Source organism: Acidovorax sp. GW821-FHT09A11 (genome assembly GCF_059418365.1).
Map to the genome: position 1 here is coordinate 338620 of NZ_JBWKPS010000003.1, position 54793 is coordinate 393412.

Annotated in this window: 54 protein-coding genes (2 of these 54 running past the window's edge); 24 read left to right on the top strand and 30 right to left on the bottom strand. The window is 69.9% G+C overall.

Features of this window, described 5'->3' with window-relative positions; translation table 11 throughout:
- On the bottom strand, positions 1–1372 hold the 5' portion of the coding sequence (locus tag AC07PV_RS09180) for a TonB-dependent receptor (RefSeq protein WP_494630034.1). The gene continues 758 nt to the left of window position 1, outside the view; 1372 of the gene's 2130 nt are visible here — the first part of the coding sequence; the start codon lies at positions 1370–1372; its stop codon lies beyond the left edge, outside the window.
- Positions 1373–1725: 353 nt separating this feature from the next.
- Positions 1726–2727, bottom strand: coding sequence for a helix-turn-helix transcriptional regulator (locus tag AC07PV_RS09185; RefSeq protein WP_492808127.1), 1002 nt, complete (start codon positions 2725–2727; stop codon positions 1726–1728).
- Between the two features lie 229 nt (positions 2728–2956).
- Between AC07PV_RS09185 and AC07PV_RS09190 the strand changes: the two genes are divergently transcribed.
- The 6 genes from AC07PV_RS09190 (at position 2957) to AC07PV_RS09215 (ending at position 8731) form a co-directional block, all read left to right on the top strand.
- A complete protein-coding gene (locus tag AC07PV_RS09190; RefSeq protein WP_492244727.1) occupies positions 2957–4111 on the top strand; it encodes an ABC transporter substrate-binding protein in 1155 nt (384 codons plus the stop codon).
- Between the two features lie 14 nt (positions 4112–4125).
- The gene (locus tag AC07PV_RS09195) at positions 4126–5055 is read left to right on the top strand and encodes an alpha/beta hydrolase (protein ID WP_494630036.1); all 930 of its coding nucleotides are present in this window, start codon (positions 4126–4128) and stop codon (positions 5053–5055) included.
- A 65-nt stretch (positions 5056–5120) separates the two neighbouring features.
- Positions 5121–6209, top strand: coding sequence for a FecCD family ABC transporter permease (locus AC07PV_RS09200; protein ID WP_494630037.1), 1089 nt, complete (start codon positions 5121–5123; stop codon positions 6207–6209).
- A 165-nt stretch (positions 6210–6374) separates the two neighbouring features.
- The gene (locus tag AC07PV_RS09205; RefSeq protein WP_218296654.1) at positions 6375–7196 is read left to right on the top strand and encodes an ABC transporter ATP-binding protein; all 822 of its coding nucleotides are present in this window, start codon (positions 6375–6377) and stop codon (positions 7194–7196) included.
- A complete protein-coding gene (locus AC07PV_RS09210; protein WP_218296653.1) occupies positions 7193–7522 on the top strand; it encodes a DUF2218 domain-containing protein in 330 nt (109 codons plus the stop codon). Before AC07PV_RS09205 ends, AC07PV_RS09210 begins: the two co-directional genes overlap by 4 nt.
- A gap of 123 nt (positions 7523–7645) precedes the next feature.
- Complete coding sequence (locus AC07PV_RS09215) at positions 7646–8731, top strand: GGDEF domain-containing protein (protein WP_218296652.1); 1086 nt, start codon at positions 7646–7648, stop codon at positions 8729–8731.
- A 133-nt stretch (positions 8732–8864) separates the two neighbouring features.
- Here the strand turns inward: AC07PV_RS09215 and AC07PV_RS09220 are convergent, their stop codons facing one another.
- The gene (locus tag AC07PV_RS09220; protein ID WP_218296651.1) at positions 8865–9716 is read right to left on the bottom strand and encodes a M48 family metallopeptidase; all 852 of its coding nucleotides are present in this window, start codon (positions 9714–9716) and stop codon (positions 8865–8867) included.
- A 126-nt stretch (positions 9717–9842) separates the two neighbouring features.
- Between AC07PV_RS09220 and AC07PV_RS09225 the strand changes: the two genes are divergently transcribed.
- The 3 genes from AC07PV_RS09225 (at position 9843) to AC07PV_RS09235 (ending at position 13402) form a co-directional block, all read left to right on the top strand.
- Positions 9843–11225 (top strand): AmpG family muropeptide MFS transporter, encoded by a 1383-nt coding sequence (locus AC07PV_RS09225; protein WP_494630038.1) that lies wholly within the window; start codon positions 9843–9845, stop codon positions 11223–11225.
- 149 nt (positions 11226–11374) lie between these two features.
- Positions 11375–12097, top strand: coding sequence for a response regulator (locus AC07PV_RS09230; RefSeq protein ID WP_218296649.1), 723 nt, complete (start codon positions 11375–11377; stop codon positions 12095–12097).
- 45 nt (positions 12098–12142) lie between these two features.
- On the top strand, positions 12143–13402 hold the full coding sequence (locus AC07PV_RS09235; protein ID WP_218296648.1) for a HAMP domain-containing sensor histidine kinase: 1260 nt from the start codon (positions 12143–12145) through the stop codon (positions 13400–13402).
- Here AC07PV_RS09235 and AC07PV_RS09240 read toward each other — a convergent pair.
- Positions 13371–14660 carry a YbfB/YjiJ family MFS transporter gene (locus AC07PV_RS09240; RefSeq protein ID WP_218339134.1) on the bottom strand — a complete coding sequence of 430 codons (1290 nt, stop codon included), beginning with the start codon at positions 14658–14660 and terminating at the stop codon, positions 13371–13373. The genes AC07PV_RS09235 and AC07PV_RS09240 overlap by 32 nt on opposite strands.
- 47 nt (positions 14661–14707) lie before the next feature.
- On the opposite strand from AC07PV_RS09240, the gene AC07PV_RS09245 reads away from it, so the two are divergent.
- A complete protein-coding gene (locus AC07PV_RS09245) occupies positions 14708–15577 on the top strand; it encodes a LysR substrate-binding domain-containing protein (RefSeq protein ID WP_218296646.1) in 870 nt (289 codons plus the stop codon).
- Positions 15578–15632: 55 nt separating this feature from the next.
- A complete protein-coding gene (locus AC07PV_RS09250) occupies positions 15633–16793 on the top strand; it encodes an NAD(P)H-dependent flavin oxidoreductase (RefSeq protein WP_494630040.1) in 1161 nt (386 codons plus the stop codon).
- Positions 16794–17066: 273 nt separating this feature from the next.
- Here the strand turns inward: AC07PV_RS09250 and AC07PV_RS09255 are convergent, their stop codons facing one another.
- The 6 genes from AC07PV_RS09255 to AC07PV_RS09280 form a co-directional block, all read right to left on the bottom strand.
- Positions 17067–18041 carry a glycosyltransferase gene (locus tag AC07PV_RS09255; protein WP_218296644.1) on the bottom strand — a complete coding sequence of 325 codons (975 nt, stop codon included), beginning with the start codon at positions 18039–18041 and terminating at the stop codon, positions 17067–17069.
- Between the two features lie 187 nt (positions 18042–18228).
- Positions 18229–19482, bottom strand: a complete 1254-nt coding sequence (locus AC07PV_RS09260; RefSeq protein ID WP_218296643.1) for an O-antigen ligase family protein — start codon at positions 19480–19482, stop codon at positions 18229–18231.
- Positions 19479–20297 (bottom strand): glycosyltransferase family 2 protein, encoded by an 819-nt coding sequence (locus AC07PV_RS09265; RefSeq protein ID WP_218296642.1) that lies wholly within the window; start codon positions 20295–20297, stop codon positions 19479–19481. Before AC07PV_RS09265 ends, AC07PV_RS09260 begins: the two co-directional genes overlap by 4 nt.
- A gap of 3 nt (positions 20298–20300) precedes the next feature.
- Positions 20301–20507 carry a zinc-finger domain-containing protein gene (locus AC07PV_RS09270; RefSeq protein ID WP_492808141.1) on the bottom strand — a complete coding sequence of 69 codons (207 nt, stop codon included), beginning with the start codon at positions 20505–20507 and terminating at the stop codon, positions 20301–20303.
- A gap of 5 nt (positions 20508–20512) precedes the next feature.
- Positions 20513–21451, bottom strand: a complete 939-nt coding sequence (locus AC07PV_RS09275; protein WP_218296640.1) for a branched-chain amino acid transaminase — start codon at positions 21449–21451, stop codon at positions 20513–20515.
- Between the two features lie 39 nt (positions 21452–21490).
- Positions 21491–21925 carry a glycerate kinase gene (locus tag AC07PV_RS09280; RefSeq protein WP_218296639.1) on the bottom strand — a complete coding sequence of 145 codons (435 nt, stop codon included), beginning with the start codon at positions 21923–21925 and terminating at the stop codon, positions 21491–21493.
- A 226-nt stretch (positions 21926–22151) separates the two neighbouring features.
- Between AC07PV_RS09280 and AC07PV_RS09285 the strand changes: the two genes are divergently transcribed.
- Together AC07PV_RS09285 and AC07PV_RS09290 are read left to right on the top strand one after the other, a co-directional pair.
- Entirely contained in the window at positions 22152–23909 is a 1758-nt protein-coding gene (locus AC07PV_RS09285) for a methyl-accepting chemotaxis protein (RefSeq protein ID WP_218296638.1), read from the top strand.
- A gap of 77 nt (positions 23910–23986) precedes the next feature.
- The gene (locus tag AC07PV_RS09290) at positions 23987–24673 is read left to right on the top strand and encodes a hypothetical protein (protein WP_218296637.1); all 687 of its coding nucleotides are present in this window, start codon (positions 23987–23989) and stop codon (positions 24671–24673) included.
- Here the strand turns inward: AC07PV_RS09290 and radA are convergent.
- Complete coding sequence (gene radA / locus AC07PV_RS09295; protein ID WP_494630041.1) at positions 24670–26049, bottom strand: DNA repair protein RadA; 1380 nt, start codon at positions 26047–26049, stop codon at positions 24670–24672. The genes AC07PV_RS09290 and radA overlap by 4 nt on opposite strands.
- A 117-nt stretch (positions 26050–26166) precedes the next feature.
- On the opposite strand from radA, the gene hpaI reads away from it, so the two are divergent.
- The 3 genes from hpaI to AC07PV_RS09310 all read left to right on the top strand — a co-directional run bounded on the left by hpaI (position 26167) and on the right by AC07PV_RS09310 (position 28750).
- Positions 26167–26997, top strand: coding sequence for a 4-hydroxy-2-oxoheptanedioate aldolase (gene hpaI, locus AC07PV_RS09300; protein WP_218339141.1), 831 nt, complete (start codon positions 26167–26169; stop codon positions 26995–26997).
- Between the two features lie 76 nt (positions 26998–27073).
- Positions 27074–28051 (top strand): 2-dehydropantoate 2-reductase, encoded by a 978-nt coding sequence (locus tag AC07PV_RS09305; protein WP_218339142.1) that lies wholly within the window; start codon positions 27074–27076, stop codon positions 28049–28051.
- Between the two features lie 75 nt (positions 28052–28126).
- A complete protein-coding gene (locus AC07PV_RS09310) occupies positions 28127–28750 on the top strand; it encodes a glutathione S-transferase family protein (protein ID WP_218339143.1) in 624 nt (207 codons plus the stop codon).
- A gap of 81 nt (positions 28751–28831) precedes the next feature.
- Here the strand turns inward: AC07PV_RS09310 and AC07PV_RS09315 are convergent, their stop codons facing one another.
- Both AC07PV_RS09315 and AC07PV_RS09320 read right to left on the bottom strand, forming a co-directional pair.
- Positions 28832–30412 carry an ABC transporter substrate-binding protein gene (locus AC07PV_RS09315; RefSeq protein ID WP_494630042.1) on the bottom strand — a complete coding sequence of 527 codons (1581 nt, stop codon included), beginning with the start codon at positions 30410–30412 and terminating at the stop codon, positions 28832–28834.
- A gap of 75 nt (positions 30413–30487) precedes the next feature.
- Positions 30488–31096: a LysE/ArgO family amino acid transporter gene (locus AC07PV_RS09320; protein ID WP_218296631.1), complete on the bottom strand. Its 609-nt coding sequence runs from the start codon at positions 31094–31096 to the stop codon at positions 30488–30490.
- Between the two features lie 77 nt (positions 31097–31173).
- On the opposite strand from AC07PV_RS09320, the gene AC07PV_RS09325 reads away from it, so the two are divergent.
- Positions 31174–32061, top strand: a complete 888-nt coding sequence (locus tag AC07PV_RS09325; RefSeq protein WP_494630044.1) for a LysR family transcriptional regulator ArgP — start codon at positions 31174–31176, stop codon at positions 32059–32061.
- On the opposite strand, the gene AC07PV_RS09330 is transcribed toward AC07PV_RS09325, so the two are convergent.
- The gene (locus AC07PV_RS09330) at positions 32045–32866 is read right to left on the bottom strand and encodes a siderophore-interacting protein (RefSeq protein WP_369641114.1); all 822 of its coding nucleotides are present in this window, start codon (positions 32864–32866) and stop codon (positions 32045–32047) included. The two genes, AC07PV_RS09325 and AC07PV_RS09330, sit on opposite strands and share 17 nt — an antisense overlap.
- Positions 32867–32934: 68 nt before the next feature.
- Here AC07PV_RS09330 and AC07PV_RS09335 point away from each other — a divergent pair, with 68 nt between their 5' ends.
- Complete coding sequence (locus AC07PV_RS09335) at positions 32935–33408, top strand: MarR family winged helix-turn-helix transcriptional regulator (RefSeq protein WP_494630045.1); 474 nt, start codon at positions 32935–32937, stop codon at positions 33406–33408.
- 130 nt (positions 33409–33538) lie between these two features.
- Here AC07PV_RS09335 and AC07PV_RS09340 read toward each other — a convergent pair whose 3' ends face one another.
- Positions 33539–34414 (bottom strand): hypothetical protein, encoded by an 876-nt coding sequence (locus AC07PV_RS09340; protein WP_494630046.1) that lies wholly within the window; start codon positions 34412–34414, stop codon positions 33539–33541.
- A gap of 133 nt (positions 34415–34547) precedes the next feature.
- A complete protein-coding gene (alr, locus tag AC07PV_RS09345) occupies positions 34548–35663 on the bottom strand; it encodes an alanine racemase (protein WP_218296626.1) in 1116 nt (371 codons plus the stop codon).
- 155 nt (positions 35664–35818) lie between these two features.
- On the opposite strand from alr, the gene lplT reads away from it, so the two are divergent.
- Complete coding sequence (lplT, locus tag AC07PV_RS09350; protein ID WP_218296625.1) at positions 35819–37123, top strand: lysophospholipid transporter LplT; 1305 nt, start codon at positions 35819–35821, stop codon at positions 37121–37123.
- Positions 37124–37186: 63 nt separating this feature from the next.
- On the opposite strand, the gene AC07PV_RS09355 is transcribed toward lplT, so the two are convergent.
- On the bottom strand, positions 37187–38461 hold the full coding sequence (locus AC07PV_RS09355) for an ankyrin repeat domain-containing protein (RefSeq protein ID WP_494610407.1): 1275 nt from the start codon (positions 38459–38461) through the stop codon (positions 37187–37189).
- Between the two features lie 383 nt (positions 38462–38844).
- On the opposite strand from AC07PV_RS09355, the gene AC07PV_RS09360 reads away from it, so the two are divergent.
- Positions 38845–39741: a DMT family transporter gene (locus tag AC07PV_RS09360; protein WP_494630047.1), complete on the top strand. Its 897-nt coding sequence runs from the start codon at positions 38845–38847 to the stop codon at positions 39739–39741.
- Between the two features lie 74 nt (positions 39742–39815).
- A complete protein-coding gene (locus tag AC07PV_RS09365) occupies positions 39816–40304 on the top strand; it encodes a glutathione peroxidase (protein ID WP_218296623.1) in 489 nt (162 codons plus the stop codon).
- Positions 40305–40312: 8 nt separating this feature from the next.
- Here AC07PV_RS09365 and AC07PV_RS09370 read toward each other — a convergent pair whose 3' ends face one another.
- Entirely contained in the window at positions 40313–40810 is a 498-nt protein-coding gene (locus tag AC07PV_RS09370) for a GNAT family N-acetyltransferase (protein ID WP_494630049.1), read from the bottom strand.
- A 660-nt stretch (positions 40811–41470) separates the two neighbouring features.
- On the opposite strand from AC07PV_RS09370, the gene AC07PV_RS09375 reads away from it, so the two are divergent.
- Complete coding sequence (locus AC07PV_RS09375; RefSeq protein ID WP_218296622.1) at positions 41471–41950, top strand: VOC family protein; 480 nt, start codon at positions 41471–41473, stop codon at positions 41948–41950.
- Between the two features lie 38 nt (positions 41951–41988).
- Here the strand turns inward: AC07PV_RS09375 and AC07PV_RS09380 are convergent, their stop codons facing one another.
- The 11 genes from AC07PV_RS09380 to AC07PV_RS09430 form a co-directional block, all read right to left on the bottom strand.
- Positions 41989–42723 carry a helix-turn-helix transcriptional regulator gene (locus AC07PV_RS09380; protein WP_218296621.1) on the bottom strand — a complete coding sequence of 245 codons (735 nt, stop codon included), beginning with the start codon at positions 42721–42723 and terminating at the stop codon, positions 41989–41991.
- A 152-nt stretch (positions 42724–42875) separates the two neighbouring features.
- Positions 42876–43355, bottom strand: a complete 480-nt coding sequence (locus AC07PV_RS09385) for a GyrI-like domain-containing protein (RefSeq protein ID WP_218296620.1) — start codon at positions 43353–43355, stop codon at positions 42876–42878.
- A gap of 177 nt (positions 43356–43532) precedes the next feature.
- Positions 43533–43823, bottom strand: coding sequence for a DUF2798 domain-containing protein (locus tag AC07PV_RS09390; RefSeq protein ID WP_218339154.1), 291 nt, complete (start codon positions 43821–43823; stop codon positions 43533–43535).
- Between the two features lie 171 nt (positions 43824–43994).
- Positions 43995–44666 carry an alpha/beta fold hydrolase gene (locus AC07PV_RS09395; RefSeq protein WP_494630050.1) on the bottom strand — a complete coding sequence of 224 codons (672 nt, stop codon included), beginning with the start codon at positions 44664–44666 and terminating at the stop codon, positions 43995–43997.
- Between the two features lie 16 nt (positions 44667–44682).
- Positions 44683–45594, bottom strand: a complete 912-nt coding sequence (locus AC07PV_RS09400) for a ProQ/FINO family protein (RefSeq protein ID WP_494630051.1) — start codon at positions 45592–45594, stop codon at positions 44683–44685.
- A gap of 88 nt (positions 45595–45682) precedes the next feature.
- Complete coding sequence (glcF, locus tag AC07PV_RS09405; RefSeq protein ID WP_218296617.1) at positions 45683–46933, bottom strand: glycolate oxidase subunit GlcF; 1251 nt, start codon at positions 46931–46933, stop codon at positions 45683–45685.
- A gap of 44 nt (positions 46934–46977) precedes the next feature.
- On the bottom strand, positions 46978–47775 hold the full coding sequence (locus tag AC07PV_RS09410) for a YoaK family protein (protein ID WP_218296616.1): 798 nt from the start codon (positions 47773–47775) through the stop codon (positions 46978–46980).
- 24 nt (positions 47776–47799) lie between these two features.
- On the bottom strand, positions 47800–48936 hold the full coding sequence (gene glcE / locus AC07PV_RS09415; protein ID WP_494630053.1) for a glycolate oxidase subunit GlcE: 1137 nt from the start codon (positions 48934–48936) through the stop codon (positions 47800–47802).
- 276 nt (positions 48937–49212) lie between these two features.
- Positions 49213–50757 carry an ammonium transporter gene (amt, locus tag AC07PV_RS09420; RefSeq protein ID WP_369641103.1) on the bottom strand — a complete coding sequence of 515 codons (1545 nt, stop codon included), beginning with the start codon at positions 50755–50757 and terminating at the stop codon, positions 49213–49215.
- 36 nt (positions 50758–50793) lie between these two features.
- A complete protein-coding gene (gene glnK / locus AC07PV_RS09425; RefSeq protein WP_010466918.1) occupies positions 50794–51132 on the bottom strand; it encodes a P-II family nitrogen regulator in 339 nt (112 codons plus the stop codon).
- A gap of 47 nt (positions 51133–51179) precedes the next feature.
- On the bottom strand, positions 51180–51911 hold the full coding sequence (locus AC07PV_RS09430) for a TorF family putative porin (protein ID WP_218296613.1): 732 nt from the start codon (positions 51909–51911) through the stop codon (positions 51180–51182).
- A gap of 218 nt (positions 51912–52129) precedes the next feature.
- Here AC07PV_RS09430 and AC07PV_RS09435 point away from each other — a divergent pair, with 218 nt between their 5' ends.
- Together AC07PV_RS09435 and AC07PV_RS09440 are read left to right on the top strand one after the other, a co-directional pair.
- The gene (locus AC07PV_RS09435) at positions 52130–53674 is read left to right on the top strand and encodes a YifB family Mg chelatase-like AAA ATPase (RefSeq protein ID WP_492254367.1); all 1545 of its coding nucleotides are present in this window, start codon (positions 52130–52132) and stop codon (positions 53672–53674) included.
- A gap of 155 nt (positions 53675–53829) precedes the next feature.
- Entirely contained in the window at positions 53830–54330 is a 501-nt protein-coding gene (locus tag AC07PV_RS09440) for a MarR family winged helix-turn-helix transcriptional regulator (protein WP_218296611.1), read from the top strand.
- 29 nt (positions 54331–54359) lie between these two features.
- Here AC07PV_RS09440 and AC07PV_RS09445 read toward each other — a convergent pair whose 3' ends face one another.
- Positions 54360–54793, bottom strand: partial view of an acyl CoA:acetate/3-ketoacid CoA transferase gene (locus tag AC07PV_RS09445; RefSeq protein ID WP_494630055.1) — the final stretch only. The gene runs 1141 nt beyond the window's last position; only the last 434 of its 1575 coding nucleotides appear in the window; its start codon lies off the right edge, out of view; the stop codon is at positions 54360–54362.

The window sequence follows — 54793 nt, forward strand, 5'->3', positions numbered from 1 at the left end:
CGCGCAGGCCCAGGGTGAGCTGCACCTGGTCGTCGGCGAACGACAGCGTGTCGACCGCGCTCAGCGCCGTCATCGCGTCATCGTTCATCTTGCTGTAGGTCGATGCCGCCGCCCCGGCCGGCATGGTGATGGGCGTGGGGTGGTAGATGTTGCTGTTGATGGGCGCCGTGCCGTTGCCGCGGCTGCCGCCTTCGTAATTCATCACGTTGGCGGCCAGGGTCAGCCTGTGCGCCACGGCGCCGGTGCCAAACTGGCCGCGCAGGCCCAGTTCGGCCGTGGTGGTGCCGTACTCGCCCCAGGAGTTGTAGGCCGTGCCCGTGGCGTTGCCCGAGGCCGCGTTCGCCGCCGTCCACACCGGGCGGGTGCCGAAGATGAAGCCGTCGTAGGAATGCTCGGCCTTGCCCGCCGAGGCAAACGCCGTCCAGCCCGCGTTGATCTTCGCCTGGCCGCGCACGATGAGGCCCTGGGTCTGCGTGTTGCTGTACACGCCCTCGCCGTAGAAGAAGTTGGTGGAGCCGTCGGGCGCCTTGGGCACCGTGGTCCAGCCCGCGATGATGGGCTGCATGGGCGAGCCCTTGCGCACCTTGTTCCTGAGCGAATAGGCATCGGCCTCCACGTTCCAGCCCTCGCCCTGGTAGTCCAGCGCCAGGTGGCCGATCTCGCGCGCCTTGGTCTGGTGGTCGAGCCAGGTCTCGCCGCCCGACAGCACGCCATTGACGCGCACGCCCAGGCGCTGTTCCCCGCCGAAGCGGCGCGACACGTCGGCGTGCGCGCCCACGTTGGATTGGGACGAATAGGTGGTGGTCACGCGCGTGAGCGGCTCCTTGCCCGCGCGCTTGGGCACGAGGTTGATCGCGCCGCCCACGTCGCCCGCGGGGGGCAGGCCCATCATCATGGCGCCGGGGCCCTTGAGCACCTCCACGCGCTCGAACATCTCGGTGGGCGTGTTCTGCTCGGGCGCCAGGCCATAGGCACCGTTGATGGCCAGCGAGCCGGCGCCCACGCCGAAGCCCCGGATGATGAAGTTCTCGACGATGTGGCCTTCGTTGGTGGTGGTGCGCACCGAAGGGTCGTTCTTGAGCACCGCGCCCACGGTCTGCGCCTGCTGGTCGGCGATGCCTTCGGCGGTGTAGCCCGTCATGTTGAACGGCGTGTCCATGACCCCCACGTTGCCGAGCACGCCCAGCCGCGTGCCCCTGGCGACCTGGCCGCCCGGGGCCGCGGCTGGCAGGCTGTCGGGAGTCTCGGCGGCCGCATTCACCGTGACTTCCCGCAGCAGCGTGGCGGACGGGGCGGGCGCGTTCTGCTGCGCCAGGGCCGCGCCGGCACCCGCCAGCAAGGTCCACGCGCAGGCCTGGGCGACCTGGCGCAAGGCAAAAGGATGTGCCCGGGGGATACCCGGGGATGGGCGGCGAGTCTGCATAGAAGTCCTGAATCAAAAACGAAGGAGAAGGGAGTCCGCCTCGCCAACGGATTGCAAACAGGAATGAATGCGATTTCACTCAGGGCGCGCAGTGGCTCCGCGAGGAAGCCATCCAGGCGCGGTGCCCGGAACGTGTTGCAAGGCGTGCCGGCTGGTTCCACCCGGCATGGGAGCGATGATTTCACGCAGCCCGCCGCCCTGTGTTTGCACGCCCAACAAAGACGTTTGCCGCGGCCCCGCCAGGGCCGCCGTGGAACGGGCCTTGCCAGGACCGGGGGAGCCGCGAGGCGGCCCGGCGGGCTTCAGACCCTCACTCGCGCCAGCTTGGGGGGCATGCCAAAGCGCTTGCGGTAGGCCGTGGCGAAGTTGGCGGCGCTGTTGTAGCCCGCCACCAGCGCCGCCTGGCCCACGGTCAGGCCCTCCTGCTCCAGGGCCTTGCGGGCGCGCTGCAGGCGGCTTTCGCGCACGAAGTCGAACACCGTCGTGCCGTACACCGCCCGAAAGTGCCGCTGCAGCGTGTTCGCGTTGGTGCCGGCCTGGCGCGCCAGGGCATCGAGCGACAGGTCCATGGCCCCTTCGGTCTGCAGGAAGGCATGCAGCGCCCGCATGCGCCGGTGCTCGTGGGGCAGCAGCCGCAGCCCGGTGGGCGCGGGAGCAGGTGCCGGCGCGGGCGCGGGCCCGGGGGCGTGCTGCGCCAGGCTGCCCAGCGCCTCGCCCACCAGCTCCAGCGCGCGGCTCTCCAGGTACAGGTGCAGCAGCAGGGGGCTCAGGTCCGGCGCATGGGTGATCTGCTCGGCCAGGGCGGCGATGCGCGCCGAGGGCTGCCAGTGGTGCATGGCCAGGTGTTGGCGGCGGAAGGCCTCGATGGCGCCGGAGGCCGACGGGCCGGCCACCTGCTCCAGCCATTCGCCGCCCAGGCCCACGCTCACCCGGCGCGCATACGCGCCCTTGCGGGCGCGGCGCTCGAAGCGCTCCGGCTCCGCCACCGACACCAGCAGGGCGCGCGGCAGGCTGGCCAGGCCTGCATCGTGGGACTGGCGGGCGTGGTCCGCCGCGCTCGACAGCGCCACGCGGCGCGGCCCATAGCTCACGTCCACCGAGCCCTCCAGCAGCACCACGATGCGCAGGCCCGTCTCCATCTCGCCGCTGGCCGTGAAATCCTGCGCATCGGCCGCATCGTCCGCGTGCAGGTGCAGGCCCGGACGCAGCACGCGCAGGCGCTGCAGATGGCGCTGCAGCGACGCCTGCATGCCGTCCGACGCGGGCGCGGCGGACAGCACTTTCAAGGGGCTGACGACAGACATGGGCAGGCAGGTGTGACGGCGAAAAAGCGGCAGGGTCAGCGGACGGCAATGCACCACGGCGCGTGGAACCCGGGGCCTGGCGTTTGCGCAAAGGTTTTTCTCCGCTTGGCAAACACGGCGGGCACCGGGGCATGGGATGCTAGCAAGTCGGCATAATAAATGCAAATGATTCTCAATATTGGCCATTGAACCGGCCGCCGCCGATGGCCGCCCGCACACCGTCCCTCCCATGCCCCTGATCCGTTTTTGCCCCTGGGCGCCACTGGCGGCCCTGCTCTGCGCCCTGGTCCTGGGTGCCTCGCCCGCGCGCGCGCAGGGGGGCACGCAGACCGTGACCGACCTGGCGGGCCGCGCCGTCACCCTGCCGGCCAAGGTGGAGCGCATCCTGCTGGGCGAAGGCCGGCTGCTGCCCGCGCTGGGCGTGTTCGAGCGCGACGACGTGGCCCGCCGCCTGGTGGGCATGATGGGCGACTACGAGACGCTGGATGCCGCCGGCTATGCGCAGTGGCGCGGCCGTTTCCCGCAGATCGACAAGGTGCCGCGCGTGGGCCGCAACAGCAGCGGCAGCTTCAGCGACGAACAGGCCATCGCGCTGCGTCCGCAGGTCGCCATCCTGGGGCTGGCGGGTGGCCACGGCCCGAGCAAGAACGACCGCGAAACGCTGGCCCGCCTGGAGGCGGCCGGCGTGGCCGTGGTGTTCGTCGACTTCCGCCACGACCCGCTCCGCAACACGACGCGCAGCATGGAGCTGCTGGGCGCCGTGCTGGGCAAGCGCCAGGAGGCCCAGGCGTTCAACACCTATTGGCGGGCCCAGCTCGACCGCGTGGAAGCCCGCCTGCGCACCCTGCCGGCCGGCACGCGGCACCCCGGCGTGTTCCTGGAGAACCGCGTGGGCCTGGCCGATGAATGCTGCGCCACCATGGTCGGCCTGGTGGGCGTGCTGCTGGATGCCGCCGGGGCCCAGAATGTGGCGCGCGGTCGCATTCCGGGCGAGCACGGCACGCTCAACCCCGAATTCCTGATCGCCACGCAGCCCCAGCTGTACATCGGCACCGGCATCGGCAGCATGGCCACGGCCGAGAAATCCCCCCTGCGCATCGTGCTGGGCGCCGACGCCACGCCCGAGGCCGCCCGCGCCTCGCTGGCGCGCGCCACGCAGCGCCGGGGCATCGCCCAGCTGCAGGCCGTGCAGCAGCCCGGCCGCGCGCATGCCATCTGGCACCACTACTACAACTCGCCCTTCAACGTCGTGGCGGTGCAGGTGTTCGCCAAATGGCTGCACCCCGAGCTGTTTGCCGACCTGGACCCGCGCGACACCCTGCAGACGATGTTCACCCGCTTCCAGCCCATCCCGCTGACGGGCGTGTACTGGACCAGCCTCTGATGCGCTCCATGCCCATGCCCCGCGACACCCGCCGCCGCGCGCTGCTGGCCTCTGGTGCCAGCCTGTGGCTGGCGGGCTGCGCCAGCGGCGCGCCAGAGGCGTCCCTGCTGCAGGCGGGCCCCGCGCGGCTGCCGGACACGCACCAGCTGGACCTGCGCGACCCGGCGAGCGGCCGCGTCTGGCGCATCTGGGTGCAGCAGCCCGCCGGCCCCGCGCCCGCCACCGGACACCCCGTGCTGTATGTGCTCGACGGCAATGCCGCCTTTGCGCTCGCGGCCCAGCTGGCCCGCAATGAGGCCGCGCGCCCCGCGCAGATGCGCGCGGACAGCGCCATCGTCGTGGGCATCGGCCACCCCGGCGATGCCGTGGTCCACCCCGCGCAACGCCAGCGCGACTACACGCCGCCCGCGCCCGGCGGCTCGGCCACGCCCGAGGCCGGCGGCGCGGACATCCTGCTCGACTTCATCGCGCGCGAGCTGCAGCCGCGCGTGGCGCGGGCGTTTGCCATCGACCCGCAGCGCCAGGCGCTGAGCGGGCACTCGTTCGGCGGCCTGCTGGTGCTGCACGCGCTGTTCACGCGCCCCGCGCTGTTCACCCGGTATGCGGCCACCAGCCCGTCGGTGTGGTGGAACGGCGCGCAGGTGCTGCAGACGGCATCGCAGTTCATGCAGGCGCACGCGACGGCGCCGCGCCCCTTCCGGGCCCGGCTGCAGCTGCGCGTGGGCAGCCTGGAGCAGCCCCGGGCCGCTCCCACCGCGGCGCGCGCCGCCGTGCAGCACGAACGCCGCATGATCGAACGCACGCAGGCGCTGGCGGACCAGCTGGAGGCCTTGCACTGGCCCGAACTGCGCGTTCACATGGGCATATTGCCCGGCCTGGACCATGGCGGCGCCATGGCGCCGGGGCTCATCGACGCCCTGGCATGGGCCCAGCAGCCCCGCTGAAAACCGCCGCCCCGCGCCATGGAACCCTCTCGCACCCCACACGCCCTGCCCCGGAACTGCCTTCGTTGAACCCCGCCGCCCCGTCTCCCTTGCCGCAGCCCCTGGACGCGGCCCGCGCTGGTTCGCTGGCGCGGCGCTACCAGCACTTCGTGCGCCTGCGCCTGCTGCTGCTGGCCGCCCTGCTCGCCGTGCTGTGCGCCAGCGTGGTGGCCGACATCGCGCTCGGCCCCTCCACCTTCGCGTTCGCCGACGTGCTGCGGGGCCTGTTCGCCCCCGCCAGCCTGCCGCAGGCGCAGCAGGTCATCCTGTGGGAAGTGCGCCTGCCCTACGCGGTGATGGCCGTGCTGGTGGGCGCCAGCCTGGGCCTGGCGGGGGCCGAGATGCAGACCGCGCTCAACAACCCGCTGGCCAGCCCGTTCACGCTCGGGGTGTCGGCGGCGGCGGCCGTGGGCGCTTCGGCCGCCGTGGTCACGGGCTTCACGCTCGTGGCCTGGGGCGAGAACCTGGCCGTGCCGCTGTGCGCCTTCGCGGGCGCGGCCAGCGCCACGGCGCTGATCCAGTTGCTGGCCTGGCGCCAGGGCGCCACGGTGGACACCGTGGTGCTGTTCGGCATCGCGCTGCTGTTCAGCTTCGAGGCCCTGCTGTGGCTGCTGCAGTTCATCGCCGACAGCAACGCGCTGCAGCAGATCGTGTTCTGGACCATGGGCAGCCTGGGCCGCGCCACCTGGACCAAGATCGGCATCGTGGGCACCGTGCTCGCGCTGTGCATGCTCTGGTCGGCGCGCCAGGCCTGGGCCCTCACGGCGCTGCGCGCGGGCGAGGACCAGGCGCGCAGCTTCGGCATCGGGGTGGAGCGGCTGCGCCTGGTCACGCTGCTGCGCGTGAGCCTGCTGGCGGCCACCGCCCTGTCGTTCGTGGGCACCATCGGCTTCGTGGGCCTGGTGGGGCCGCACATCGCGCGCATGCTGCTGGGCGAGGACCACCGCTACTACCTGCCCGGCAGCGCGCTGGCGGGGGCGCTGATGCTGTCGCTCGCGTCCATCCTCAGCAAGGCGCTGGTGCCCGGCGTGGTGCTGCCCATCGGCATCATCACCGCGCTGGTGGGCGTGCCGCTGTTCACGGTGCTGGTGCTGCGCCAGAAAAGGGCCACATGAAGCACCCCCTGAGCCGCTGCGCGTCTTCCCCCTCTCTCACATTGCTGCGCGACGCGGGAGGAGGACGCCCCCGGCGCGGCGGGGCGGCCCTTGCGCGGGGGCGCTGGCCCGGGCCGCGTCAGTTTCATTGGCTGCCGAGGGTGCGTAGCGCCATGGAGGCTTGATATGACAACCGGCCTGACCCTCGAACAACTCACCGCCGGCTACCCCGGCCGGCCCGTGCTGCAGGGCGTGGACCTGCCTGCCGTGCCCGCCGGCACGCTGGTGGCCGTGGTGGGGCCCAACGCGGTGGGCAAGTCCACGCTGCTCAAGGCCGTGGCCGGGCTGCGGCCGGCGCAGGGCCGCGTGTGGCTCGAGGGCACGGACCTGGCCACCCTGCCGCCCCGCGAGCGCCTGCGCCGCGTGGGCTACCTGCCGCAGGCGCTGCCCCAGAGCACCTCGCTCGTGGCCTACGAGACCTGGCACAGCGCCCTGCGCGCCGGGCGCAGCGACTGGAGCGCCGCCCGGCGCGAGGCGGCCATCGAATCCGTCGTGGCATCGCTGGGGCTGCAGGCGCTGGCGCTGCGCCGGCTCGATGAACTCTCGGGCGGGCAGCGCCAGATGGTGGGGCTGGCGCAGGCCATCGTGCGCGCGCCGCGCCTGCTGCTGCTGGACGAGCCCACCAGCGCGCTCGACCTGCGCTGGCAGCTGCAGGTGCTGCAGGCCGTGCGCGACCTGGTGCAGCAGCAGGGCACCGTGGGCCTGGTGGCCGTGCACGACCTGAACCTGGCGCTGCGCTTTTGCCAGCAGGTGCTGGTGCTGGGCGGCGGCGGCGTGCTGGCCGCCGGCGCGCCGGCCCCGCTGCTGACCCCCGCGCTGCTGCGGCGCGCCTATGGCGTCCAGGCCCGCGTGGAGCGCTGCTCGCAAGGCAACCTGCTGGTGCTGGCCGACGCCGCGCTGCCGCTGGATGCCGCTTCTTCCATGACCACAACCAGCCCCTTCCCATGATGCGACGCCAGGGCCATGTGCCCACGCCCGACGCCAGCCGCTACCTGCAGCGCCTGTGCTACCACTTCACGCGCAAGATCACCGTGACGTATGACGAGCACCAGGGCCAGGCCCACTTTCCCTGGGGCCTGTGCCTGCTGCGGGCCGATGGCGCGGCGCTGCACTTCGACTGCAGCGCCGACGACCAGGCCAGCCTGGACCGGGTGCAGTTCGCGATCGACTCGCACGTGGAGCTGTTCTCGCGCAAGAGCCCCATGGCCGTGGACTGGCAGCCCGTGCAAACCGTCAGCGCGCCGGCGGCTGGCACGGCGCCCCCCGCCCCTTAAGCCCCAATTGCGGCCCGCCTGCCGCCCACATCGGACGATGGGCAGCGCAGGCGCTTCCTAGAATGTGACATTTTGTTATCGCGCCGCACCGGTGCCCGAACACCGGCGAGGCCCCTGCCCGCCATGGCACATTCCGCATCCGCCCGCCCCGAGCCCCGCCCGCCCCGCCCGTTCGCCATCCCGCAGCGCGGCTCCAGCCTGGCGGGCAAGGCCTACTGGGCCATGGTGCAGCGCGTGGCGCTCACGGCGGCGGCCATCGACGGCGGCTACATCGTGCTGTTCCTGTGGCTGGGGTCGCTGCCGCTGGCGGCCGTCAACCTGGTGAGCATCGCGATGTACCTGGGGGCCTACCGGCTCATCCAGTCGCGCTACAACGCGGCCGCGCTGGCGCTGATCTGGCTGGAGGTGGTAGGCCACGCGGCACTGGGCTCGCTGCTCATCGGCTGGAACAGCGGCTTTCACTACTACCTGCTGCTGTTCATTCCGGCCATCGTGATCGCCAACACGCGCGGCTTCGCGGCGCCCATGGTGATCGCGCTGCTGGCGTACTACCTGGGCCTGCAGGTGCTGTGCGACCACCTGGGGCCGCTGGCCCCCCTGCCGCCCTTGAGCGTGAAGATCGTCAACTGGATCCACATCTGCCTGGTGTTCGCGATGTCGGCGGCGCTGGCGGCGTTCTACCGCCGCACCATCCTCATCGCCGAGGGCCGGCTGCGCAAGCAGGCCACGCTGGACCCGCTGACCGGCCTGAACAACCGCAGCCACTTCGAGGCGCTGGCCGCCCACACGCTGGCCCGCGGCCAGCGCGACGGCACGCCCATCGCCCTGCTGCTGTGCGACGTGGACCACTTCAAGCGCGTGAACGACCAGTACGGCCATGCCGTGGGCGACGAGGTGCTGGTGGCCATGGCCCGCACGCTCAGCCAGAGCCTGCGCGAAGGCGACGTGCTCGCCCGCTGGGGCGGCGAGGAGTTCCTGGCGCTGATGCCCGCCAGCCCGCTCGACGCCGCCTGCGCCACGGCCGAACGCATCCGCGCCGCGGTGCAGGCAACGCCGATGGAGGTCGGCCCCGCGCCCCTGTCGCTCACCATGTCGTTTGGCGTGGCGCAGGTGCATGGCGCGGACGACCTGCAGGCCGCCATCGTGCGCGCCGACAAGGCGCTCTACGAAGCCAAGCACGCAGGCCGCAACCGCGTGAGCGTGGCCTGAGGCCAACGTCCATGCCGAGCGGGGCAGGGCACAAAAAAGGCAGCTGGCGCTTGATGGATAAGCGCAGACAGCTACCATTTTAATAGCAACCCAGCACCAGCACCAGCACCCGGCCCCGGGGCCGCCCGGCGCCTCAGCCGTTGCGCCGCGCCGCCTCGTACAGGCCCTGCACCTTGGGCACGTTCAGCTCCAGCTCATGGATGCGCGCGGGACCCGAGGGGTGGGTGGACAGGAACGCCAGCCCGCCCTGCTTGCTGCCGCTGGCATTGCCCATCTTCTTCCACAGGCTCACGGCGGCCGAGGGCTGGTAGCCCGCGCGGGCGGCCAGCTCCAGGCCCACCAGGTCGGCCTCGCTCTCGTCCGAGCGGCTGAACTGCAGCGTGAGCAGCTGCCCGCCCAGGCCGGCGGCCGCCTGGCCCAGGTCGCCCAGGCCCAGCAGCTGCGAGCCCAGCCGCAGCGCGAGGTTGGTGCCCTGCGTCTTGGCGATGCGCTCGCGCGCATGTTCGCGCAGCGCATGGGCCATTTCGTGGCCCATGATCATCGCGGCCTCGTCGTCGGTGAGCTTGAGCTGGTCCAGGATGCCGGTGTAGAACGCGATCTTGCCGCCGGGCATGCAGAACGCGTTGATCTGCTGGCTGCCGATGAGATTGACCTCCCAGCGCCACTGCCTGGCGCGGTCGTTCCACGGGGCGGCGTACGGGATCAGCCGCTTGGCGATGGCGTGCAGGCGCTGCAGCTGCGGATGCCCCTCGGGCGCCAGCGCGCGCTTGGCCTTGGCCTGCTGCAGCATCTGCTGGTACTGCTGGGCGGCCGAGTTTTCCAGCGTCTCGGCGGGCACCAGCTTGCGCAGGCTGGACGCCGTGCCCACGTCCACCTGCGCGAGCACCGGCGCGGCGGCAGTGGCGCCGGCCGCCAGCAGGAATGCACGGCGCGCCGACCACGGGGACGACGGTGCAACGGAGGGAGCGGGGCAGAAAAGGCACATACAGGCAATCCCTGAAGGAATAATAAGCAGCGCTGGCGCACCACACACCAGGGCTTGTCGCCAGATGGAGGCTGGCAGGCCGGGCTGCAAGGGTGTCGGCGATGATAGACAAAACCTCCGCCCCCCATGTCAGACACATCCACTTCATCCCCCCCCGGCCTCAGCCCCGAAAAGTCCGCGCGCACGCCCTGGCTGCAGACCCTGCGCGTGTACCTGGAGCCCGCCAGCCTGCGCATGCTCACGCTCGGGTTCTCCGCCGGGCTGCCGCTGCTGCTGGTGCTGGGCACGCTGAGCTTTCGCCTGCGCGAGGCGGGCATCGACCGCAGCACCATCGGGTACCTGAGCTGGGTGGGCCTGGCCTACGGCTTCAAGTGGGTGTGGGCGCCGCTGGTGGACCGCATGCCGATCCCGCTGCTCACCCGGGCCTTGGGACGGCGGCGCAGCTGGCTGCTGCTGTCGCAGGCGCTCATCGTGGGCGGGCTCATCGGCATGGCGCTGGCCGACCCGCGCCAGACGCTCGGACCCATCGTGTGGTGCGCGCTGGCGGTGGCGTTCGGCTCGGCCACGCAGGACATCGCGCTCGATGCGTTCCGCATCGAATCGGCCGACGCCAATCACCAGGCGGCGCTGGCGGCGTCATACCAGACGGGCTACCGCCTGGCCATGATCTGGGCCGGTGCGGGCGTGTTGTGGATTGCGGCGCGCTCCGAAGTGGCCCCTGCGGTGGGGCAGGTGGTGGCGCAAGGCGCGGCCGCGTACCAGAACGGCGCCTGGCAGGCGGCCTACCTGGCCATGGCGGCGTCGATGGCGGTGGGCGTGGTCACCGTGCTGTTCTCGCGCGAGCCCGCGCCCGTGCAACTGCCCCCGGCCAGAAACGCGGCCGAGTGGATCCAGGGCGCCATGGTGGAGCCCTTCGCCGACTTCCTGCGCCGCTACGGCTGGCACGCGGCGCTGATCCTGGCGCTCATCGCCGTCTATCGCATCAGCGACGTGGTGATGGGCATCATGGCCAACCCGTTCTACGTGGACATGGGCTTCACCAAGGACGAGGTGGCCGCCGTGACCAAGGTGTACGGTGTGATCATGACGCTGGCGGGCGCCTTCGTGGGCGGCGTGCTGTCGATGCGTTTTGGCGTGATGCGCATCCTGATGCTGGGCGCCATCCTGAGCGCCGCGAGCAACCTGCTGTTCGCCTGGCTGGCGGGCCACGGGCACGACGTGACGGCGCTCATCGCCGTGGTGTCGGCCGACAACCTGGCCAGCGGCATCGCGTCGGCGGCGTTCATCGCCTACCTGTCGAGCCTGACCAACGTGAGCTACTCGGCCACGCAGTACGCGCTGTTCAGCTCCATGATGCTGCTTGCCCCGAAGTTCGTGGCGGGGTTCTCGGGCGACTACGTGAATGCCTTCGGCTACGCGCACTTCTTCACGGCCACCGCGATGCTGGGGTTGCCGGTGCTGGTGCTGGTGTGGCTGGCATCCCGGGTAAAAACAGCCTCTAGCGCTTGATGGCAATGCGCGAATAGCTATCTAATTTATAGCAACCGCCTGTTTTTCACCCCCGGCGGTTTACCGCAACTTTACGGAGGCTTCAACACGGGGAGACGCCCGCGCGCGAGCATGGGGGCTCTGTCCAGGCCTCCCACTACACTGCCCCCATGAGCTCCCAACTGCTGATGATCGAAGACGACGCCCGCCTCGCGCAGATGGTGGGCGAGTACCTGGGCCAGTCGGGCCTGCAGGTCACGCACCGCGCGGACGGCAAGAGCGGCCTGGCGCAGCTGCAGGGGCCGGACGCCGGGCCGTTGCCCGACCTCGTGATCCTGGACCTCATGCTGCCCGACATGGACGGGCTGGAGGTGTGCCGCCGCATCCGCTCGCTGCAGGGCAGCGCGGCGCAGGTGCCGGTGCTCATGCTCACCGCCAAGGGCGACCCCATGGACCGGATCATCGGCCTGGAGCTGGGCGCCGACGACTACCTGCCCAAGCCTTTCGAGCCGCGCGAGCTGCTGGCGCGCATCCGCGCCATCCTGCGGCGCCGCACCGATGGCGGCGGTGCCTCGGCGGCCACGCAGGTGCTGCGGTTCGGCACGCTGGAGATCGACCGCGACGCGCGCACCGTGACCGTGTCCGGCGAGCTGGCCGACCTCACCTCCTACCAGTTCGATTTGCTGGTGGCCCTGGCCGAGCGCGCGGGCCGCGTGCTCACGCGCGACCAGATCATGGAGGCCGTGCGCGGCCGCGAGCTGGAGGCTTTCGACCGCTCCATCGACGTGCACATGGGCCGCATCCGTGCCGCCATCGAGGCCGACGCCAAGAACCCGCGCCGCATCCTCACGGTGCGCGGCGTGGGCTATGTATTCGCAAAACAACAAGACTGACCGGTGGAGCGCGGCCCTGCCACGGCGCGCACCCCGCTTTGCTGAATGTCCCTCTCCACCCCCTTCTCCCGCCGCCTGTATCTGCGCATCTGGCTGGCCGTGGTCGGCGGCATCGCGGTGCTGACGCTGACCGTGGGCTGGGCCTGGCGCATGGCCGAAGAGCAGAAGGCGCAGAACGCGCAGCCTTTTGTGCCGCCGTCGCGCGAGATGGTGCTGCGCGACCCCGCCGGCAACCTGGTGCTGCGCGGCCTGGCCACGCGCCAGCCCAGCGAACCCGGCGAAGGGGCCGAGTTCCACATCGAGTCGGGCACTGGCCAGCCGTTCGTGCTGCAGATGGCGCCCCGCCAGCCGCGCGGCGAACGCGGCGGCCGGCCCGGCGGCCCCAACCAGGGCGACGCGGCTTTCTGGACCCGGCCGCCGTTCGGCTTCCTGTGGCTGCTGGGCATCGTGAGCCTGGCGGTGGCCGTGGGCGTGTACCCCATCATCCGGCGCCTGACCCTGCGGCTGGAGGCGCTGCAGCGCAGCGTGCAGAAGTTCGGCGAGGGCGACCTGTCGGTGCGCGTGCCCGAGCAGGGACAGGACGAGGTGGCCGACCTCGCGCGCCAGTTCAACGCCGCCGCCGCGCGCGTGGAAACGCTGGTCAAGTCGCACAAATCCCTGCTGGCCAACGCCTCGCACGAACTGCGCTCGCCGCTCACCCGCATCCGCATGGGCATGGAGCTGATGGGCGGGCAGCAGCCCTCGCCCGCGTTCCGCGAGGAAATCCTGCGCAACATCGCCGAGCTGGACCAACTGGTGGACGAGATCCTGCTGGCCAGCCGCCTCGATGCGCGCGAGGCCGACGTGGGCACCGTGGAGCTGGTGGACCTCATCGGCCTGGCCGCCGAGGAGTGCGCGCGCGTGGATGCCGACCTGGATGTGAGCTCCAGCGCCGACTCCGTGGACGTGCGCGGCGTCTCCAAGCTGCTGCGCCGCGCCATCCGCAACCTGCTGGAAAACGCCCGGCGCTACAGCACGGGCGAGATCACGGTGGTGGTGCACCGCCGCCAGGGCCACGCCGAGGTGCGCGTGTGCGACCGGGGACCAGGCGTGCCAGCCAGCCAGCGCGAACGCATCTTCGAGCCCTTCTACCGCCTGCCGGGCGCCAGCGAGCGCGCGGGGGGCGTGGGCCTGGGGCTGGCCCTGGTGCGCTCCATCGCAGGGCGCCACAACGGCACCGTGCACTGCGAGGACCGCGAGGGCGGTGGCGCCTGCTTCGTGCTGCGCCTGCCGGTCAGCACGGCTGGCGCCAGCGCCATGCCATGACGCCGTAGAGCACGGCCCCCAGCACCAGCACCGACCCCGCCACGCCCAGCGCCCAGTCAAAACCCTGCGCCTGCGAACCCGCGCGTGCCAGCAGCGCCGCCGCCATGGGCGGCCCCACGATCTGGCCGATGCCATAGAGCGCGGTCATCAGGCCGGTGAAGCCCGCGCCCGCCTGGGGCCACTGGTGGCGCGCCTCCTGCAAGGCAAAAAACGTGATGGCGGTGAACGGCAGCCCCAGCAACAGGCTGCCCAGCGCGAACCCCGCGCGCCCCGGCCAGAGCAGGCCCAGCCCGATGGCCGCCGCTTGCAGCAGGTAGGCCCAGGCCAGCAGCATGCGCCGGTCGCGGGTGGGTGCGATCCGCGTGGAGAGCAGCGCGCCCAGCGCCACGCCCGCGCCGAAGAGCGGCCAGAACAGGTCGGGCCAGACCGATCCGGCGGGCAGCGCCGCGCGTGCGATGACGGGCAGGAAGGTGGCCGTGACGATGTACCCCAGGCCCGCGAGGCCGTAGGCCACGGCCAGGAGGGTCCGCTCGGCCACGGGGCGCGCGGGCGCAGAGGCGCCGCCTGCGGCCCCCGCCGCCCCCGCGGCCGGTGCGTCCACCCCCTGGAACACCGCCCACGCCCCCGCACACAGCACGGCCGCCAATGCGCTGAAGGCCGCCCAGCCCGCCGCGGCGCTCCAGCCCGCAGCCACCATGGCGCTGGTGGGCAGGCCGGTGATGACGATGCCCAACCCTGGCCCGCAGAAAATCAGCCCCCCCAGGGCCGGGCGCCCCAGGTGCGCCAGCCGCCCCATGCACCAGTTGGCCGTGCCCAGGAACACCAGCGCGCTGGCCACGCCCGCGAGCAGGCGCAGCAGGGGCCAAAAGGCCGGCCACGGCACGGCCAGCAGCCCCGTGAGCAGCACCGTGGCCACGAGCCCGCCGCGCACCAGCGCCGCGTTGCCGGGCACGCCGCCCAGGCGCCGGCCCAGCCAGGGCAAGGCCATGTAGAGCAGCGCCCCCGCGAGGTAGCCGGCGTAGTTGGCCGTGGCCAGCCAGCTGCCCGTGGCGATGTCCACCACGCCGTCGTGCAGCATCATGGGCAAGAGCGGGGTGAAGGCAAAACGGCCGATGCCCATGGCCGCCGCCAGCGCGGCCATGCCGGCCAGGGCGACCTGCAGGGCCGTGGCGCCGTCAGCGTGCCGGGAGGTGGGAGGGGAAAGAGACGCCGGGTTCACGGTGGGGACATGGGGTTGCCACGGGGAATGCTGTTGCATATCATCTTAGCAAGAGATTGAATTTTTGTAATTCATACTTTTTCATGATGGACAAAGGGCCACCCCCGCTCGACCTCGCCGCTCTCGACATCTTCCGCACCGTGGCGGCGGAGGGCAGCGTCACGCGCGCGGCCGAGCGTTTGCAGCGCGTGCAGTCCAACGTGACCACGCGGGTGCGCCAGCTGGAGTCCGACCTGGGCACGCCGCTGTTCCTGCGCGAGGGCAAGCGCATGGCGCTCACGCCCGAGGGCGAGGTGCTGCTGGGCTATGCCGACCGGCTGCTCGCGCTGGCCGAGGAAGCCCGCCAGGCGCTGCACCCGGGGCCGCCCGCCGGCCGCCTGCGCCTGGGGTCGATGGAAAGCACCGCGGCGAGCCGCCTGCCCGCGCCGCTCGCGCGCCTGCACCGCCAGTGGCCCGGCGTGGCGCTAGAGCTCACGACCGCCGCGACCCGCGTGCTCGTGGAACGCCTGCGCGCGCATGCGCTCGATGCGGTGCTGGTGGCCTGGCCGCCGGGCCAGCCCGCCGACCCGGCCCTGGAAACCCGGCCGGTGTTCACTGAAGAGCTGCTGCTGGTCCTGCCCGCCGGCCACCCGCATGCCGCCGGGCCCGACCAGGTGCAGCCCGGCACACTGGCGGTGTTCGAGCCCGGCTGCACCTACCGCCGCATCGCGCAGGACTGGTTCGCGCCACGGCGCGAGCCCATGCAGCTGCTGGAACTGGGCTCGTACCACGCCATCCTGGCCAGTGTGGCGGGCGGCGGCTGCGCGGGCATCGTGCCGCGCTCGGTGCTCAGCATCTCGCCGAACGCGGCCCTGCTGAGCCAGCAGCCGATCACCACCATCACCACCTTGCTGACCTGGCGCCAGGGCTACCGCTCGGCCGCGCTCGATGCGCTGCAGCAGGTGCTGGTCGACTGACCGCCTTCAGCTCGTTTCCCCCTTTATTTCCTTCTTTCTTTCACGGAACGTCACCATGCCCGACCGCAGCCTGCGCACCGCCCTCTCCCTTCGCCTGCCCATCGTGCAGGGGCCCATGACCGGTGCCGACACGCCGGCCCTGGCGGCCGCAGTGTCCGCCGCGGGCGGGCTGGGCACGCTGGGCTGCGGCATGCGCTCGCCGGCGGCCATGGCCGAGGCCGCCGCCGAGGTGCGCCGCCGCACCGACCGGCCCTTCGGGCTCAACCTGTTCGTGCAAGACACACCCGCGCCCGATGCCGCCACCGTCGAGCAGGCGCTGGCCCGCGTGGCCCCGCTGTACGCCGAGTTCGGCCTGCAGGCCGCCGTGCCCGCGCGCTGGTGCGAGGACTTCCCTGCGCAATTCGAGGCCCTGGTCGAGGCCCGGCCCGCCGTGGCGAGCTTCACCTTCGGCATCCTCACTGCCGCGCAGGTCGAGCGCCTGCACCACGCGGGCTGCTACGTGATCGGCACCGCCACCACGGTGGCCGAGTCCCTGGCCTGGGCCGACGTGGGGACCGATGCGGTCTGCGCGTCGGGGATGGAGGCCGGGGGCCACCGCGGCACCTTTTTGCCCACGGGCCGGCCGCAGGCCGAAGGGCTTGCCCCCGCGGACGCCACCGTGCGCGCGGGCGTGCCATCGCAGGCCGACTTTGCCGCCGCGATGGTGGGCGCGCTCGCGCTGGTGCCACAGTGCGTGGATGCGCTGCGCCCACGCGGCGTGGCCGTGATCGCGGCGGGCGGCATCATGGATGGACGCGGCATCGCCGCCGCGCAGGCGCTGGGGGCCGAGGCGGTACAGATGGGCACGGCCTTCCTCGCCTGCGACGAATCGGGCATCGGCCGCGCCTACCGCGACGCCATGGCCCAGGCCATCGCCACCGACACGCGCACCACCCGCGTGTTCTCGGGCCGCCCCGCGCGCGGCATCGTCAACCCCATGCTGCAGCGCCTGCATGCGCACGAGACGGAGGTACCGGCCTACCCGGTGCAGAACGCCCTCACCGGCGCCCTGCGCCGCGCATCGGCCGAGGCCGGCCGCGCCGACCACCTCTCCCTCTGGGCCGGCCAGGGCGTCGCCGCCGTGCGCCCCATGCCCGCCGCCACGCTGGTGGCCGCGCTGGAAGCGGAATGGCGGACGGCGCTGGCCGCGCAGGCAGCGTTGCTGCAAGCGCAGTGACGCTATCCATTCGATAGCTGCTAGCGCTTACTGGACAAGCGCTAGCGGCAATTCAACCAGGATTCTCTGGAGAGTGATCGGGCGTTGCAACACCGTGTACGCCCTGGCTTCGACAGGCTCAGCCCGAACGGGTGGGAGTGATGGAGGCAGTGCGGACGGTCAAGCCCGGTCTCTGCAAAGCGCGCGGCCCCGCCAGTGCACCCGTGGAACCGGCTTTGCCGGGCCACCGGGTGCGTCCCCCTCGGGGGATGGCGCGCAGCGCCTCAGGGGGCTTCACTGCCTCCAGGGCAGTTCGCGCGCAGGCCCCTGGATCACCGGCGGCTGGGCATTGATCTTCTCGCCTGCGAGCACACGTTCGTACATCCGCAGGTAATTGCGCGCCATGCGCTCGGCGCTGAAATGGTCGACCACGTGCTGGTGGCAGGCGCGCGCATCGAAACGGTTGCCACGCACCGCCTCGGCCAGCACGTTCGCCTCGGCCGACAGCACGCCGCAGTGCAGCGGCACCAGCTCGGGCAGCGCGCCATAGGGCGTGGAAAACACCGGGCAGCCGAAGTACAGGCTCTCGATCACCGCCAGCCCGAAGGGTTCGTGCCAGCGCACCGGAAAGATCAGCCCGCGCGATGCGTTGAGCAAGCCCGTCTTCTGCGTGCCGCCCACCATGCCGTGGAAATGGATCTTGCGCGACAGTGTCCAGCGAAAGCCGCGCTTGAAATTGATGCGCGTGCCGCCCAGCACATCCAGCTCCACACCCGCGCGCAGTGCCACCTTGATGGCGCCGCGCACGTTCTTCACGCCCCACGCCGCCTTGCCCAGGAAGTGGTAGCGCGGGCGCGGCGATTGGAAGTCCACCGGGCCGTAGCCGCTCCAGTCCAGGCCGTTGTAGACGAACTCGGTGGAGCCATACCGCGCGGCGTGGTCGCGCGACAGGAACACCGTGTTGAGTGGCAGCGGCTTGGGCTTGCGCGCGTTGCCGTGCTCGGTCACCAGGTACGGCTTGGCCAGCTCGGTACGGGGGTTGAACTGGAAGTGCGTGATGTCCACGCCCTTCGGGATCTGCCCCTCCCACGGCTCGTCCGGGCGGATGGGCAGCACGTCGCCGAAGTCGCAGGTCGAACCCTCGGGCACCAGGTAGCTCACGCGGTGGCCCTGCTGGACGAGTGTCTTGCCCAGGTCCCAGATCACGCGCTCGGTTCCCCCGTAGCCGTAGACGGGGATGGGGGAGTTGTTGACCAGCAGGATGTGCATGAAGAATGCCTCTGTCTCAGTTGTCTATGGCTCTGTGCGAGGCCCGCAACGGTTGAAACCGGCACGGCCCAGTCCCGGGCAGCCGAGCAAGGGCCGCCCCGCAGCGAGGGCTGCATCCCCCTGCCCGCATTGCACAGCAATGCGAGAGCGGGGGGATGCGGCGAAGCCGCTCAGGAGGGTGTCGCATCTAGAACGGCCGGCCGCAGCCGATGCGGGCACGCCGCTCGTGCAGGGCGGCCAGCAGCAGCGGGCACATGAAAAGATAGAACATGTTGCCGCTGTTGTGGGCCAGGAAGACCTGGGTGAGGCCGAAGCCGATGTACGACAGGGGCACCATCACTCCCACCAGGCACAGGGAAAGCGATTCCTTGTCCATCTTTCCCGCCCCATCGCGGATGCGCCGGGCCGTGGGCCAGAACATCGCCAGCGGAATGCCATAGAACGCCAGCAACAGCAGCACGCCGGGCAGCCCCCGCTTGGCGAAAAGATCCAGGATTTCGTTGTGCGCGTGGCCGAATTCGAGCACCACCGGGTGTGCCAGCCCGGCCGCCACGCGCCGCGCCTTCTCCTCGGCATAGCCCGCGCGGCCCCAGCCGGTCAAAGGCCGGTCCCAGCCCATCTCCCACGCCAGGCCCCAGTGCGCCAGCCGCTGCCCGACCGAGCTGCGGCCATCGCCGTGGTCCTTGTAGGTCTGCACTTCCTGGCGCGCCTCGTCCACCCGCTGCTCCACCGCGGGCACCTGCGACAACGCGGCCGCCGCCAGCGCCAGCGCGCACAGGCCCCAGTACATCCGGCGCTGCCCCGTGGTGCGCACCAGCAGCCACGCACTGACCGGCAGCAGCAGCACCAGCGCCAGCCATCCGCCCCGCGACTGCGACAGCACCGACCCCGCCGCGCCCAGCACGATGGCCGCCGCCAGCAGCACCCGCTGCCACAGCACCCAGCGCTTCCACTGCACCACCAGCAACAGGCCGCTCATCACGGCCAGCAGCATGCTCAGGTTGCCGTACTGGATGGCGTTGGTGAAGCCATTGGCGCGGGGCAGCGCCTGCACGCAGATCTGGTAGATGGCCACCAGGCCGCTGCCCACCGCGCCCACCGCCACCCCCATCCACAGCCACGATGCGCGCGGCTCGAAGGTCATCAGGTAGAAGATGCAGGGCAGCGCCAGCAGGTACTTGACGGGGCGGTCCATGCTGCCCCAGCCCCAGGTGGCCCCCACGTCCAGCAGCCACAGCGCCGCCATGCAGGAAAACGCCGCCGTCAGCCACCAGGCCGCGCGCGGCGCGGGCCGGTTCCACCACACCGGCGCGCTGGCGAGCGCGGCCAGCAGCAGCACGACCGCCCCATAGGAATAGCCCGAGGGCAGCCACAGGGCCAGGCCCGGAACCATGAACGCGCCGAGGCTGGCGCAGCGCCCGAACCAGCGGTAGGCCTTCATCCGCGGATCACCCGGCCCGTGAGGCGGTCACGGTCGTACCGCAGCGCCGCATAGCGGAAGAACCCCTCCAGCGCCACGAAGAAGCAGTACAGGAAGCCCGCGCCCCCGCACAGGAAGCCCAGGCGGAACACGTACAGGCGCACGAACATGGAAGTGCCCGAGGCCAGCCCCCGCAGCACCCCCCCCCGCTGCCCGTTCTCGGCGCGCTTCGCGGCGCCGAGCATCACGTACTGCGTGAGCTTCTCCAGGCTGCCGCGCACCGTGGTGCGCGAGTAGTGCAGCAGGCGCGCCTTGATCAGGCGGCGCGGCACCTCGCCGCCACCGGGCAGCGCATGCAGCTGCGCCTGCTCGTGCACCACGCCCGTGTATTCCCGGACCATGCCGCGCACGAACAGCCGCTCGATCTGGGACTGCGAGCGAAAGTGCGTGAGCTCCTGCCCGAACGCCACCATGCGCCAGCGGATCTTCCACACGGCCTGCTCGCCCGAGCGCACGATGGCCTGCAGCTCACGCGCGAAGGCCGGTGTCATCACTTCGTCAGCATCGAGGAAGAAGATGTAGTCGCCGCGCGCATGGGCGAGCAGGCGGTTGCGCTGCACGGCAAAGCCCTGCCAGTCCGGGTGGACATGGACTTCGGCGCCCAGGCCCCGCGCGATGGCCACGGTGTCGTCCGTGCTTCCACTGTCCACCACCAGCAGCTGGTCTGCAAAGGCGGCGCTCTTCAGGCAGGCTTCAATGCGGTGCGCCTCGTTGTGGGTCAGCACCGCCACGGTCAACGTGGGCGGCGGCGATGCGCCGCCGGCTGCAACTGGCATCAATCAATGACCGGCGTGCACGCGCTCGCCCGCCTTGAGGCGGTACACCGTTCCGCAGTAGGGGCACTTGGCCTCGCCCGTGCGGGCCACGTCCAGGTACACCTTGGGGTGGCTGTTCCAGATTTTCATGTCGGCCTTGGGGCTGGGGCAGAAAACCCCGCCCTGTGCGTTCAGGTCCTTGGCCAGGAGTTCAACGGTTGCTTGCGACATGTTCATCAGACCTTGGTGAGCCAGTGGGCGTAGTTGGAATTGCGGCCGTTGACGATGTCGAAGAAGGCACTCTGGATTTTTTCGGTGATCGGGCCCCGCGACCCCGCGCCGATCTCGATGCGGTCGAGTTCGCGGATGGGCGTCACCTCGGCGGCCGTGCCGGTGAAGAAGGCTTCGTCGGCGATGTAGACCTCGTCGCGCGTGATGCGTTTTTGCACGATCTCCAGGCCCAGGTCCTTGGCGATGTGGAACACGGTGTTGCGGGTGATGCCGTTCAGGGCGCCGGCCGACAGGTCGGGCGTGTAGATCACGCCGTTCTTGATCACGAAGATGTTCTCGCCCGCGCCCTCGGACACGAAGCCGGAGCTGTCGAGCAGCAGCGCCTCGTCGTAGCCATCGTCCAGCGCTTCCATGTTGGCCAGGATGGAGTTGGTGTAGTTGCTCACCGCCTTGGCCTGCGTCATGGTGATGTTGACGTGGTGGCGCGTGTAGCTGCTGGTCTTCACGCGGATGCCGCGCTTCATGCCCTCTTCGCCCAGGTAGGCGCCCCAGGCCCAGGCGGCCACCATCAGGTGGATCTGGTTGCCCTTGGGGGAGACGCCCAGCTTCTGCGAGCCGATCCAGGTCAGCGGGCGCAGGTAGCAGGATTCAAGCTTGTTCTCGCGCACCACGGCCTTCTGGGCCTCGTTCACTTCTTCCTTGCTGAAGGGAATCTTCATGCGCAGGATCTTGGCGCTGTTGAACAGGCGGTCGGTGTGCTCTTCCAGGCGGAAGATGGCCGTGCCGTTGGCGGTGTTGTAGGCGCGCACGCCTTCAAAGGCGCCGCAGCCGTAGTGCAGGGTGTGGGTCAGCACATGGATCTTGGCGTCGCGCCAATCGACCATCTGGCCGTCCATCCAGATCTTGCCGTCACGGTCGGCCATCGAGGGAACTACGGGGCTCATGGGTGTCCTTTTGTTGCTGTGGGTCGCAAACCGGGGATTTTACGGGGCGGCCGGGGGCTGGCCCGCCGGGGCGGCGGAACCGTCGCCTTCGGGCCGCCACAGCGTCCACTTCGCCAATTTGCCGTGGCGGAACTCGCACGTCACGTGCGACTGGGTGCCATCCGTCCAGCGGTACACCTCCGGCTCGGCCTGCGCCGGCGACAGCTGCTCGCCCAGGGACTGCGTCATGGCCACCACATGCATCAGGTTGACCCCCTCGCCGAGGCGGGCGTTGAGCATGACCGCGCTGCCCACATACCCGATGGGGCGGTTGGCGGCCTTCTTCATCACATTCATGAGCCGCGTGAAATGCAGCAGCGCCCACATGACGAGCCCGCCCATGACGGCGGCCACACCGGGCCATCCGTAGGCCATGAAACCAAAAACAACCAGCCCCACCACGCCCAGGGGCACCAGGATTTTGCGCAAATTCATGGGCGGTATTGTCATATGAGCGCCCGGGCCGCCGGCAAAGATCCCGAGGCCGGGGCGCCAAGCGGCCGGCAAGGCACCTCCAGACGCTGGCCGAGAAATTGTTTCGTTGTGTAAGCACTACATTAATGAAAGAACATCGCACGCGAAGGCGGGCCGGGCCCCGCAAGTGTTTACGGCCGTGGCGGAAGCACGAAAAATGCGGACTCGTCCTTTCTGGAGATGGTCAATGAAATTGGATAACGTGCGCCTGTCGCCCAAGCTGTGGGGTTCTATCGTGGGGCTGCTGGGTGCCATGCTGCTGGTGTCGGTCTGGGCGCAGCACCAGGTGGCCCAGGTGATGGACCGGTCCATGGAGTCGATGGCATCGTTCGAGAATCGCATCACGCTCGCCGCGCAATGGAAGGGCGCCACCGAAACCACCGGCGAGCGGGTGCTGGCCAGCAATTCCACGCCCGATGCGGACCTGACGGCCCTGTTCGACGGCCGCGTGAAGGCCGGCGTGGCCGGCATCTCGGCCATCCAGGCCAAGGTGGTGGAACTGGCGACCAGCCCGGCGGACAAGGCCGCCCTCGAGCGCGTGGCCGCCGAGCGCACCCATGTGCTGGCCCTCAACAAGCAGGCGCGCGAAATCAAGCAGGGTGGCGACGGGGCCGCCTTCAAGTCGTTCATCGAATCCAAGTACCTGCCGTCCATCGGCCGCTATGTGGACAGCCTCGAGACCTTCGTGCAGCTGCAGCAGAGCCAGCGCGACGCGGCCCGGCAGGAGGCCCAGGCCGCCCGCAGCCGCGCCAACCTGCTGGCCTGGATCACCCAGGGGGCCGTGTTCGCGCTGGGCCTGGTGCTGTCGTTCCTGCTGGTGCGCTCCATCACGCGCCCGCTGAACCGGGCGGTGGACCTGTCCGATGCCATCGCCAGCGGCAACCTCACCGTGTCCGCGCAGGATGATCGCCAGGATGAGTTCGGCCACCTGCTGCGCTCGGTATCGCAGATGGCGGCCCGCCTGCGCGGCCTGGTTTCCGAGGTGCGCAGCGGCGTGGACTCCATGTCCAATGCCTCGGTGGAGATCGCCACGGGCAACCAGGACCTGTCGTCGCGCACCGAGCAGACGGCCGCCAACCTGGAAGAGACCGCCGCCAGCATGGAAGAGCTGACCGCCACCGTCACCCAGTCGGCGGACACCGCGCGCCAGGCCAACCAGCTGGCCACCACGGCCGCGCAGGCGGCCACGCGGGGCGGCGAGGTCGTGGCGCAGGTGGTCGAGAGCATGCAGCACATCACCAGCAGCTCGCGCAAGATCGCCGACATCATCGGCGTGATCGACGGCATCGCCTTCCAGACCAACATCCTCGCCCTCAACGCCGCCGTGGAAGCCGCCCGCGCGGGCGAACAGGGCCGGGGCTTCGCCGTGGTGGCCAGCGAGGTGCGGGGCCTGGCCCAGCGCTCCGCCTCCGCGGCCAAGGAGATCAAGGAGCTGATCAGCGCCTCGGTCGACACCGTGGAGACCGGCTCGGGCCAGGTCGCGCAGGCGGGCCAGTCGATGGACGAGATCGTGGCCAGCGTGCGCCGGGTGTCCGACCTCATCGGCGAGATCACCGCATCCTCCAGCGAACAGCGCGACGGCATCGGCCAGGTCAACCAGGCCGTGAGCAACCTGGACCAGATGACGCAGCAGAACGCCGCCCTGGTGGAGGAATCGGCGGCCGCCGCGGCCTCGCTGCGCGACCAGGCGCAGCGCCTGGCCGAGGTCGTGTCCGTCTTCAACGTGGGCCACCAGCCCGCCAGCACCACGCCCAGCCCTGCCCGCGCGCCGGCCCCGGCGCCCAGGCCTCGGGCGGCGGGCAGCGCGCTCAAAGCCGCCCCCGCCAAGGCCGCCCCGCCCCTTGCCAGGCCGCTGCAGGCCCCCGCGGCGCGCCCAGCACCGCCTCCCGCACCCGCGGCCCCGGCGGGCCAGAAAGCGTCGGATGACGACTGGGAGTCTTTCTGACGTGCTGGTGCGGCACGGGCCGCCACCACCGGCTGCTCTAATTGCGCACTTCTGCATCCAGCCCCCCACCGCTTTCCATGCGCAACCCTCCCCTTTTGCTGGCGGCCCTCGCCGCCATGCTGGCCGCCTCCACGGCCAGCGGCCAGAACCTGTTCAAGTGCACGGACGACAAGGGGCACACCACTTTCTCCGACCGGGCCTGCGCCCAGGCGCCACGCCCGGCCGCGCCGCCCAGCCCACGGCCGTCCCCCGCCACGGCACCCGTGGCCAAGGTCAAGGCCAGCGCGCCCTCCGCGCCACCGGCCGCGCCCGCCGCCAGCAGCCCCAAGGCCGAGAACATCACCAGGCTGACCCCGGCCGTGGTGGAGGGTGTGCTGCGGCGAGCCGTGGAGCTCGGCGACCGGTCGGACTACCGTGCCCAGTGCGCGCTGGCCGCGCCCGACCTGAGTTTCAAGCTCACCGACCACAGCAGCAGCCCCGCGAGCGTGTACTCCGGCGGGCGCGCGGAGATCTGTGCGCTGCAGCAGCAGTCCGCGCAGGCCATGCAGGCCAGCGGTCTGCGCTCCGCAAGCCGGCTGGGCAAGCTGGACATCCGCGTCAATGCCGATGGCACCCAGGCCACGGCGCGGTCTGAATCGGCGGCGGCCATTTCCGCCCAGGGCCAGCATGTGCTGACCATGCAATGCACGCGCGAGGAGGTGCTGGGCCTGTACAGCGGCAGCGTGCTGTACCAGCGCGTCACCGCCGTCTGCAGGCCCTCCTAGCCCATCTCCCGCACCACGTTCATCGCCTCCTCCACGCGCTCCACGGCGTGGATGGTCAGGCCCTCGATGGGCTTCTTGGGCGCGTTGGCCTTGGGCACCACCGCCACGCTGAAGCCCAGCTTGGCGGCTTCTTTCAGGCGCTCCTGCCCGCGCGGCGCGGGTCGCACCTCGCCCGCCAGGCCCACTTCGCCAAAGGCCAGGAAGCCGCGCGGCAGCGCCTTGCCGCGCAGGCTGGAGGTGATGGACAGCATCACCGCCAGATCGGCCGCCGGCTCGCTGATGCGCACGCCGCCCACCGCGTTCACGAACACATCCTGGTCCATGCACGCCACCCCCGCATGACGGTGCAGCACGGCCAGCAGCATGGCCAGGCGGTCCTTGTCCAGGCCCACGGACAGGCGCCGGGGGCTGGGGCCACCGCTGTCCACCAGCGCCTGGATCTCCACCAGCAGCGGGCGCGTGCCTTCGAGCGTGACCATCACGCAGCTGCCCGGCACGGGTTCGCTGTGCTGGCTCAAAAAGATGGCGCTCGGGTTGCTCACGCCCTTGAGGCCTTTTTCCGTCATGGCGAACACGCCGATCTCGTTGACCGCGCCAAAGCGGTTCTTGATGGCGCGCACCAGGCGAAACTGGCTGTGCGTGTCGCCCTCGAAGTACAGCACCGTGTCCACCATGTGCTCCAGCACGCGCGGCCCCGCCAGGGCGCCTTCCTTCGTCACATGCCCCACCAGCACGATGGCCACGCCGGTGGACTTGGCACAGCGCGTGAGGTGGGCCGCGCATTCGCGCACCTGGGCCACGGAGCCGGGCGCGGACGTGAGCTGGTCGGAATACACCGTCTGGATGGAATCGATCACGGCCACCGCGGGCTGCATGGACTCGATGGTCGCCAGAATCTTCTCGAGCTGGATCTCGGCCAGCACGTTCACCTGGCTGTGGTCCAGCCCCAGGCGGCGCGAGCGCAGCGCCACCTGGGCGCCGCTTTCCTCGCCCGTCACATACAAGGTGGGCAGGCCCACGCGCTGCAGGGCATCGAGCGCCTGCAGCAGCAGGGTGGACTTGCCGATGCCCGGGTCGCCGCCGATGAGCACCACGCCGCCTTCGACAATGCCGCCGCCCAGCACCCGGTCCAGCTCGTCGATGCCGCTCGGTGTGCGCTCCACATCGCTGGCCTCGATGGCCGACAAGGGCATCACCGCCTGCGCCTGGGCCAGGCCTGCAAACTGCGACCCGCTGTAGCGGTTCTTGCCCGGCCCCGCGTCGGCCACCTGCTCGATCAGCGTGTTCCAGGCACCGCAGGCCGGGCATTTGCCCAGCCAGCGCGGGCTGGTGCCGCCGCATTCGGTGCAGGTGAACGTGGTTTTTTCTTTGGCCATGGCGATGTAGAGGGAAAGCCCCCGGGGTGGGGCAGCCGACTATAGCGGCCATGCCCCCACGTGCTGGCAACAGCCCGTACGATGGAGGGCTTGGCACCCCGCCGCAGGAAGCTCACATTGCAGACACCCGTCAACCCCTTCAAACAGGCCATGGCCCAGGGCCAGTCGCAGATCGGCCTGTGGCTTGCGCTGGCCGACGCCTACAGCGCGGAAATCATCGCCGGCACTGGCTACGACTGGCTGCTGGTCGATAGCGAACATGCGCCCAACGACGTGCGCTCCATCCTGCACCAGCTGCAGGCCATCGCCAGCGCCAGCAGCGCCCTCGCCCCCGGCGCGCGGGCGCCCCACCCCATTGCGCGGGTTCCCGTGGGCGACACCGCGCTCATCAAGCAGTACCTGGACATCGGCGCGCAAACCCTGCTGGTGCCCATGGTGGACACCGCCGAGCAGGCACGGCAGCTGGTGCGCGCCACGCGCTATGCACCTGAAGGTGTGCGCGGCATGGGCAGCGCGCTGGCCCGTTCGTCGCGCTGGCAGGCCTACCCCCGGTATGTGCACGAGGCCAACCAGCAGGTGTGCCTGCTGGTGCAGGCCGAGACGGTGGAAGCCATGGCCAACCTGGATGCGATCGCCGCCACGCCCGGCGTGGACGGCGTGTTCATCGGCCCGGCCGACCTGTCGGCTTCCATGGGGCACCCCGGCAACCCGGGACATCCTGACGTACAGGCCGCCATCCACGATGGCATCACCCGCATCCTGCGCGCGGGCAAGGCGCCGGGCATTCTGGCCACCACCGAGTCGCAGGCGCGCCAGTGGCTGGCGGCGGGCGCCCTGTTCGTGGCCGTGGGCGTGGACACCATGCTGCTGGCCAGCGCCGCGCAGGATCTGCTGGCCCGCTTTCGCACCGATGCCGTGGGCACCCCCCAGCGCCCGGCGGGCTACTGAGGCCCCGCAGCAGTCGCGCGCCCCGAATCCCTCACCACCACAAACAACAACCCTGGAAGACAAAGGCTCTACAACCATGAAAGCATGTATCTACGGCGCGGGCGCCATCGGCGGCTGGCTGGGCGTGGCCCTCGCGCAGGCGGGCCACCCGGTCAGCATGGTGGCGCGCAGCGACACGCTGCGCGCCCTGCAGGCCGAGGGGCTGCGCATGCGGCGCGCCGACGGCACGCTGGCGCAGGTGGCCGTCACCGCGCACGACGACCCGGCGGCACTGGGCGTGCAGGACCTGGTGGTGATCGCAGTCAAGGCGCCGGGCCTGCCCGAGGTGGCGCGCGCCATGGCCCCGCTGATCGGGCCCGAAACCACCGTGCTCACGGCCATGAACGGCGTGCCGTGGTGGTTCCTCGACGGTTTTGGCGGCGCGGCGCAGGGCCATGCCCTGCAGTCGGTGGATGCAGGCGGCGTGATTGCCAAAGCCATCCCGGCGCGCAGCGTGGTGGGCAGCGTGGTGCACACCAGCTGCTCGCTGGAATCGCCCGGTTTTGTGCGCCAGCACTTTGGCAACCGCCTCATCGTGGGCGAGCCCGACGGCCGCCGCAGCGAGCGGCTGCAGGCGCTGGCCGACACGCTGCAGCGCGGCGGCATCGATGTGGAGGTGACCGGCTGCATCCAGAAGGACATCTGGTTCAAGCTCTGGGGCAACCTCACCATGAACCCGATCAGCGCGCTGACCGGCGCCACCACCGACCGCATCCTGGACGACGACCTGGTGCGCGGTTTTGTCAGCGCCGTGATGCTGGAGGCCAAGGCCATTGGCGAGAAACTGGGCCTGCCCATCGACCAGCAGCCCGAGGACCGCCACGCCGTCACGCGCAAGCTGGGCGCGTTCAAGACCTCGATGCTGCAGGACGTGGAGGCCGGCAAGCCCATGGAGATCGACGCCCTGGTGGGCGCGGTGCGTGAACTGGGGCAGATCACCCACACACCCACGCCCCACACCGATGCGCTGCTGGGCCTGACCCGCCTGATGGCACGCACACGAGGCCTGTACTGAAATATTTCAAGAAAATTGGCCGTCAGCGCTTACCTATCAAGCGCCAATAGCTATTTATTTTATAGCACATCAACCATGACCACTCTCACGCTCTACTACACCCCCGGCACCTGCGCGCAGGCCGTTCGCATCGCTTTGGAAGAGGCCGACGCCCCGTACCAACTGGTGCGCGTGGACTTCGCCGCGGGCCAGCAGCGCACGCCCGAGTACCTCGCCGTCAACCCCAAGGGCCGCGTGCCCGCGCTGGCCACGCCACACGGTACCCTGACCGAAACACCCGCCCTGCTGGCGTATGTGGCGCAGAGTTTCCCCGAGGCGCGCCTGGCCCCCACCGATGCCCACGGCTTTGCGCGTCTGCAGGAATTCCACAGCTACCTCGCGTCCACGGTGCACATCGCCCATGCGCACCGCCCCCGCGCCAGCCGCTGGGCCGACGAGCCCGAAGCGATTGCCGCCATGCAGCGCAAGGTGCCGCAGAACATGACCGACTGCTTCAACCTGATTGAAACCCACTACCTGCCCTCTGCGGAACACGGCCCCTGGGTGATGGGCGCGCAGTACACCGTGGCCGATGGTTATCTCTTCACCATCGCCAGCTGGCTGGCCAGCGATGGCGTGGACATTGCGCTCTTTCCCAAGGTGCACGCCCACACCCAGCGCATGCTCCAACGCCCCGCCGTGCAACGCGCCCTGGCCTGAAGCCCGCGGCGAGCAGCGGCAGGAAAAAAAAGCCCCGGGCTCTGGCAGCACCGGGGCTTGTTTTTTGCGGGGCGCAGGTGATCAATTCACCTTGAGGTAGCGCCAGTCGATCCGGTTGTCGGCACGGTGGATGATGTCCACTTTCTTCGTCGCTGCCCACGGAATCACCTGGTTGTACAGCGGGATGTGCGAGACCAGCTCATGCTCCTTGATCAGCGCCTGCTCGATCAGGCCGTTGCGCGTGGTGGCATCGGTCTCCTTCTTCACGCGCTCCACCAGGGCATCGAGTTGCGGGTCGGAGAAGCGGCCCAGGTTGAAGTTGCCATCGCCCCCCGCGCCAGGCGAGCGCACCAGCGACTGCAGGCTGTAGAACGCGTCGAACGTGGGCACGCCCCAGCCCAGCAGGTAGATGCTGGCCTCGTTGCGCTGGATCATCGGGAAATACGTGGCAAACGGCAGCGAGCGCAGCTTGGCTTTCACGCCCACCTTGGCCCAGTGCGCGGTGATGGCCTGGCACAACTGCTCGTCGTTGATGTAGCGGCCCGCGCTGCAGGCAAAGTCCACCTCGAAGCCGTTGGGGTAGCCCGCGTCGGCCAGCAGCTTCTGCGCGGCCTTGGGGTCGTAGGGCCAGCGCACGTCGGCCTTCCTGGTCCAGCCATTGACCTGGTTGGCGATCAGCGTGCCCGTGGGCTGGGCCAGGCCGCGCAGCACCACGCGCTGGATGGACTGGATGTCGATCGCCTGGTACAGCGCCTTGCGCACGCGCAGGTCCTTCAACGGGTTCTTGCCCTTCACGTCCGAGCCGGGCAGCTCGTCGCGGAACTGGTCCAGGCCCAGGAAGATGGTGCGGTACTCAGGCCCTTCGAGCACCTGCAGGGTGGGCGTCTGCTTGATGCGCGCCAGGTCCTGCAAGCTGGGGTCGATCACGAAATCAATCTCGCCCGACAGCAGCGCGGCCGTGCGCGTGGCGTCGGCCTTGATGGGGGTGTAGACGATCTCGGTCAGGTTGGTAGGGTACTTGCCCTTGCCCCACCAGTGCGGGTTGGGCTCCAGCACCACGCGCTGGTCGGGCGTCCACTGCTTGAGCTGGTAGGGGCCGGTGCCCAGCGCGTTGCGGTGGGCGTACGTCTCGTCCTTGGTCTTGATGTCCTTGGGCTCGACCGACTTGTTCTTTTCGGCCCAGGCCTTGCTCAAAATGCGCAGCTCGGTGAGCTGGTTCACGAGCACCGGGTTGGGCAGGTCGGAGTGGATGTCGATGGTGTACGCATCGACCTTTTCCACGCGGTCGATGCCCTGGGTGTACACCGCGAAGTTGGAACTCTTGGCCTTGGCCCGTTCCAGCGAGAACTTGGCATCGTCGGCCGTGAACTCGCTGCCGTCGCTGAACTTCACGCCCTTGCGCAAGGTCAGGCGCAACTGGGTGGGCTTGATGAGCTTCCACTCGGTGGCCAGCGAAGGCTCGGGCTTGAAGGTCTTGCTGTTGTATTCGACCAGCGTGTCGTACACCGCGCCGTGCATGGTGTTGTTCACGCCCACGTTCTGGGCGTGGATGTCCCAGGTGGAAATGTCCACCGACCGGGACCAGCGGAAGGTCTTGGCCTGTGCCGCCATCGGCAGGGCAGTGGCCAGGGCGGCCGCGAGCAAAAGGGTCTTGAAACGCATGGGGAAAACACTCCAGATCAGTCAATAGACCGACTATGGAGCAAGCCCGCGTTTTACCCAACGAACTTATCTTTCTTAGCTTAGACCCATCGCCACCGCCAGAACCATCATGGTGGCCGCCGTCACCCCGTCCAGCACCCGCCAGGCCCCGGGCGACGCGAACACGGGCGCCAGCCAGCGCGAACCGAAGCCCAGGCTCAGGAACCACAGGGCGCTGGCCAGCGAGCCCCCGGCCGCAAACGTGGCGCGGCCCCACACCGGGTAGGGGCTGGCCATGGTGCCCAGCAGCACCACGGTGTCCAGGTACACATGCGGGTTCAGCCAGGTCAGCGCCACCACGGTGAGCAGCGTGGCGCGCAGGCTCGCACCCGGCCCGTTGGCCGACACCAGCAGATGGGCCGGCTTGAAGGCCCGGCTGGCGGCCTGCACCGCGTACGCGGCCAGAAAAATCGCCCCCGCCCAGCGCATGAACTGCGCCCACTCCGGCCGGGCCAGGAGCACGCCGCCCATGCCCCACACCCCCGCCTGCAGCAGCGCCGCGTCGGACAGGGCGCACACCAGCACCACCGGCAGCACATGCTCGCGCCGCAGGCCCTGGCGCAGCACGAAGGCGTTTTGCGCGCCGATGGCCATGATCAGGATGGCCGTCGACGTGAATCCGTGAAGAAAGGCAGTGGTGCTCATGGGCGCGGATTGTGGGCCGCGTGCCATGGTCACGCCAGCTATACTTTTTAACGATCCGTCAGAATGGCTAACCATCCATGCGCCTCGACTCCGCCCAGCTCAACGCCTTTGCCACCGTGATCGACGAGGGCAGCTTCGAGCGCGCCGCCGCTGTGCTGCATGTCACGCGCTCGGCGGTGTCGCAGCGCGTCAAGCTGCTCGAGGAACGCGTGGGCCAGGTGCTGGTGCGCCGCGCCACGCCCTGCACGCCCACCGAGGCCGGTCAGGCCCTGTACCGGCACGCCCGCGAAGTGGCCCTGAGCGAGGCCGACGCGCTGGCCACGCTCGGCGGCGGGCAGCACGCGTCCACGCGCCTGGCCATCGGCGTCAATGCCGACTCGCTGGCCACCTGGTTTCCCCATGCCATGGCGCAGGCCGCGGAGGGCCAAAGCATCACCTTCGACATCCATGTCGAAGACCAGGACCATTCGGCCAACCTGCTGCGCGAAGGCCGCGTGATGGCCGCCGTGACGGCCGACCCCCAACCCGTGCAGGGCTGCAAGGTGCTGCCGCTGGGCACGCTGCGGTACCGCGCGCTGGCCAGCCCCGCCTTCCTGCAGCGCCACTTTGCCCAGGGGGTGAACGCCGCCACCCTGGCACAGGCGCCCATGCTGGTGTTCAACCGCAAGGATGCGCTGCAGGCGCGTTTCGTGGGGCGCATCACGCGCCGCAAACTCGCGCCGCCCGTGCACTGGCTGCCCGAGGCGAACGCGTTTGTCATGGCCTCCCGGGCTGGCCTGGGCTGGGGCATGACCCCGGACCCGATGGTGCAGCACGACCTGAAGGCCGGCACGCTGGTCGAGCTGATTCCGGGCAAGCCCGTCGATGTTCCGCTGTACTGGCAGTACTGGCGCCTGAACGTGCAGGCGCTGCACCGCATGACCGAAGCGGTGCAGCAAGCGGCGGCGCTTACGCTGCTGCGCTGACCAGGTCTTCGTGGTGGTCTGCAGCGCCGCGCTTCCAGTAGGCGGAGATGCGCATGCGCTTGGCGTCCACGCCCGGCTTGGCCAGCACGGCACGGCGCACGGCGGCCATGTCGCCGTGTTCGCCTGCGGCCCACACAAACCCCGCGCCGGTGGGCAGCGCCAGGTCTTCCACCGCCGCAGGCAGCGCGTCTACCCATTGCAGATCGAGCCGCGCCGCGCTGGCCAGGACCCGCTGGTCGGCAGGATTGCTCACCTGGATGCGCACGGTGGCCTGGGTGTGCGCGGGCAGCTCGGCCAGGCGGCGGGCGATGGCGGGCAAGGCGGTTTCGTCGCCCAGCAGCCAATGCCAGTCAAAACCGGTCGGCACCACCATGCTGCCGCGCGGCCCGGCAATGCCCACCCACTGGCCCACGGCGGCGCTCGCGGCCCAGTCGGTGGCGGGGCCTGCGTCGTGCAGGGCCACCTCGATGTCCAGCTCGCCCGCAGCGGCGTCATGGCGCGCGGGGGTGTAGTCGCGCAGCACGGGGCGCGGGTCGGGGAAGACGGGGCGGCCGTCCTGCATCGACGGCAGCGACGGGCGCTCCTGGCCCGGCTGGGGCAGGATGAGCTTGAGGTGGTCGTCAAACCCCGCGCTCACAAACCCGGCCAGCTCGGGCCCGGCCAGGGTGAGCCGCACGAAACCGGGGCTGACGGCGGTGCGCCGCACCACCTGGAGGTGGCGGGCTTGCAAGGGGTGGCGGACGCGTTCGATGGCAAGGTGCGCAGCGTCGGCGCGGGGTGTGGCGGTAGGCAGGGGTGCGTTCATGACTTAAAATGTTGATTTAATCAACCAATGATCTGCGCATTGGTTGATTTTGTCAACCACAAACCCCCATGACCACCCACGCGCCCGCCGATGTCTTTGAAGCCATGCACGACCTGCTGCATGTCTACCGGGCCCACATGGTGCGCGCCATGGCCGCCATCCACCCCGACCTGACGCACAACGAAGTGCGGGCGCTGATGTTCGTGGGCCGCCACCCCGGCACCACGCAGCGCGAACTGGTGGCCCACAGCGGCGCCGACAAGGCACAGGTGGCCCGCATGGTGGGGATGCTGCAGGACAAGGGCTGGCTGGAGAGCGCACCGAATGCCGAGGACAAACGCAGCCGCTGCCTGCGCCTGAGCGCCCAGGGTGCGGCCCTGCACCAGGCGCTGCGCGACGCCCGCCGGGGGCTGGCTGCGTCCCTGCTCAAGGGGTGCGACAACGCCACGCAGGCCCAGCTGCTCGCCCTGCTGGCGCAGGTACGCAGCAACCTGGACACCATCGATACCGGCTGCCAGGGCGGCCGGGACTGCCGCCGCTGAGGCCGGGAGAGGGAACGCGGGGCCAGCCTGACCCAGGCCAGGAGGGGCCAGGACATGAAAAGAACCGGCCCCTACCGCTTGATATTCCTATATTTCAAGCTATCAATTTAGCAGCATTCTGCCTTTTCCATCACTGCCCCTGGATCATGCGCACGGCCTGGGGCAGCGACTGCACGCCGGGCATGAAATGGTCGATGGTGGCACCCAGCACCACGGCGCAGACCAACGCGCCCAGCAAGGGCTTCCAGGTCAGGCGCACGGCGGCCGTGAGCCAGCCCTCGCGCTCCACGCCCACGGCAGCCCGCGCAGTGGCCACCGAGAAGGCGATCTCCACCGCCACGGTCAGCAGCACGTCCCAGCCAAAGAACAGCATGGCCAGCGAGCCCGCGCCAAAAATGATCGCCGCGCCGATGAGGAAGATCGCCACCACGGGCACGACCACCACGGCGCCTTCGTCGGCGCTGCCCAGGGCGTCGGCGGCGCCACTGGCCAGGTCGCCCAGCGCGCTGGAATCGCTGCTGGAGCCCCCGCTGGACAGGCCCTGCGTCCATGCGCCACCAAAATCGCCCGACGCGCCGCCACCGCCAAAATCACCGCCGCCCGTGCGCGGCAGCGGCACCTGGCCACCGCCACCGCCCGACGGCCCGTTGCCGGGCCAGGACACGTCGGGCACATCCAGGCCGCTGCCATCGCCACCCGTGTCGCGGTCCTGCCGCACCAGCCGCGCCGCCCAGGCCCGCAGCACCAGCAGGTACCCCAGGTAGCCGACCGAGAGGGTGACGAAATACCGCAGCGCCAGCGACTCCACGCCCACCAGCATCTGCACGTGGGAGGTGCACCACATCAGCAGCAGCGTGAAGCTGCCGATCAGCAGGCCATGCCAGCGCAGGCTGTAGCGCTGCTGCAGGGTGCGTGCCACCCGGCTGTGGTGCGGCATGCGCACGGAGCGCCAGGTGGAGGTTTTCTTCTTGCTGTTGCTGTGGCGGTCGCTGCGGGAAGTGGCCATGGAGGAAACACCTGCGGTGGAAAGAGGGGCGCGGCCGGCGGCGTTGCGTGCCGGCGCCGCGCCATTTCACACCACTTTGGCCCGGCCGTGCGGCCCCGCGCCCCGCCGTGCGTGAACTTGTCGACGGTTCGGATCAGCCGATGCCATCCACCGACACGGGCACGCGCTGGGCCAGTGCCGTCAGCAGCTCCCAGCTGACGGTGCCCGCGGCGGCGGCCACCTCGTCCACGCGCAGCACCGTGCCGTTGCCAGCCTGGCCCCACAGCGTGACCTCGGAGCCGAACCCTGCGGCCACGCCCGCCTGCTGCAGCGGCGTGAGGTCCACCGTCACCATGTCCATGCTCACCCGCCCCACCAGCCGCGTGCGCACGCCGTTGACCAGCACCGGGGTGCCGGTATCGCAGTGGCGCGGGTAGCCGTCGGCATAGCCGCAGGCCGCCACGCCGATCAAGAGCGGCCCCTCGGCCGTGAAGCGCGAGCCATAGCCCACGGTGTCGCCCGCCTGCAGCTGCTGCGTGGCGATGAGGCGGGTGGCGAGGGTCATCGTGGGGCGCATGCCCCAATGGCTGGCGTCATGCTCGGGGTAGTCGGGCGCGCTGCCATACAGCGCGATGCCGGCGCGCACCCAGTCGGCGCGCACGCGCGCGTCCGCCGCGTGGCGCAGGGTGGCGGCACTGTTGCTCAGCGTGCGCTCGCCCGGCAGGTCCTGGGCGGCGGTGTTGAACACGGCCAGCTGGTGCGCCACCCCCCTGGGGCCGTCCGCATCGCTGAAGTGGGTCATGAACGAGATCTCGTCCACCTGCGGCAGCGCGTTGAGCCGCGCCCAGGCCGCGCGAAAGCGCTGCGGCGCGAAGCCCAGCCGGTTCATGCCCGAGTTCATCTTGAGGAACACGCGGTGCGGCACCTGCGTCTTGTGGGCGGCCAGCATGTCGATCTGCTCGTCGCAATGCACCGCGTGCCACAGGCCCAGGCGCGAGCACAGCTCCAGGTCGCGCGGCTCGAACACGCCTTCGAGCAGCAGGATGGGCCCGCGCCAGCCCAGATGCCGCACGCGTTCGGCCTCGGCCAGGTCCAGCAGCGCGAAGCCGTCGGCGCCACGCAGGCCTTCGTACGCGCGTTCGATGCCGTGCCCGTAGGCATTGGCCTTGACCACGGCCCAGACCTTGGCATCGGGCGCCGCCTGTCGGACACGCTCCAGGTTGTGGTGCAGGGCTGCGGTGTGGATGGTGGCTGCGATGGGACGGGGCATGGAAAGGACCAGGTGGGGCAAGGGATTTACCGGGGAATACGCGCAGGATTCTGGCACCGTGGCCGTTTATCCGCGTGATATAACCGTCCGTCACTTGCCAGGGTCCCCACATTTAACAGGGCATCAGCCGAACTGATGCAGCCACCAGCCATTCGATGAAGCGCGGTTTCTACACCATCATGTCGGCGCAGTTTTTCAGCTCGCTGGCCGACAATGCACTTTTCGTGGCCGCCGTGGAGCTTTTGCGCACAGAAGGCGCTCCCGAGTGGCAGCGCGCCGCCCTGGTGCCCATGTTCGCGCTGTTCTATGTGGTGCTGGCGCCCTTCGTCGGCGCCTTTGCCGACGCCCTGCCCAAGGGCAAGGTCATGTTCGTCAGCAACGCCATCAAGGTGGTGGGCTGCCTGATGATGCTGTTCGGTTCGCACCCGCTCATCGCCTATGCGGTGGTGGGTCTGGGCGCCGCGGCCTACTCGCCCGCCAAATACGGCATCCTCACGGAACTCCTTCCCGCCTCGCAATTGGTCAAGGCCAATGGCTGGATCGAGGGGCTCACCATCGCGTCCATCATCCTGGGCGTGCTGTTCGGCGGGCAGCTCGTGGGGCAGCACCTGTCGGGCATGCTGCTGGGCTTCGACCTGCCGATGATCGACACGGGTGTGGACACCCCCGCCGAGTCCGCCATCGCCGCGCTGATCGCGGTGTATGCGCTGGCGGCCTGGTTCAACACCCGCATCCCGCACACCGGCGTGGAAATGCGCCCCCTGCGCGCCGACCCCGCGCGCAGCGTGTTCTCCAACGCGCTGGCCCTGCTGCCGGACTTCTGGGCCTGCAACGGCCGCCTGTGGCGCGACAAGCTCGGCCAGATCTCGCTGGCCACCACCACCCTGTTCTGGGGTGCGGGCGGCAACCTCAAGTTCATCGTGCTGGCCTGGGCCGCCGTGGCGCTGGGCTACAACACCACGCAGGCCTCGGCACTCACCGGGGTGGTGGCCATCGGCACCGCCGTGGGCGCGGTGGTGGCCTCGATGCGCATGCGCCTGGACATGGCCACCCGGGTGATCCCGCTGGGCATCGCCATGGGGCTGCTGCTGATCCTGATGGTGTTCATCAGCAACATCTGGCTCGCGATCCCCTTCCTCATCCTGCTGGGCGGCCTGGGCGGCTACCTGGTGGTGCCCATGAACGCGCTGCTGCAGCACCGGGGCCACAACCTCATGGGCGCGGGCCGCTCGATCGCCGTGCAGAACTTCAACGAGCAGGCCTGCATCCTGGGCCTGGGCGCGTTCTACAGCCTGTCGCTCAAGCTGGGCCTGTCGGTGTTTGGTGCGATCATCACCTTCGGCCTCGTGGTGGCGGCCATCATGTGGATCATCCGCCGCTGGCACCAGCGCAACTGCATCAACCACCGCGACGAAGTGAACCACCTGCTGCACATTGCGCGGCACGATACGCACCACTGAGTTGCCCCCTGTGCGCGCGCCCGGCGACTTGGTATTCATGCCGCCCCGTGCGTCTCGGCCCCGCTAGTTGAGAGCCAAATCGGCCGGGGTCCGGCCCGCAGCATTCCTGGCCTGGGCATCTGCTCCATGCTGGCGCAATATCTCGATCACCTGGGGGTTTTCATCACGGGCGAACCAGCATTGCATTCCGTTCCCCCCCAGCCACGTCTGCCCGCTGCAATAATGCAGTGCCGTGTTGTGATAGCTGTCCAGGGCATGTACATCGGCGCCCGCTTGGAGCAGGTACCGCGCCACAGCGATATCGTCCGTGAGCGCGGCGGCCATCAAGGGCGTGCCCTCGCGGCCCACGCGCCCCTCCATCACCCAGATGGGCTCCGACGCCCTGGTGTTCACGTCGCAGCCGAAGGCCTCCACAAGATGGCGGACCATGCCCATTTTGGCGGGCTCGTAGCTCGCTGCGGCGCAAGCGCGGACCAGCAAGTCTCCAGCCGCCCAAGGTGCATTGTTCTCGGCGATTCTTTTGAAAACCGCCAGGGACAGGCTTTCCACCGCTCCTTCGAAGGCTCCGGAGTTGACCCGGGCACCGCGCGACAAAAGTTGGTCGACGAATTCAACGTTCCCGGACTGGGTGGCGAACCCAAGTGCGTCGCAGCCATTCTTGTCGCAAGCGGCCAGGTCGGGATTGCGGCGCAAGACGGTTTCAAGGTTGTGCGCATGGATGTCGCACTCTTCTGCGGCTTCAGCGCCCGCATCCTCGTCGTCGTCGGCCGTTGCGTCGGCATGGCGGTGCAATGCCCAACGGTAGCTCTCAGATGCCGCCAGCAAAGGGGTATTGCGGCTCTCGTCGGTAAATTCGAGGCCTCCCTCCAGATCGACGATGGCATCGAGTTCGGAATCGGTGATCTTGCGCCGCCTCATTTCGTCAAAGAAGCCCTCCGCCGCTTCGCTCACGTTGCTGGGCGTGTCTCCACCATATTCGCCATCGCCGGCTCCGCCCCATCGCACGATCTCCACCTCACCGGTTTCCCATTGCGTGGAAATCTCTGAGCCTGATTCCACGAACTTCTCGAGGAAGGGCCAGATATCGTGAGACATGTCGTTCTTGCCGCCCGCAAATCCGATGCGCACAAGGTCCCGCCCGTCCATTTCGCACTCCATGTGCAGCAGCTCCAGCGCTCTGGCAAGGAAAGGGGTCTGGCCGAACTCCTGCGCATCCACGATGTAGCCCGACACCGCCGGGTGCGAAATACACCCGCTCTGCAAGCTCTTCAACGCGGCAGCCTGATTGCCCTCATTGATCCTTACGGTCGTGGCCATGACCGAAGAGTTCATTCCCATGGGTGTTCGTCCTGAATATCGTTGTTGTCAAAGCTCAAGCGGAAACCGCCTCAACCCCGCTGGTCCGGCACGGTGCACCAGAGACGGCCGTTGTCACGCCATGGTGATGATAGATAGCTTTCGCAGCGTGCTATGGACAAGTTGTCAGGCCGCTCGCTGCGCAACGCGACCCCGCGCAATGTCCTCGAATCCCTTCGGCGCCCCCGCGGCCCTCGGCGCGACGGCGGCCCGCCACGCTGGGCCGCTGCGCTGACGTTCTCCACGGAGGCCTAAATCTGCCCTGCACCATGACGGCGCCTGCCGCTGGAGGTGCTCCGAGGGCTGCGGACCGCTTGGCTTAGACTGCTGACTCGCGAAATTCCTCCTCCCGTCACAGGGTGTCAATGCAATCTCCCCTGCCCTTTGCCGCCCTGCTGTTCAACGCCTTCGTCTGGGGCCTGGCGTGGTGGCCGTTCCAGCACATGCACCAGGCGGGGCTGCATCCGCTGTGGGCCACGGCCTGCATGTACGCCGTGGTGCTGCTCGCGCTCATGGCCTGGCGCCCGGGCATCCTGCGGCAGGTGCGCGAACATCCGCAGCTGTGGCTCCTGGCGCTGGCCTCGGGACTGAACAACGTGGCCTTCAACTGGGCCGTGACCATCGGCGACGTGGTGCGCGTGATCCTGCTGTTCTATCTGATGCCCGCCTGGGCCGTGCTGCTGGCCTGGCGGATCCTGGGCGAACGCCCCACGCCCGCCGCGCTGCTGCGCCTGGCCCTGGCCTTCGCCGGCGTGGTGCTGGTGCTGCTGCCCGAGGGCGCGCCCGCCGCCCGGCTGCTGCAGAACCTCAGCCTGGCCGACGCGCTGGCCCTGCTGGGCGGTTTCATGTTCGCGCTCACCAACGTCACCCTGCGCCGCCTGCACGCCGTGCCCGGGCCGGCGCGCATGGCCACCATGTTCGGCGGCTGCATGCTCATGGCGCTGGCCGTGGCTGGCCTCGGGCTGCAGGTGGGCGTGGTCGAGCCCTTCCCCGCCCCCAATAGCACCTGGGTCGTCACCGGCCTGCTGCTGGCCGGCGTGCTGATGCTGGGCAACTGGGCGCTGCAGTTCGGCGCCGCGCGCCTGGCGGCCGGCACCACGGCGCTGGTGATGCTGTCGGAGGTGATGTTCGCCAGCGTGTCTTCCGCGCTGCTGGGCGCCTCGGCCTTGAACACGCGCACCGTGCTGGGCGGGGTGATGATCCTGCTGGCGTCCCTGCTCGCCGCGCTGCAGTTCCGCAGGGCGGGCCCCAGCACCCCCTGAACCGCCGGGGCGAAAAGCGGAAAAGGGGCGCAACCCCTACCATGCACAGTCTTCCACCTTCAGGAGCATGCGCCATGCCCGACAGCATCTACGACTTTGAAGCCCAGCAGATGAACGGCCAGACCGTGCCCTTGTCGCAATACAAGGACAAAGTGCTGCTCATCGTGAACACCGCCAGCGCCTGCGGCTTCACGCCCCAGTTCGGGGGCCTGGAAGAGCTGCACAAGCAGTACGGCGGCCAGGGCCTGGTGGTGCTGGGCTTTCCCTGCAACCAGTTCGGCAGCCAGGACCCGGGCAGCAACGACGAGATCGCGAGCTTCTGCCAGCTCAACTACGGCGTGAGCTTTCCGATGATGGCCAAGATCGATGTGAACGGTGCCAATGCGTCGCCCCTGTACCAGTGGCTCGCCGCCGAAGCGCCCGGCCTGCTGGGCAGCAAGGCGATCAAATGGAATTTCACCAAGTTCCTGGTTGGCAAGGACGGCCGCGTGATCCGCCGCTATGCGCCGCAGGACGCGCCCAAGAAGCTGGCGGGCGACATCGAGGCGGCCCTCGCGGCCTGAGGCCGCGCTCAGCCTGCTGCCGCTACCGCCGCAGGCGCCCAGCGGCACAGCACCCGCTCGCGGCCCGTGGCCGGATGGGTATCGACCGGCCCCTCCACCAGGCCATGGCGCGCATAGAAGCGGCGCGCGCCGTGGTTGCCCGTGGCCACGTGCAGGGTCCAGCCGCCCGGGCACAGGCGGATCACCTGCTGCAGCATTTCGGCCCCCACGCCCCGGCCCTGGCATGCGGGGTCCACGAACAGCTGGTGCAGATGCGCGCCGCCCACGTCCAGCACCAGGAACGCCGTGACCTCCGGCCCCACCGCACGCACCAGCACCGCACACGGCGGACCGAATTCCGCGCGCACCCGCGCCTCCCAGTGGCCGGGCGGAGCCACGGGCCTCACCGAGGGGTTGGCGGAACGCCAGGCCCTGCGCCACACGCGGGCCAGGCCGGCCTGGCTGTCGGCATCGGTCGCCGGCCGGATCACGGGCTGGACGCCGGGGGCATGGGAGCGGGGCTGCATGCGGGCATTGTCATCGGAACGCGCCCGCGCCCGCCCGGCAACCCGAACAGCGGCCGCAGCCACGCCACACGCCGCACCACCGCCGTCATCCCCCGGCACACAGCCCCACCGTCCCGGCCACCAGACCCCGCGGCTCCACCACCGGCCCCAGTCGCGCGGGCGCCAGCGCCCCGCAGCCTCCTTCATGCACCACGGCGTGCCCAGGTACCGCGCATTGCCGGCCTGGTCGGCCGCCAGGGAGGCCGTGGCGCCGGTGGGCACGACGGGTTCGCGGCCGCCATGCGCCCCAGGCGCGGCAGCGGATCTTGCGCGACGGCGCCGGCCCGGATTGTCCTGGGGGTGCCGGAATCCTTGATCGAGCGTCCCGAAACCGCATGCAAATCCCGGTGCGTAGCAATTCGTTGCACTATGGTGCCAGGACCGCCGCACCCCAGGCCCTCGGCCCAGGCCCCCATGCGAGGGCCGTCTTCCAGGCCGGGCATCTGTAGCTCAAAGTCCCATCAGCGCTTATCGAATCTGCGCAAATAGCTATTTTTTTAATAGCATGAAGAAAACCACAGCACCGCCGATGCCCCGCCATCCACGGCCCCTCGCGCGCATTGCAGCCTGCCGCCAGATGTGAGAGGCTACTGCGCTGTCCCGCCCCCAAGGAGCACCAAGATGGTCAGCAAGAACACGGTATGTCTGTGGTACGACGGCACCGCGCTGGATGCCGCGAAGTTCTATGCCGAGACGTTTCCGGACAGCGCCGTGGGCGCGGTCCACCGGGCGCCCGGGGACTTTCCCTCGGGCCGGCAGGGCGACGTCCTGACGGTCGAGTTCACGGTGATGGGCATCCCCTGCCTGGGCCTGAACGGAGGCCCCGCCTTCCGGCACAGCGAGGCCTTCTCGTTCCAGGTGGCGACCGACGACCAGGCCGAAACCGATCGTCTGTGGAATGCGATTGTCGGAAATGGCGGCCAGGAAAGCGCCTGCGGCTGGTGCAAGGACCGCTGGGGCCTGTCGTGGCAGATCACGCCCCGGGCCCTGACGGCCGCGGTCACCGGTCCCGACAAGGCGGCGGCCGCGCGCGCGTTCGAAGCCATGATGGGGATGAAAAAAATCGACATCGCCACGATCGAGGCGGCCCGGCGCGGCTGATGCCTGGCGGGCCGGCGCGGCCCAGGGCCCGAAGGCCTTCAGGCCGTCAGCCCGGGCGTCGGCGCGGGCGGCCATTCGGGCGGCCGCGAGGCCATCTCCGCCTCCACCTTGCGCAGCATGTCGGCCAGCGTCTTGCCGGGCTCCTGGCGAAACTGCTCCTCCAGCACCACGAGGTCCACGATGCGGTCGATGCGAAAGCCCCGGAAATCGTTGCGCAGCTCGCACCAGGCCGACAGCGTCCAGACCTTGCCCCAGTAGAAGCACCCCAGCGGCCGCAGGCGGCGCAGGCTGGGGCGGCCGTGCACGTCGGCGTAGTCGATCTGCACCACGTGGCGGCTGTGCACCGCCTCGCGCAGGGCCTGCAGGGTGGCCTGCGCCCGGGGGTCCAGCCCCACGGACGGCGCATACAGCGCCTGCGCCTCGGCCGCCGCGCGCGCGGCCGGCGGCAGCACCGACAGGATCTTGCCCAGGGCCCCTTCCACCTCGCGCGCGAGCCCCGCGTCCAGCCAGGCCTGCGCCAGCCGCGCGGCCGCCACCAGAGCGTTGGCCTCGCCCTGGCTGAACATCAGCGGCGGCAGCTCGAAGCCGGCGCCCAGCCGGTAGCCCACGCCGGCCTCGCCCTCAATGGGCACGCCCTGGTGCTGCAGGTCCGCCACGTCGCGGTAGATGGTGCGCGGAGACACCTCGAGCCGCTCGGCCAGGAACGCCGCCGTGGACAGGCGCCGCCCCCGGATGAGCTGGACGATCTGGAAAAGGCGGTCAGCGCGGCGCATGGATGAAAAGGGACATCTTGTGGGTATTCCTGGCTTGCACCGCTCATGCCATCAGCGCGGGAAGCTATTGAACATATAGCATCATGCACCAACGCCAAGGCGCTGCGCGTGGCGGTTGGGCGGGGTGCGCCGCCATCGGCAGGCCGGTGGCGCTACGGCTTCACGCCGACGTGGATGGCCACGCTGTCCGGGCCCTCGTAGGCCTCGAAATCGGTGCCGAAACGGCGCTGCACCTGCGGGTTCTCGGCGAAGTAGCGCCAGATGCGGACCCAGGTGTCGATCACCATCTGGGGCATGTCGCCGTGGCCGGTGAAGACGAGGTAGTCGCCCGCCTGGATGTCCACGCGGGCGGCTCCGGGCACCGCCTGGGCCAGTTCCGGGTCGGCCGTGGCCACGCCGGCGGTCACGTCGAAGGCGCCGTGTTCGTTGGATTCGTAGCCGCTGTAGACGCCGAAGATGCGGCCATCGCTGTCGCGGCCAGGCAACTTGCGCTCCCAGCTCTGGCTGAAGAAGCGGTCCCACAGGCCCCCGAGGCGCGCGATGGCGGGGTTCATCTCGTCGCTGTTGCGCGTGCGGACGGCAATGCCGGCCACGCTGAAGGCGGGAATCTGGACGGTGGTGGGTGTGGTCATGGGCAGGTCCTCTCTTGTCTGTGAAGGGGATCGAGGGATCGATCGGTGGTGTGCAGCTGCGAGGACCGATGGTGCGGACCCGCTGCTGACAGCCTGATGTCAGTAGCGTGCGCAACGCGCTGGGGGCCGGGCGGCAGGCTGCTGACACAACGTGTCAGCAGCCTGCCCCGGGGGGCCTCAGCCCTGCGGCTCCACGATGGCGGCCGTCACCCGGCGCACCACGGGCAGCACCAGCAGCAGCGTGGGGAAGGCGACGAGCCAGGACAGTGCCCAGGAGCTCATCCACAGGCGGGGAAGATCCAGCGAGAAGCCCACCACGCGCACGGTGCTGATCAGGGACACGATGAAGGTCATGAGCAGCGACAGCAGCAGGGGCATGACCCAGGCCGCGGACCGCGCGGGCAGCTTGCGCAGGCCCCAGGAGGTCCTGGGGGAAGGCGGTGGGGTGGGCGACGAAGAGTGGTTCATTGCAGTTCCAGAAAGCAGCCGGTCAGACAAGGTGCCGCCCCCGCCCGCCCACGCGGCGCGGGCCGCGCCGGGACAGGAAAGGGGCCACCACCCCGGCAAGGCCGGCGTTGGTTGGCACGTTGATTGACGTAAACGCTTACGGCAACCCATGAACCGGGCCGCAGCGGGATTCTAGGCGTTCTGCGAAGCGCCCTGTCCGGCATCCCCTGAGGCGCCGCCCCGCAGATGGCGGTGGATGTGCCCGGCCACGGCCCCGGCGTGCGTGCGGGCCAGGTCGTGGGCACCGCCTGGCAGCACGTGCATGCGCGCGCCGGGCAGCAGGCCGCACAGGCGCCGCCCCACGGCCACGGGGCTGATGGGGTCCTTGTCGCCCCACAGCAAAAGGGCGGGCGCGCGCACCGACGCCAGCCGGGCCGACAGGTCCCACCGCGCCTGGGCCATCCACGGCGGAAACGCGGGGTTGGCGCGCAGGAAATCGGGCCGCCAGTCGTGGGGATGCAGGTCGTCCATGGGCACGCCGCCCGACGTGGCCACGAGCACCAGGTGGGTCAGGTGGTCGGGCCGCTCGAGGGCGGCGAGCAGGGCCACCACGCCGCCCAGGGACTGCGCGACCAGCGCGCAGGGCCGGTCCATGTGCGGCGTGACCGCATCGACCAGATCCTGCATGCCACCGGCCGCGTCCGGCGCCAGCCCCGCGCCGGCTCCGGCTCCGGCATCGCGCCAGGGCCAGCCCAGCAGCACGCGCGCGGCGGGCAGCGGCATGGCTGACGAGACCGGTTGCCAGAACGCGGGGTCGCCCCCCACGCCGGGCAGGAAGATCAGCCTGGAAGGTGCCGCCGGCACGGGCGAGCCTCTCGCGTCAGGCGTCTTGCGGGGCCGGTGCGATGGCGGCCACGGCCGCGGCCGCCGCGGCCTGCACCCGCGCGGCGGCGAGGCGGCGAGCGCGCTCGAGCTGCTGGCCCACGGTGCGGGGCACCAGGCCGTACATGTCGGCAAAGGCCTCCAGTGTCTGGCCGCTGGCCTCGAACGCGCGCAGCAGGGCCTCGTCCTTGGCGTTGCGCGCCGACCATTCGGCAAAGGCCTCTTCGAGGATGGCGTTGGCGGCTTCGTCGCGGCCCTGCACCAGCTCGGTGTAGGCCTCGCGCGTGAGCCCCGAGGCCTCGAACGCGGCCATCATGCGGTTGCGCAGCTTGGGCAGCAGGTCCTCGGTGGCACGGGCCTTCTTGCGGCGGTAGACCTCCAGCAGCGCGTGGTGCACGTGCTCGGGGGCCATGTCCTCCACGGGCTGGCCCGAGAGGTCATGGCGCCGGTCGCCCGCCGCCACGCTTTGCAGGTAGCGCGTGGAGCGGGTGTGGATGCCCAGCGCCACCTTGAGCGCCTCGCGCTCGAACACCTCGGGGTGCGCGGCCAGCAGGTCCTGGAAGATGCCGCGCTTGAGCGGGCGGAACACCGCGCCGAACAGGTGCGGGTAGAGCCCCGCCAGCTGCTCCAGCGCGGGGTGCACACGCTGCGGCGCGCGCGCGCCCGCAGGTGCGGGGGCAGAGGCCTCGGCGCCGCCCTCTGGCGCCGGGCGCCCTTCGGGCTTGCGGCGGTTACGGCCGCCACGGCGTGATCCGCCCGCGCGCTGCTGGGGTGCCCCGGCAGCGTCGGCGGCGGCGGACGCCCCGGGAGCGGCGGCAGCCACCTCGGCCGGTGCGGCCGAAACAGGCGCCGCCAGCGGTGTGGCAGGGGCTGCGTTCGGTTGTTCTTGTGCGGGCACGGAGTCGGTCATGGCGGTGCGAATGGGTGAGGGAGAGGGCAACAAAACCCTCAATCATGCCAGCGTTGGAGAAAAGCCCGCCAGCGGCGGCATCCCCTTGTCAGGCCAGGGCTTCGTCCAGCACCTCGATCCAGTGGCGCACCGGCGTGCCGGTGCCGCTTTGCAAATGGGTGATGCAGCCGATGTTGGCCGACAGGATCACGTCCGGGGGCTGGTCGCCGAACGCCTCGCCGAGCACGCCGAGCTTGCGGTCGCGCAGCTGGTACGCCAGGTCCGGGTTGAGCACCGAATACGTGCCCGCCGAGCCGCAGCACAGGTGGGCCTCGTTGCGCGCCGCGCGCAGCCGGAACCCCAGGCGCGCAAGCTGCGTTTCCACCCCGCCGCGCAGCTTCTGGCCGTGCTGCAGCGTGCACGGCGGATGGTAGGCGTACAGCACGTCGGCGGCGGGCTGGGCGCGGCCCGCCAGCTTGTCGGCCAGCTCGGGCAGCAGGGCCGGCAGCAGCTCCGACAGGTCGCGCGTGAGCGCGCTGATGCGTTCGGCCCTGGCGGCGTACTGCGCGTCGTCCTTGAGGATGTGGCCGTATTCCTTGACGGTGACGCCGCAGCCCGAGGCGTTCATGACGATGGCTTCCACCCCGCCCTGCTCCACCAGCGGCCACCAGGCGTCGATGTTGGCGCGCATCTCGGCCTTGCCGCCGTCCTGGTCGTTGAGGTGGAACTTGACGGCACCGCAGCAGCCCGCCTTGGGCGCGACCACGGTCTGGATGCCCACGGCGTCGAGCACGCGGGCGGTGGCGGTGTTGATGTTGGGCATCATGGCCGGCTGCACGCAGCCGGCCAGCAAAAGCACCTTGCGCGCGTGTTCGCGCACGGGCCAGGCGCCGGCATTTTGGGGCGCAGGCACCTTGGCCTTGAGGGATGCGGGTAGCAGGCCGCGCACCAGTTGCCCGGCCTTCATGGCGGGGGCGAACAGGGGCGAAGGCAGGCCCTCCTTCAGCGCCCAGCGCAAGGCCTTCTCGCCCACCGGGCGGGCGACTTTCTCATCGACGATCTTGCGGCCTATATCGACCAGATGACCATATTGCACGCCGCTCGGGCAGGTGCTTTCGCAGTTGCGGCAGGTCAGGCACCGGTCCAGGTGCATCTGGGTCTTGCGCGTGGGCTCGGCGCCCTCGAGCACCTGCTTGATGAGGTAGATGCGGCCGCGCGGGCCGTCAAGCTCGTCGCCCAGCAGCTGGTAGGTGGGGCAGGTGGCGGTGCAGAAGCCGCAGTGCACGCATTTGCGCAGGATGGCCTCGGCCTCCAGGCCATCGGCGCGGGCGCGGTATTCAGGGGCGAGTTGGGTTTGCATGGAGCATGCCTGGACAGGGGAAGGTAAAACAGGGCCGGAAACGCTCAGAGCGCGGGCGGCGGAGTGAGCGGCGGCTCCAGCGGCAGCGCCTTGCGCAAGGGGTGGCGCAGGCGCGCGCGGTCGGCCCACAAGGGGGGCAGCGACAGCCCCAGCAGCACCAGCGCCAGCGGCACCACGAACACGAAGCCCACGTGCTTGAAGCCCGCGGCCCCGGCAACGCCTCCCACGAGGAACATCGCCACGAGCCCCGCGAACAGCCGCAGCCGGGCCTGGTTGGCGCGCACCTGGGATTCCGGCGCGGTGCCGGTGCGGTTCCAGTAGAGCATCTTGCCCAGCTCGATGCCCAGGTCGGTCACCACGCCGGTCATGTGCGTGGTGCGGATCTGGGACGAGGACATCTTGGTCACCGTGGCGTTCTGCAGGCCCATGATGAACGACAGCAGCAGCACCGTGGTGGGCACGGCGAACGGCGTGCGCCAGTTGAGCGTGATGGCGCCCACCAGGCCGAACACCAGCATGAGCACCGCCACCACCAGCAGCGGCAGCGCATAGCTGCTGTGCAGCTTGCGCTGGCGCGCCCAGTTGACCATGACGGCCGTGGTGGCCGCGCCGCTGACGAAGGCCAGCAACGCCCCCACCGCGCCCAGCACCAGGGCCATGTTGCCCAGCACGAGGTTGTCGGCCAGCATCGAGACAAAGCCGGTCATGTGCGAGGTGTACAGGTGCACCACCAGGAACCCCCCGGCATTGACCGCGCCCGCATTGAAGGCCAGCAGCAGGCCCAGCACGCGGTTGCTCGCCACTGTGCGGTGGTGTCCGGTGAGATGGCGCAGGCGTCGCATGGGTGCCGCAGGCTGGCGCGTGGCTTACCAGGCGCGGGCCATGCGCCCGGGGTTGAAGATGCCCGCGGGGTCGAAGCTGTGCTTGAGGCGCGCGTGGATCTGCTCCAGCGCACTGGATTTCAAGCCAAACTGGCCGCTACCGCTTGATGCACCTGCGCTGGAAGCTATGAAAACAGAAGCACTTCCGCCCCCCGCGCGTGCGGCCTCGCGCAGGGCATCGCCCGCCGCTTCCGGCGCCTGCACCCAGCGCAGGGCGCCGTGCCATTCGATGAGCGGCTGGGCCGCCGCAGGCAGTTGGAGCACGGGGGCCGTGGGCGGCAGGGACAGGCGCCACAGCGCGTGGCCGGGGCGCTGGGCGCGGTCGCTGAACCAGGGCAGGGTCTGTTCGCGGCAGGCGGCCCAATCGGCAGCCACGGCGGCGCTGTCGTCCATGCGCACGCCACCCATGGTCTTGCACGCGGCCTCGACGGCGGCCACGGCCCCGCGCAGGCGCACGTAGAGGGTGCCCGCGCCCGTGTCCTGCACCCAGCAGCTCGCGTTGAGCGGCAGGGGCTGGCCGCCCCAGGCGTGCAGCTTGCGCAAGGCATCGGCCTGGTTGCATTCGAAGCGCAGCGTGGCCTCGGCCGGGGCCACCGGCAGCACCTTGAGGCTGACCTCGGTGAGCAGGCCCAGCGTGCCCCAGGCGCCGGCCATGAGGCGCGACACGTCATAGCCCGCCACGTTCTTCATCACCTGCCCACCAAAGCTCAGCAGCTCGGCCCGGCCGTTGAGCAGCGTGACCCCCAGCACATAGTCGCGCACCGCGCCCACGCTGGCGCGGGCCGGCCCCGACAGGCCGGCCGCCACCATGCCGCCCACGGTGGCGGCATCCGGGGGGGTCTTGGCGAAGTGCGGGGGCTCGAAGGGCAGGCACTGGCCCTGTTCGGCCAGCGTGGCCTCCAGCTCGGCCAGCGGGGTGCCCGCGCGCACGGTGACGACCAGTTCGCTGGGCTCGTAGCTCACGATGCCGCGCAGCACGCGGGTGTCGAGCACCTCGCCATGCAGCGCCAGGCCATGGAAGTCCTTGGTGCCCCCGCCCCGGATGCGCAAGGGGGTCTGGTCGGCGGCGGCGGTGCGCACACGGTCGGCGATCTGGGCAAGGGCGAGGTCCATGCCTTGCATCGTAGCTCCAGCGATGTCCGGCGCCACGCGGAGAGCGCGTGAATTTTTTGAACAGCGCGCGTGCAAATGGCTCGGGACCGCCGGGAGGGATGTCTGCGGACGTGTGCTCTGGGCGTGCGTGCCAGAACAGAATGCAGACAAGCAAGTCCCCCGCCCGGTACGAAAAAAACCCGCCGTTGCCGGCGGGTTCAACAACCAAAGGAGCGACTCGCTTGTTCTTGTTGCGACGCCACGGTGCCACCAGACACCGCGGCGCGTCGGGCGCACCGGCCTGCTTCAGCGGTTGTACGCTGTTTCGCCGTGCGAGGTGATGTCCAGGCCTTCGCGTTCGTCTTCTTCCGAGACACGCAGGCCCACCGTCAGGTCGACGATCTTGTAGGCCACGAAGGAAACCACGCCCGACCACACGATGGTCAGCAGCACGGCCTTGGTCTGGGTCCACACCTGGGCGGCGATGGAGTAGTCGGCGGAGGTCACCATGGTGGCGGTCACCCAGTCGGCCACGTAGCCGGGGCCACCCAGGCCAGGCGCATTGAACACGCCGGTCAGCAGGGCACCCACGATGCCGCCGATGCCGTGCACGCCGAACACGTCGAGCGAGTCGTCCGCGCCCAGCAGCTTCTTGAGGCCGTTCACACCCCACAGGCAGGCGAAGCCGCCCACGAGGCCGATCACCAGCGCACCGCCGATGCCGACGTTGCCGGCAGCGGGCGTGATGGCCACGAGGCCGGCCACGGCACCCGACGCCGCACCCAGCATCGACGCCTTGCCGCGCATCAGCGCTTCACCGATGGACCATGCCAGCACGGCGGCGGCGGTGGCCACCAGCGTGTTGATGAAGGCCAGGGCGGCAAAGCCGTTGGCTTCCAGGGCGGAGCCGGCGTTGAAGCCGAACCAGCCCACCCACAGCAGCGAGGCACCGACCATGGTCAGCGTCAGGCTGTGGGGCGCCATGGCTTCCTTGCCGTAGCCGATGCGCTTGCCCACCATGAACGCGCCCACCAGGCCCGCCACGGCGGCGTTGATGTGCACCACGGTACCGCCGGCGAAGTCCAGCGCGCCCCACTGCCAGATCTGGCCGGCCTTGCCGGTCATGGCGTCGGCCACTTCCTTGGAGGCGTATGCGTCGGGGCCCATCCAGAACCACACCATGTGGGCGATCGGCAGGTAGCTGAAGGTGAACCACAGCACCATGAACATCATGACGGCGCTGAACTTGATGCGCTCTGCGAACGCACCGACGATCAGGGCGCAGGTGATGCCGGCGAACGTGGCCTGGAAGGCGGCGAACACCACTTCCGGAATCACGACACCCTTGCTGAAGGTGGCGGCGTTGGCGAACGTGCCGGCGGCGTTGTCCCAGATGCCCTTCATGAACAGCCGGTCGAAGCCGCCGATGAAGGCGCCGCCCTCGGTGAAGGCCAGGCTGTAGCCGTAGATGAACCACAGCACCACGATCAGCGAGAACGTGACCATCACCTGCATCAGCACGGACAGCATGTTCTTGCTGCGCACCAGGCCGCCGTAGAACAGCGCCAGGCCGGGCAGGACCATCAGGATCACGAGGATGGTGGACGTCATCATCCAGGCGGTGTCGCCCTTGTTGGGGACCGGAGCGGGGGCTTCGGCGGCGGCCGGTGCAGCGGCTGCAGCGGCGGCCGCGGGAGCAGGGGCAGCCGCAGGGGCTTCAGCGGCGGGAGCGGCCGCCGCAGCGGGCGCGGCGGCGGCCGGCTCGGAGGCGGCGGGCGCCTGGGCCAGGGACAGGTTGCCCATGGTCAGCAGGCCCAGCCCCAGAATGAAGGAAGCAAGCAGTTTTTTCATGGCGTTTCTCTTCTTGGGTGTGATGCGGCCGGGCCCTTACAGGGCTTCCTTGCCGGTTTCGCCAGTGCGGATGCGCACCACCTGCTCCAGGTGGGTCACGAAGATCTTGCCGTCGCCGATCTTGCCGGTGCGCGCGGCGCTTTCGATGGACTCGATCACGCGGTCCACGAGGTCATCCGCCACGGCGGCCTCGATCTTGACCTTGGGCAGGAAGTCGACCACGTACTCCGCGCCGCGGTACAGCTCGGTGTGGCCCTTCTGGCGGCCGAAGCCCTTGACCTCGGTCACCGTGATGCCTTGCACGCCGATGTCCGAGAGTGCTTCACGCACCTCGTCGAGCTTGAAGGGCTTGATGATGGCTGTCACCATTTTCATTTTGGTTCCTCCGACGATGGGCGCACCCGGCGCCCATCGAGACTTGCTTACAGGGTTTTGGTGAGCGTGACGATCACGCGCGACTTGTTGACGTGGCCGAAGAAGGCCTTCTTGTTGGCGCCCACCACGGCGGCGCCCAGCGACAGGCCGCTGCCGAAGTCATACGCGCCGCCCACGCTGTAGTCCATGTAGTTGGGCACGCCCAGGTCCTTGATGTCGCTGGCGAAGCGGGTGAAGCCCACCGAGGCCTTCAGGGTGACGCTGGGAGCCACTTCCTGGGCGAACGCCAGGTTCAGGTAGCCGGTGTTGCGGCCCTTCAGGCCCGAGCCGGACTTGGCGCCGGCCCAGCCGAAGTAGTCCTTGGAGATGGTGTGCGAATACTTGGCGGTGAAGGGGCCCATGGTGGCCGCGCCATACAGCTCGGTGGTGTTGCCGTTGGCATTGCCGGGGTAGATGTAGGTCAGCGCGCCCAGGTCCAGGTCGGCGCCGCCGGCCTTGAACTTGTAGCCGCCGTACAGGTCGGCTTCGAGCGAGTTGTTGGCCAGCCAGTCCACGCTGGAATTCCAGTTACCCACGTACCAGCCGGATTCGCCGAAGGCATAGTCAAAACCGCCTTGTAGCGCGGGCTTGAGGGCCTTGGCCTTGGAGGCGTCCTGGTCCTGGCCACGGAACTTGTAGTTGGTGGTCAGGCTGACGTTGCCGGTGAGCTGGGCGCTGGCCAGCAGGGGAAGGGATGCTGCAAGGGCAACGCCCAGGGTCTTGATGATGGCGCGGGTCATGTTTCCTCCGGTTGGACAAAGTAGGGACGAGCGCTTTAAGCACGGACCGTGCCACGCGGCGCAATACATCCGCGCGCGCCGTTGCTTCGCGTTACAACGATCCCCGGTACAGTGGGCATCAGCACCGTGCCACGGCCATACGCACGCTATTGGTGCATGGCGCCAAGGGCCCGCGCGGGAACGCCATAAAACGCACCCATCTGGGGAGGAATCGCTTCATGAGTCTTGCTTTGGTGCAAAGCCGCGCCCTTCTGGGGCTGCAGGCGCCGTCCGTCACTGTCGAAGTGCACCTGGCCAACGGCCTGCCCAGCTTCACCCTGGTGGGCCTTGCCGAAGTGGAAGTGAAGGAAGCGCGCGAGCGCGTGCGGTCGGCACTGCAGAACGCGGGGCTGGAGTTCCCCCACAACAAGCGGATCACCGTCAACCTCGCCCCCGCCGACCTGCCCAAGGATTCCGGCCGGTTCGACCTGCCGATCGCGCTGGGCATCCTGGCGGCCAGCGGGCAGCTGGACGGCGCCCGCCTGCCGGGGCACGAATTCGCGGGCGAGCTGTCGCTGTCGGGCGAACTGCGGCCGGTGCGCGGCGCGCTGGCCACGAGCCTCGCGCTGCAGACGCAGCAGATCAGCGCCGTGCTGGTGCTGCCGCCCGGCAGCGCCGAAGAGGCCGCCCTCGTGCCCGCCGCGCAGGTGGTGCGCGCCCGGCACCTGCTGGACGTGGTGCGCGCCTTCCTGCCACCGGGCAACGCCGCGGCGGGCGATGCCTCCGTGGACAACGATGGCTGGACCCGCCTGCAAGCCACGCCGATGGCGGCCGCAGCCGCCTCCCTGGACATGGCCGACGTGAAAGGCCAGGCCACGGCCAAGCGCGCGCTGGAGATCGCGGCCGCCGGAGCCCACAGTGTCCTGATGGCCGGCCCGCCGGGCTCGGGCAAGTCCATGCTGGCCCTGCGCTTTGCCGGGCTGCTGCCGGCCATGACGGTGGACGAGGCGCTGGAGAGCGCAGCGATCGCCAGCCTGGCCGGGCGGTTCCGCCCCGAACTGTGGGGGCAGCGGCCCACGGGCACGCCCCACCATACGGCCAGCGCGGTGGCCCTTGTCGGAGGTGGATCGCCGCCCCGGCCGGGCGAAATCTCGCTGGCCCACCACGGCGTCCTCTTCCTCGACGAGCTGCCGGAATTTCCCCGTGCCGCCCTCGAGGCGCTGCGCGAGCCGCTGGAGACGGGCCACATCACCATCTCGCGGGCCGCGCAGCGCGCGGACTTCCCCGCGCGCTTTCAGATGATCGCGGCGATGAACCCCTGCCCGTGCGGCTTTCTCGGGTCCACGCAACGCGCGTGCCGCTGCACGCCCGACCAGATCAACCGCTACCAGGGCAAGCTCAGCGGCCCGCTGCTGGACCGCATCGACCTGCATGTGGAGGTGCCCGCCCTCCCCGCCGAGCAACTGGTGCAGGCCCCCGCGGGCGAGCCCACCGCCGCCATCCGCGGGCGGGTGGAACATGCCCGCGCCCTGGCGCTGGCGCGGCAGGGCAAGGCCAACCAGGCGTTGCAGGGCCAGGAGATCGACACGCACCTGCGGCTGGACGATGCGGCCGCCAGATTCCTGAACACCGCCGCCGCGCGGCTGGGATGGTCGGCCCGCAGCACGCACCGTGCGCTGAAGGTGGCGCGCACCATCGCCGACCTGGCGGGCTCGCCCACCACCGAGGTCATCCATGTGGCCGAGGCCGTGCAATACCGCCGCGTGCTGCGCAGCCCCGCTTGAGGCGGGTGGAGCCGCGTTTTTCGATTTCTCGATATAGCTATATTTTTAATAGCAAAAGATGTATATAAAATAAGCGGCAGCGGCGAAAGGGAGTCAGAAAGTGGTCTTGCCCGATGCGTCGCCAAACCCGACCTTGCTCCGGCAACCATCGCCCCATGTCCAGCGCCCGCCCCTTCAAAAACCCACCGCCCCCCGCCACCGCGCTCTCCACGCCGGAGGCCGTGGACACCAGCTTCCTGCGCACGCTGGTGGGCTACAACGCGCGCCGTGCGTCGCTGGCGGTCATCGAGGTGTTCATGGAGCGCATGGCGGTGTACCGCCTGAAGGTGGTGGAGTTTTCCGTGCTGTCGCTGGTGGCCCACAACCCGGGCATCACCTCGCGCCAGCTGTGCGCCACGCTCAATGTACTGCCGCCCAACCTGGTGGGGCTGATCGCCGCGCTGGAGCGGCGCGGGCTGATCGAGCGCCGCCCGCACCCCAGCGACGGGCGCGCCATGGGCGTGCACCTCACGCCCGCGGGGGTGGAGCTGACCGCGCAGGCCGAGGAGACCGCCGCCCAGCTGGAAGTGGACGCCACGGCGGGCCTGACCGCCGCCGAGCGCAAGACGCTGATCCGGTTGCTGCAGAAGGTCTATTCGCCGGACCCCGCCTCCTGAGAGCCCGCGCAGGGTTGCTCCGTTCCGTATCAGGCAGCGGACCCGGCCTTGGCGGCCATTGCCTGCGCCAGCCCGCCCCACTGGGCACGGAACAGGCCCGGGTCCATCATCTTCACATCGCGCATCAGGGGCTTGAACCCCATGTGCGCCAGCACGTCGCGTTCCAGGTCGATGCCCGGCGCGATCTCGGTCAGCTCCAGGCCCTCGGTGGTCAGGTGGAACACGGCGCGCTCGGTGACGAACAGCACGTTCTGCTCGCGCTGCGCGGCGTCCAGCCCGTTGAAGGTGATCTGCTCGACCTTCTCGATGAACTTGCGCGAGCGGCCTTCCTTGACGATGGTGAGCTGGCCGTCGGCCACCTGCACCTCCAGCCCGCCCGCGGTGAAGGTGCCGCAGAACACCAGGTGCTTGGTGGACCGCGTGATGTTCACGAAGCCGCCGCAGCCCACGGGCCGGCCGTTGA

What these genes read in the sequence shown, in the direction of transcription:
- AC07PV_RS09270 (WP_492808141.1), bottom strand. Translation starts at nt 20,507, where the DNA reads ATGTCGCAAGCAACCGTTGAACTCCTGGCCAAGGACCTGAACGCACAG.
- AC07PV_RS09245 (WP_218296646.1), top strand. Translation starts at nt 14,708, where the DNA reads ATGGACAAAGGGCCACCCCCGCTCGACCTCGCCGCTCTCGACATCTTC.
- glcF (WP_218296617.1), bottom strand. Translation starts at nt 46,933, where the DNA reads ATGCAAACCCAACTCGCCCCTGAATACCGCGCCCGCGCCGATGGCCTG.
- AC07PV_RS09390 (WP_218339154.1), bottom strand. Translation starts at nt 43,823, where the DNA reads ATGAACCACTCTTCGTCGCCCACCCCACCGCCTTCCCCCAGGACCTCC.
- AC07PV_RS09210 (WP_218296653.1), top strand. Translation starts at nt 7,193, where the DNA reads ATGATGCGACGCCAGGGCCATGTGCCCACGCCCGACGCCAGCCGCTAC.
- AC07PV_RS09325 (WP_494630044.1), top strand. Translation starts at nt 31,174, where the DNA reads ATGCGCCTCGACTCCGCCCAGCTCAACGCCTTTGCCACCGTGATCGAC.
- AC07PV_RS09185 (WP_492808127.1), bottom strand. Translation starts at nt 2,727, where the DNA reads ATGTCTGTCGTCAGCCCCTTGAAAGTGCTGTCCGCCGCGCCCGCGTCG.
- AC07PV_RS09240 (WP_218339134.1), bottom strand. Translation starts at nt 14,660, where the DNA reads ATGCAACAGCATTCCCCGTGGCAACCCCATGTCCCCACCGTGAACCCG.
- AC07PV_RS09330 (WP_369641114.1), bottom strand. Translation starts at nt 32,866, where the DNA reads ATGAACGCACCCCTGCCTACCGCCACACCCCGCGCCGACGCTGCGCAC.
- AC07PV_RS09410 (WP_218296616.1), bottom strand. Translation starts at nt 47,775, where the DNA reads ATGCGACGCCTGCGCCATCTCACCGGACACCACCGCACAGTGGCGAGC.
- AC07PV_RS09220 (WP_218296651.1), bottom strand. Translation starts at nt 9,716, where the DNA reads ATGTGCCTTTTCTGCCCCGCTCCCTCCGTTGCACCGTCGTCCCCGTGG.
- glcE (WP_494630053.1), bottom strand. Translation starts at nt 48,936, where the DNA reads ATGCAAGGCATGGACCTCGCCCTTGCCCAGATCGCCGACCGTGTGCGC.
- AC07PV_RS09320 (WP_218296631.1), bottom strand. Translation starts at nt 31,096, where the DNA reads ATGAGCACCACTGCCTTTCTTCACGGATTCACGTCGACGGCCATCCTG.
- AC07PV_RS09370 (WP_494630049.1), bottom strand. Translation starts at nt 40,810, where the DNA reads ATGCAGCCCCGCTCCCATGCCCCCGGCGTCCAGCCCGTGATCCGGCCG.
- AC07PV_RS09435 (WP_492254367.1), top strand. Translation starts at nt 52,130, where the DNA reads ATGAGTCTTGCTTTGGTGCAAAGCCGCGCCCTTCTGGGGCTGCAGGCG.
- AC07PV_RS09215 (WP_218296652.1), top strand. Translation starts at nt 7,646, where the DNA reads ATGGCACATTCCGCATCCGCCCGCCCCGAGCCCCGCCCGCCCCGCCCG.
- AC07PV_RS09255 (WP_218296644.1), bottom strand. Translation starts at nt 18,041, where the DNA reads ATGCACATCCTGCTGGTCAACAACTCCCCCATCCCCGTCTACGGCTAC.
- AC07PV_RS09290 (WP_218296637.1), top strand. Translation starts at nt 23,987, where the DNA reads ATGCGCAACCCTCCCCTTTTGCTGGCGGCCCTCGCCGCCATGCTGGCC.
- AC07PV_RS09375 (WP_218296622.1), top strand. Translation starts at nt 41,471, where the DNA reads ATGGTCAGCAAGAACACGGTATGTCTGTGGTACGACGGCACCGCGCTG.
- AC07PV_RS09235 (WP_218296648.1), top strand. Translation starts at nt 12,143, where the DNA reads ATGTCCCTCTCCACCCCCTTCTCCCGCCGCCTGTATCTGCGCATCTGG.
- AC07PV_RS09315 (WP_494630042.1), bottom strand. Translation starts at nt 30,412, where the DNA reads ATGCGTTTCAAGACCCTTTTGCTCGCGGCCGCCCTGGCCACTGCCCTG.
- AC07PV_RS09260 (WP_218296643.1), bottom strand. Translation starts at nt 19,482, where the DNA reads ATGAAGGCCTACCGCTGGTTCGGGCGCTGCGCCAGCCTCGGCGCGTTC.
- AC07PV_RS09355 (WP_494610407.1), bottom strand. Translation starts at nt 38,461, where the DNA reads ATGGGAATGAACTCTTCGGTCATGGCCACGACCGTAAGGATCAATGAG.
- AC07PV_RS09440 (WP_218296611.1), top strand. Translation starts at nt 53,830, where the DNA reads ATGTCCAGCGCCCGCCCCTTCAAAAACCCACCGCCCCCCGCCACCGCG.
- AC07PV_RS09230 (WP_218296649.1), top strand. Translation starts at nt 11,375, where the DNA reads ATGAGCTCCCAACTGCTGATGATCGAAGACGACGCCCGCCTCGCGCAG.
- AC07PV_RS09340 (WP_494630046.1), bottom strand. Translation starts at nt 34,414, where the DNA reads ATGGCCACTTCCCGCAGCGACCGCCACAGCAACAGCAAGAAGAAAACC.
- AC07PV_RS09265 (WP_218296642.1), bottom strand. Translation starts at nt 20,297, where the DNA reads ATGCCAGTTGCAGCCGGCGGCGCATCGCCGCCGCCCACGTTGACCGTG.
- AC07PV_RS09305 (WP_218339142.1), top strand. Translation starts at nt 27,074, where the DNA reads ATGAAAGCATGTATCTACGGCGCGGGCGCCATCGGCGGCTGGCTGGGC.
- AC07PV_RS09275 (WP_218296640.1), bottom strand. Translation starts at nt 21,451, where the DNA reads ATGAGCCCCGTAGTTCCCTCGATGGCCGACCGTGACGGCAAGATCTGG.
- lplT (WP_218296625.1), top strand. Translation starts at nt 35,819, where the DNA reads ATGAAGCGCGGTTTCTACACCATCATGTCGGCGCAGTTTTTCAGCTCG.
- AC07PV_RS09310 (WP_218339143.1), top strand. Translation starts at nt 28,127, where the DNA reads ATGACCACTCTCACGCTCTACTACACCCCCGGCACCTGCGCGCAGGCC.
- alr (WP_218296626.1), bottom strand. Translation starts at nt 35,663, where the DNA reads ATGCCCCGTCCCATCGCAGCCACCATCCACACCGCAGCCCTGCACCAC.
- AC07PV_RS09360 (WP_494630047.1), top strand. Translation starts at nt 38,845, where the DNA reads ATGCAATCTCCCCTGCCCTTTGCCGCCCTGCTGTTCAACGCCTTCGTC.
- AC07PV_RS09430 (WP_218296613.1), bottom strand. Translation starts at nt 51,911, where the DNA reads ATGACCCGCGCCATCATCAAGACCCTGGGCGTTGCCCTTGCAGCATCC.
- AC07PV_RS09285 (WP_218296638.1), top strand. Translation starts at nt 22,152, where the DNA reads ATGAAATTGGATAACGTGCGCCTGTCGCCCAAGCTGTGGGGTTCTATC.
- glnK (WP_010466918.1), bottom strand. Translation starts at nt 51,132, where the DNA reads ATGAAAATGGTGACAGCCATCATCAAGCCCTTCAAGCTCGACGAGGTG.
- radA (WP_494630041.1), bottom strand. Translation starts at nt 26,049, where the DNA reads ATGGCCAAAGAAAAAACCACGTTCACCTGCACCGAATGCGGCGGCACC.
- AC07PV_RS09385 (WP_218296620.1), bottom strand. Translation starts at nt 43,355, where the DNA reads ATGACCACACCCACCACCGTCCAGATTCCCGCCTTCAGCGTGGCCGGC.
- AC07PV_RS09225 (WP_494630038.1), top strand. Translation starts at nt 9,843, where the DNA reads ATGTCAGACACATCCACTTCATCCCCCCCCGGCCTCAGCCCCGAAAAG.
- AC07PV_RS09400 (WP_494630051.1), bottom strand. Translation starts at nt 45,594, where the DNA reads ATGACCGACTCCGTGCCCGCACAAGAACAACCGAACGCAGCCCCTGCC.
- AC07PV_RS09190 (WP_492244727.1), top strand. Translation starts at nt 2,957, where the DNA reads ATGCCCCTGATCCGTTTTTGCCCCTGGGCGCCACTGGCGGCCCTGCTC.
- AC07PV_RS09250 (WP_494630040.1), top strand. Translation starts at nt 15,633, where the DNA reads ATGCCCGACCGCAGCCTGCGCACCGCCCTCTCCCTTCGCCTGCCCATC.
- AC07PV_RS09205 (WP_218296654.1), top strand. Translation starts at nt 6,375, where the DNA reads ATGACAACCGGCCTGACCCTCGAACAACTCACCGCCGGCTACCCCGGC.
- AC07PV_RS09335 (WP_494630045.1), top strand. Translation starts at nt 32,935, where the DNA reads ATGACCACCCACGCGCCCGCCGATGTCTTTGAAGCCATGCACGACCTG.
- AC07PV_RS09280 (WP_218296639.1), bottom strand. Translation starts at nt 21,925, where the DNA reads ATGAATTTGCGCAAAATCCTGGTGCCCCTGGGCGTGGTGGGGCTGGTT.
- AC07PV_RS09380 (WP_218296621.1), bottom strand. Translation starts at nt 42,723, where the DNA reads ATGCGCCGCGCTGACCGCCTTTTCCAGATCGTCCAGCTCATCCGGGGG.
- AC07PV_RS09195 (WP_494630036.1), top strand. Translation starts at nt 4,126, where the DNA reads ATGCCCCGCGACACCCGCCGCCGCGCGCTGCTGGCCTCTGGTGCCAGC.
- amt (WP_369641103.1), bottom strand. Translation starts at nt 50,757, where the DNA reads ATGAAAAAACTGCTTGCTTCCTTCATTCTGGGGCTGGGCCTGCTGACC.
- AC07PV_RS09365 (WP_218296623.1), top strand. Translation starts at nt 39,816, where the DNA reads ATGCCCGACAGCATCTACGACTTTGAAGCCCAGCAGATGAACGGCCAG.